The sequence below is a fragment of the Rhizobium sp. AN80A genome, assembly GCF_030053015.1.
GTDB lineage: Bacteria > Pseudomonadota > Alphaproteobacteria > Rhizobiales > Rhizobiaceae > Rhizobium > Rhizobium metallidurans.
In genome coordinates, this window is sequence record NZ_JASJPX010000003.1 from 2,987,106 (window position 1) to 3,043,747 (window position 56,642).

49 protein-coding genes and 2 riboswitches (2 of these 51 cut by a window edge) are annotated in these 56,642 nt (G+C 64.2%); of the genes, 25 read left to right on the forward strand and 24 right to left on the reverse strand.

Annotation, left to right across the window (positions count from 1 at the left end; genetic code table 11):
• Positions 1-455 carry the final stretch of an acetyl-CoA C-acetyltransferase gene (locus tag P3R82_RS26375; RefSeq protein ID WP_283195913.1) on the forward strand. Its footprint begins 727 nt before the window's first position, so 455 of the gene's 1,182 nt are visible here — the last part of the coding sequence; the start codon falls outside the window, past its left edge; the stop codon is at positions 453-455.
• A gap of 69 nt (positions 456-524) precedes the next feature.
• Positions 525-1,250, forward strand: a complete 726-nt coding sequence (locus P3R82_RS26380) for a beta-ketoacyl-ACP reductase (protein ID WP_283195914.1) — start codon at positions 525-527, stop codon at positions 1,248-1,250.
• A 17-nt stretch (positions 1,251-1,267) separates the two neighbouring features.
• Here P3R82_RS26380 and P3R82_RS26385 read toward each other — a convergent pair whose 3' ends face one another.
• The 7 genes from P3R82_RS26385 to metA all read right to left on the reverse strand — a co-directional run bounded on the left by P3R82_RS26385 (position 1,268) and on the right by metA (position 6,897).
• Positions 1,268-1,411 carry a hypothetical protein gene (locus P3R82_RS26385; RefSeq protein ID WP_183900136.1) on the reverse strand — a complete coding sequence of 48 codons (144 nt, stop codon included), beginning with the start codon at positions 1,409-1,411 and terminating at the stop codon, positions 1,268-1,270.
• Positions 1,412-1,496: 85 nt separating this feature from the next.
• On the reverse strand, positions 1,497-1,643 hold the full coding sequence (locus P3R82_RS26390; RefSeq protein ID WP_283195915.1) for a hypothetical protein: 147 nt from the start codon (positions 1,641-1,643) through the stop codon (positions 1,497-1,499).
• A 137-nt stretch (positions 1,644-1,780) separates the two neighbouring features.
• Positions 1,781-2,932, reverse strand: a complete 1,152-nt coding sequence (gene nagA / locus P3R82_RS26395; RefSeq protein ID WP_283195916.1) for an N-acetylglucosamine-6-phosphate deacetylase — start codon at positions 2,930-2,932, stop codon at positions 1,781-1,783.
• Positions 2,932-3,963: an SIS domain-containing protein gene (locus P3R82_RS26400; protein WP_283195917.1), complete on the reverse strand. Its 1,032-nt coding sequence runs from the start codon at positions 3,961-3,963 to the stop codon at positions 2,932-2,934. Before P3R82_RS26400 ends, nagA begins: the two co-directional genes overlap by 1 nt.
• Positions 3,960-4,733, reverse strand: a complete 774-nt coding sequence (locus P3R82_RS26405) for a GntR family transcriptional regulator (RefSeq protein WP_283195918.1) — start codon at positions 4,731-4,733, stop codon at positions 3,960-3,962. Before P3R82_RS26405 ends, P3R82_RS26400 begins: the two co-directional genes overlap by 4 nt.
• A gap of 113 nt (positions 4,734-4,846) precedes the next feature.
• Positions 4,847-5,869 carry an aldose epimerase family protein gene (locus P3R82_RS26410; RefSeq protein ID WP_283195919.1) on the reverse strand — a complete coding sequence of 341 codons (1,023 nt, stop codon included), beginning with the start codon at positions 5,867-5,869 and terminating at the stop codon, positions 4,847-4,849.
• 104 nt (positions 5,870-5,973) lie between these two features.
• Complete coding sequence (gene metA, locus P3R82_RS26415; protein ID WP_283195920.1) at positions 5,974-6,897, reverse strand: homoserine O-succinyltransferase; 924 nt, start codon at positions 6,895-6,897, stop codon at positions 5,974-5,976.
• A 35-nt stretch (positions 6,898-6,932) separates the two neighbouring features.
• A riboswitch (SAM riboswitch) is annotated at positions 6,933-7,010 on the reverse strand.
• A 151-nt stretch (positions 7,011-7,161) separates the two neighbouring features.
• On the opposite strand from metA, the gene P3R82_RS26420 reads away from it, so the two are divergent.
• The gene (locus P3R82_RS26420; RefSeq protein WP_283195921.1) at positions 7,162-8,991 is read left to right on the forward strand and encodes an ABC transporter ATP-binding protein/permease; all 1,830 of its coding nucleotides are present in this window, start codon (positions 7,162-7,164) and stop codon (positions 8,989-8,991) included.
• Positions 8,992-9,006: 15 nt separating this feature from the next.
• Here P3R82_RS26420 and P3R82_RS26425 read toward each other — a convergent pair whose 3' ends face one another.
• From P3R82_RS26425 to P3R82_RS26440, 4 genes are all read right to left on the reverse strand, one after another.
• Positions 9,007-9,630 (reverse strand): DUF5666 domain-containing protein, encoded by a 624-nt coding sequence (locus P3R82_RS26425; RefSeq protein WP_283195922.1) that lies wholly within the window; start codon positions 9,628-9,630, stop codon positions 9,007-9,009.
• A 117-nt stretch (positions 9,631-9,747) separates the two neighbouring features.
• Positions 9,748-11,571: an ABC-F family ATP-binding cassette domain-containing protein gene (locus P3R82_RS26430; RefSeq protein WP_283195923.1), complete on the reverse strand. Its 1,824-nt coding sequence runs from the start codon at positions 11,569-11,571 to the stop codon at positions 9,748-9,750.
• Positions 11,572-11,574: 3 nt separating this feature from the next.
• Positions 11,575-12,225 (reverse strand): thiamine diphosphokinase, encoded by a 651-nt coding sequence (locus P3R82_RS26435; RefSeq protein ID WP_283195924.1) that lies wholly within the window; start codon positions 12,223-12,225, stop codon positions 11,575-11,577.
• A gap of 83 nt (positions 12,226-12,308) precedes the next feature.
• Positions 12,309-12,845, reverse strand: a complete 537-nt coding sequence (locus P3R82_RS26440; protein ID WP_183899958.1) for a MarR family transcriptional regulator — start codon at positions 12,843-12,845, stop codon at positions 12,309-12,311.
• A 116-nt stretch (positions 12,846-12,961) separates the two neighbouring features.
• Here P3R82_RS26440 and P3R82_RS26445 point away from each other — a divergent pair, with 116 nt between their 5' ends.
• The 5 genes from P3R82_RS26445 to P3R82_RS26465 all read left to right on the forward strand — a co-directional run bounded on the left by P3R82_RS26445 (position 12,962) and on the right by P3R82_RS26465 (position 19,888).
• Complete coding sequence (locus P3R82_RS26445; RefSeq protein WP_283195925.1) at positions 12,962-14,494, forward strand: MDR family MFS transporter; 1,533 nt, start codon at positions 12,962-12,964, stop codon at positions 14,492-14,494.
• Between the two features lie 59 nt (positions 14,495-14,553).
• Positions 14,554-14,669: riboswitch (TPP riboswitch) on the forward strand.
• A 44-nt stretch (positions 14,670-14,713) separates the two neighbouring features.
• The gene (gene thiB, locus P3R82_RS26450; protein WP_283195926.1) at positions 14,714-15,730 is read left to right on the forward strand and encodes a thiamine ABC transporter substrate binding subunit; all 1,017 of its coding nucleotides are present in this window, start codon (positions 14,714-14,716) and stop codon (positions 15,728-15,730) included.
• Between the two features lie 13 nt (positions 15,731-15,743).
• Complete coding sequence (gene thiP, locus P3R82_RS26455; RefSeq protein ID WP_283195927.1) at positions 15,744-17,393, forward strand: thiamine/thiamine pyrophosphate ABC transporter permease ThiP; 1,650 nt, start codon at positions 15,744-15,746, stop codon at positions 17,391-17,393.
• Entirely contained in the window at positions 17,386-18,102 is a 717-nt protein-coding gene (locus tag P3R82_RS26460; protein ID WP_283195928.1) for an ATP-binding cassette domain-containing protein, read from the forward strand. The genes thiP and P3R82_RS26460 overlap by 8 nt, the downstream gene beginning before the upstream one ends.
• Before the next feature lie 241 nt (positions 18,103-18,343).
• Entirely contained in the window at positions 18,344-19,888 is a 1,545-nt protein-coding gene (locus tag P3R82_RS26465) for a M48 family metalloprotease (RefSeq protein WP_283195929.1), read from the forward strand.
• Positions 19,889-19,953: 65 nt separating this feature from the next.
• On the opposite strand, the gene P3R82_RS26470 is transcribed toward P3R82_RS26465, so the two are convergent.
• From P3R82_RS26470 to P3R82_RS26490, 5 genes are all read right to left on the reverse strand, one after another.
• The gene (locus P3R82_RS26470; RefSeq protein ID WP_183899952.1) at positions 19,954-20,814 is read right to left on the reverse strand and encodes an RNA polymerase factor sigma-32; all 861 of its coding nucleotides are present in this window, start codon (positions 20,812-20,814) and stop codon (positions 19,954-19,956) included.
• A gap of 379 nt (positions 20,815-21,193) precedes the next feature.
• Entirely contained in the window at positions 21,194-21,769 is a 576-nt protein-coding gene (locus P3R82_RS26475; RefSeq protein WP_018901867.1) for a CarD family transcriptional regulator, read from the reverse strand.
• A 395-nt stretch (positions 21,770-22,164) separates the two neighbouring features.
• Positions 22,165-22,503, reverse strand: a complete 339-nt coding sequence (gene fdxA / locus P3R82_RS26480) for a ferredoxin FdxA (RefSeq protein WP_283195930.1) — start codon at positions 22,501-22,503, stop codon at positions 22,165-22,167.
• A 194-nt stretch (positions 22,504-22,697) separates the two neighbouring features.
• Positions 22,698-23,102, reverse strand: coding sequence for an RNA-binding S4 domain-containing protein (locus P3R82_RS26485; RefSeq protein WP_283195931.1), 405 nt, complete (start codon positions 23,100-23,102; stop codon positions 22,698-22,700).
• A 3-nt stretch (positions 23,103-23,105) separates the two neighbouring features.
• Entirely contained in the window at positions 23,106-26,231 is a 3,126-nt protein-coding gene (locus tag P3R82_RS26490; protein WP_283195932.1) for a helicase-related protein, read from the reverse strand.
• 680 nt (positions 26,232-26,911) lie between these two features.
• Here P3R82_RS26490 and P3R82_RS26495 point away from each other — a divergent pair.
• On the forward strand, positions 26,912-27,067 hold the full coding sequence (locus P3R82_RS26495; RefSeq protein WP_081619995.1) for a DUF3309 family protein: 156 nt from the start codon (positions 26,912-26,914) through the stop codon (positions 27,065-27,067).
• Positions 27,068-27,094: 27 nt separating this feature from the next.
• Positions 27,095-27,355 carry a YMGG-like glycine zipper-containing protein gene (locus P3R82_RS26500; protein WP_283195933.1) on the forward strand — a complete coding sequence of 87 codons (261 nt, stop codon included), beginning with the start codon at positions 27,095-27,097 and terminating at the stop codon, positions 27,353-27,355.
• Positions 27,356-27,450: 95 nt separating this feature from the next.
• Here P3R82_RS26500 and P3R82_RS26505 read toward each other — a convergent pair whose 3' ends face one another.
• Both P3R82_RS26505 and efp read right to left on the reverse strand, forming a co-directional pair.
• On the reverse strand, positions 27,451-27,654 hold the full coding sequence (locus P3R82_RS26505; RefSeq protein WP_283195934.1) for a hypothetical protein: 204 nt from the start codon (positions 27,652-27,654) through the stop codon (positions 27,451-27,453).
• Between the two features lie 114 nt (positions 27,655-27,768).
• Positions 27,769-28,338, reverse strand: a complete 570-nt coding sequence (gene efp, locus P3R82_RS26510) for an elongation factor P (RefSeq protein WP_112982824.1) — start codon at positions 28,336-28,338, stop codon at positions 27,769-27,771.
• 151 nt (positions 28,339-28,489) lie between these two features.
• On the opposite strand from efp, the gene epmA reads away from it, so the two are divergent.
• From epmA to P3R82_RS26550, 8 genes are all read left to right on the forward strand, one after another.
• Entirely contained in the window at positions 28,490-29,554 is a 1,065-nt protein-coding gene (epmA, locus tag P3R82_RS26515; RefSeq protein ID WP_283195935.1) for an EF-P lysine aminoacylase EpmA, read from the forward strand.
• Entirely contained in the window at positions 29,551-30,606 is a 1,056-nt protein-coding gene (locus P3R82_RS26520) for a lysine-2,3-aminomutase-like protein (RefSeq protein WP_283195936.1), read from the forward strand. Before epmA ends, P3R82_RS26520 begins: the two co-directional genes overlap by 4 nt.
• 258 nt (positions 30,607-30,864) lie before the next feature.
• Positions 30,865-31,116, forward strand: a complete 252-nt coding sequence (locus tag P3R82_RS26525) for an acyl carrier protein (protein ID WP_183899944.1) — start codon at positions 30,865-30,867, stop codon at positions 31,114-31,116.
• Positions 31,116-32,297 carry an acyl-CoA dehydrogenase family protein gene (locus tag P3R82_RS26530; RefSeq protein ID WP_283195937.1) on the forward strand — a complete coding sequence of 394 codons (1,182 nt, stop codon included), beginning with the start codon at positions 31,116-31,118 and terminating at the stop codon, positions 32,295-32,297. The genes P3R82_RS26525 and P3R82_RS26530 overlap by 1 nt, the downstream gene beginning before the upstream one ends.
• Before the next feature lie 5 nt (positions 32,298-32,302).
• On the forward strand, positions 32,303-33,211 hold the full coding sequence (locus P3R82_RS26535) for an amino acid--[acyl-carrier-protein] ligase (protein ID WP_113197578.1): 909 nt from the start codon (positions 32,303-32,305) through the stop codon (positions 33,209-33,211).
• Positions 33,202-34,182 (forward strand): DUF1839 family protein, encoded by a 981-nt coding sequence (locus P3R82_RS26540; RefSeq protein WP_283196428.1) that lies wholly within the window; start codon positions 33,202-33,204, stop codon positions 34,180-34,182. The genes P3R82_RS26535 and P3R82_RS26540 overlap by 10 nt, the downstream gene beginning before the upstream one ends.
• A 16-nt stretch (positions 34,183-34,198) precedes the next feature.
• Positions 34,199-36,673 carry a glycoside hydrolase family 2 protein gene (locus P3R82_RS26545; RefSeq protein WP_283195938.1) on the forward strand — a complete coding sequence of 825 codons (2,475 nt, stop codon included), beginning with the start codon at positions 34,199-34,201 and terminating at the stop codon, positions 36,671-36,673.
• Between the two features lie 91 nt (positions 36,674-36,764).
• Complete coding sequence (locus P3R82_RS26550; protein ID WP_283195939.1) at positions 36,765-40,070, forward strand: alpha/beta fold hydrolase; 3,306 nt, start codon at positions 36,765-36,767, stop codon at positions 40,068-40,070.
• Positions 40,071-40,149: 79 nt separating this feature from the next.
• Here P3R82_RS26550 and P3R82_RS26555 read toward each other — a convergent pair whose 3' ends face one another.
• The 3 genes from P3R82_RS26555 to P3R82_RS26565 form a co-directional block, all read right to left on the reverse strand.
• The gene (locus P3R82_RS26555) at positions 40,150-41,313 is read right to left on the reverse strand and encodes a glycosyltransferase family 4 protein (protein WP_283195940.1); all 1,164 of its coding nucleotides are present in this window, start codon (positions 41,311-41,313) and stop codon (positions 40,150-40,152) included.
• 138 nt (positions 41,314-41,451) lie between these two features.
• Positions 41,452-41,688, reverse strand: coding sequence for an Lrp/AsnC ligand binding domain-containing protein (locus tag P3R82_RS26560; protein WP_112425684.1), 237 nt, complete (start codon positions 41,686-41,688; stop codon positions 41,452-41,454).
• A gap of 72 nt (positions 41,689-41,760) precedes the next feature.
• Positions 41,761-42,651: a LysR family transcriptional regulator gene (locus tag P3R82_RS26565; protein WP_283195941.1), complete on the reverse strand. Its 891-nt coding sequence runs from the start codon at positions 42,649-42,651 to the stop codon at positions 41,761-41,763.
• A gap of 112 nt (positions 42,652-42,763) precedes the next feature.
• On the opposite strand from P3R82_RS26565, the gene P3R82_RS26570 reads away from it, so the two are divergent.
• The 7 genes from P3R82_RS26570 (at position 42,764) to P3R82_RS26600 (ending at position 52,050) form a co-directional block, all read left to right on the forward strand.
• Positions 42,764-44,173, forward strand: coding sequence for a VOC family protein (locus P3R82_RS26570; RefSeq protein ID WP_283195942.1), 1,410 nt, complete (start codon positions 42,764-42,766; stop codon positions 44,171-44,173).
• Positions 44,174-44,195: 22 nt separating this feature from the next.
• A complete protein-coding gene (locus P3R82_RS26575; RefSeq protein WP_283195943.1) occupies positions 44,196-45,479 on the forward strand; it encodes an FAD-binding oxidoreductase in 1,284 nt (427 codons plus the stop codon).
• A gap of 25 nt (positions 45,480-45,504) precedes the next feature.
• Complete coding sequence (locus P3R82_RS26580) at positions 45,505-47,043, forward strand: aldehyde dehydrogenase family protein (protein ID WP_283195944.1); 1,539 nt, start codon at positions 45,505-45,507, stop codon at positions 47,041-47,043.
• A gap of 79 nt (positions 47,044-47,122) precedes the next feature.
• A complete protein-coding gene (locus P3R82_RS26585; RefSeq protein ID WP_283195945.1) occupies positions 47,123-48,112 on the forward strand; it encodes an Ldh family oxidoreductase in 990 nt (329 codons plus the stop codon).
• A 135-nt stretch (positions 48,113-48,247) separates the two neighbouring features.
• Positions 48,248-49,279 carry an iron ABC transporter substrate-binding protein gene (locus P3R82_RS26590; protein ID WP_283195946.1) on the forward strand — a complete coding sequence of 344 codons (1,032 nt, stop codon included), beginning with the start codon at positions 48,248-48,250 and terminating at the stop codon, positions 49,277-49,279.
• A gap of 225 nt (positions 49,280-49,504) precedes the next feature.
• A complete protein-coding gene (locus tag P3R82_RS26595; RefSeq protein ID WP_283196429.1) occupies positions 49,505-51,016 on the forward strand; it encodes an iron ABC transporter permease in 1,512 nt (503 codons plus the stop codon).
• Positions 51,013-52,050 (forward strand): ABC transporter ATP-binding protein, encoded by a 1,038-nt coding sequence (locus tag P3R82_RS26600; protein WP_183899931.1) that lies wholly within the window; start codon positions 51,013-51,015, stop codon positions 52,048-52,050. Before P3R82_RS26595 ends, P3R82_RS26600 begins: the two co-directional genes overlap by 4 nt.
• 66 nt (positions 52,051-52,116) lie before the next feature.
• Here P3R82_RS26600 and P3R82_RS26605 read toward each other — a convergent pair whose 3' ends face one another.
• The 3 genes from P3R82_RS26605 to P3R82_RS26615 all read right to left on the reverse strand — a co-directional run.
• Positions 52,117-53,445 carry a glucoamylase family protein gene (locus P3R82_RS26605; protein ID WP_283195947.1) on the reverse strand — a complete coding sequence of 443 codons (1,329 nt, stop codon included), beginning with the start codon at positions 53,443-53,445 and terminating at the stop codon, positions 52,117-52,119.
• A gap of 125 nt (positions 53,446-53,570) precedes the next feature.
• Entirely contained in the window at positions 53,571-54,242 is a 672-nt protein-coding gene (locus P3R82_RS26610; RefSeq protein WP_283195948.1) for an outer membrane lipoprotein carrier protein LolA, read from the reverse strand.
• 168 nt (positions 54,243-54,410) lie between these two features.
• On the reverse strand, positions 54,411-56,642 hold the 3' portion of the coding sequence (locus P3R82_RS26615) for a DNA translocase FtsK (protein WP_283195949.1). 450 nt of this gene lie beyond the right edge of the window; only the last 2,232 of its 2,682 coding nucleotides appear in the window; its start codon lies off the right edge, out of view — the gene reads right to left on this strand; it ends in the stop codon at positions 54,411-54,413.

The window sequence follows — 56,642 nt, forward strand, 5'->3', positions numbered from 1 at the left end:
CGGCCGCCAACGCCTCGGGTCTCAACGATGGCGCGGCCGCAGCCGTGCTGATGACCGAACAGGAAGCATCGCGTCGCGGCATCCAGCCGCTGGCCCGTATCGTGTCCTGGGCAACCGCCGGCGTCGATCCGCAGATCATGGGCACCGGGCCGATCCCGGCTTCGCGCAAGGCGCTGGAGAAGGCCGGCTGGTCGATCAACGATCTCGATCTGGTCGAGGCCAACGAGGCCTTCGCCGCGCAGGCCTGTGCGGTCAACAAGGATCTCGGCTGGAACCCGGAGATCGTCAACGTCAATGGCGGCGCGATCGCCATCGGCCATCCGATCGGCGCGTCCGGCGCGCGCGTGCTGAACACGCTGCTGTTCGAAATGAAGCGCCGCGGCGCCAAGAAGGGACTTGCGACATTGTGCATCGGCGGCGGAATGGGCGTCGCCATGTGCTTCGAAGCATTCTAATAGCCTGCTTTACATTGTGTGGTGGTTGAGCTCCGGTCATAGCGGAGCCTTACATTTGGGGAGCGGAACATGAGCAAAGTCGCTGTTGTCACCGGCGGAACGCGCGGCATTGGCGCGGCCATTTCACTGGCGCTGAAGAGCGCGGGCTATCGGGTCGCCGCCAACTACGCCGGCAACGACGAAGCCGCCCGGGCGTTTCACGCGGAGACCGGCATTCCGGTCTTCAAATGGGACGTTTCAAGCTACGAGGCCTGCTCCGAAGGTCTGGCGCGCATTGAGGCCGAGATCGGCCCGGTCGAGGTGCTGATCAACAATGCCGGCATCACGCGCGACGCGATGTTTCACAAGATGACGCCGCAGCAATGGCACGAGGTGATCAACACCAATCTCACCGGCCTGTTCAACATGACGCACCAGGTCTGGGCCGGCATGCGCGAGCGCGGCTTCGGGCGCATCGTCAACATTTCGTCGATCAACGGCCAGAAGGGCCAGATGGGGCAAGCGAACTATTCGGCGGCGAAGGCCGGCGATCTCGGCTTCACCAAGGCGCTGGCGCAGGAAGGGGCGGCGAAGAACATCACCGTCAACGCCATCTGCCCGGGCTATATCGGCACCGAGATGGTGCTCGCCGTTCCGGAGAAGGTGCTCAACGAGCGTATCATTCCGCAGATCCCGGTGGGGCGCCTCGGTACGCCGGAGGAGATCGCGCGCTGCGTGGTATTTCTGGCTTCCGATGATGCCGGCTTCATCACCGGCTCGACGCTCAGCGCCAATGGCGGGCAGCTGTTTGTCTAGAACCTGGCGGGGCCAGACTAGCGGATGGAGGCCGTGTCGCGGTCGTCGGTCTGCTGCGGCTGATTGGCCTGAACCCTGCCGGCGTCATAGGGGTTGAGCGAGGCCGCATACGTGGCGAGCGCAATCGTCAGGATCGCCGCCGCGCCGATGATCTTCGTCATTGTCTGTCACTCCCAAAGCCGGTGGAGCATTCCTGATCTCCGCCGGTGTCGATATTGGGGCGAATTCGAGGAATTATTCGGTCGTTCAACCGTTGGGATGGTGCCGGTTCCTGACCTTTGCGGGGACGCGGATGCGCGCCTGGCTTTCAGTGCGCAGCGCCATTGCTGCCGTTGCCAGAAATGCCGCCGCGATCAGGATGGCGGCTGCCGAATTCAGGGCGATCTGGGCCATGGTCTGTCCTCTCAAATCGTGGCGCCTGCGATGGGCCGCCGTTTCGTGAGGGGAATATGAGCCTGCCGGCCATTACCGGATAGACCAGGCTTTGGCGACCGATTGTCAACATCGGGTTGACAATCGTCGTTCCTTGGTCACGCAGGATCGCCGCTGATCCAGGTCTGGTTCACCTTGATCCCGTCGGTCATGTGCACGAGATCGGCGCGCAGGCCGGTCGCCAGGCGGCCGCGATCCCCGAGCTTGAGGAAGCGGGCGGGGTAGAGCGTGGCCATGCGCAGCGCTTCGGCGAGCGAGAGGTCGAGATAGGTCAGACCATAGCGGATCGCCGAGGCCATATCGACGTCCGAGCCGGCGAGCGTGCCGTCGGAGAGCACCAGTCGCGAGCAGAAGGCGCCGGTCTCGCGCCGCACCGTGCGGCCGTTGAGCGTGAAGCTGTTTTCAGCGGAGCCGACCAGCGACATGGCGTCGGTGACGAAGAACAGCTTGCCCTCGCCGCGCTTGGCTCGAAGCGCCGTGCGCAGTGCCTTGGGATCGACATGGTGGCCATCGGCGATGATGCCGCACCAGACGGCCGGATGATCGATCGCCGCGCCCACAAGCCCCGGCGTACGGTGGCCGAGTTGGCTCATGGCGTTGAACAGATGCGTGACGCCACGGGCGCCGGCGTCGAAGCGCGCCTCGGCTGCCTCGCTCGTGCAATCGGAGTGGCCGATGCTGACGACGACGCCGGCTTCGCTCAGTTCGCGCACCTGTCGCACCGTGACCTGCTCGGCCGCCATCGTGACCAGCAGCGTGCCGATCACCTGCGCGGCGGCGGAAAGCGCCTTTACGTCGCCGTCGTTGACCGGGCGCATCAGTTCGGCCAGATGCGCGCCCTTGCGGGCGGGCGCAAGATGCGGACCTTCGAGATGCAGGCCGGCGACGCCCCGGTCGGTTTTGACCGCGTCTTTCGCGGCGTCGATGGCTGCGGCCGTCGCCTCGCCGGTATCGGTGATCAGTGTTGGCAGCAGCGATGTCGTGCCATAGGGACGATGCCCTCCGGCGATCCGGTACATGGAGGCGGGCGATGGTTCGTCGTTGAGCATCCGGCCGGCGCCGCCATTCACCTGGGCATCAATGAAGCCGGGCGCGAGAATGCCACCGCCGAGCGTGATTGTCTCGCCATCAGGCAGGTCGTTCATGGCGGCGATCGCCTCGATGCGGCCGTCGGCGACGACAAGCGCCCTGTCGTCGTGAAAGCGTTCGCCGTCGAAAATACGGGCGCCGGAGAAGATCTTGCGCGGCATCAGACGGTCTCCGTAACCTTCAGGAGGTTGGCCGGCTTGTCGGGGTCGAAGCCCTTGCGGCGGGTGACCGCCTCGATCATCCGGTAGTAGACCAGCAGCGAGACCAGCGGGTCCAGCAGGCCGTTGCCTGTGGTGGGGATGCGCAGGTTGATGCCGGGAAGCTCCCTGGTCGAGAAGGGAACGGTGGTGGCGCCGAGCTTGCTCAGGCGCTCCAGCGCCTTGACGTTGTTGGCGTAAGCGGCGTCATCGGGCGTGAAGGCAAGGATCGGGAAGCCCGGCTGCACGAGGCGCATCGGGCCGTGCATGAGTTCGGCGAGCGAGAATGCCTCGGCGTGCAGGCCGGAGGTTTCCTTGGCCTTCAGCGCCGCCTCGAGCGCGATGGCGAAGGCGGGGCCGCGGCCGCCGGTGTAGAGCGAGGTGGCGTTGAAGAGCACGTCTTCGGCGGCAGCTGTATCGATGCCCGATGTGGCGCCCAGTGCTTCGGGAAGCTTTTCAAGCGCGGCCCGCAGGTCGCCGTTGGCGCCGATTGCCGCGGTGACGCCCGACAGGGCCGCGACCGAGGCGATGAAGGACTTGGTGGCGGCGACGCTCTTTTCGGCCCCGGCGTTGAGGTCGAGCACGAGATCGGCCTGTTTGGCGAGCGGGCTGTCGGTGACGTTGACGACGGCAATGGTCGTCGCGCCGCCTTGCTTGGCCGCTTCCTGAAGCGCCACGATATCGGGGCTGGCGCCCGACTGCGACACGGTGAAATGAATGCCGCCCTTGAGGCGCAGCGGCGCGCCATAGACCGACGCGATCGACGGGCCGACCGAGGCCACCGGAATGCCGCAGGTGATCTCGAAGAGATATTTGAAGAAGGTGGCGGCATGGTCGGAGGAGCCGCGCGCGGCCGTGGTGACGACGCTTGGCGCATTCCTGGAGAAGAGCTTGGCGATCTCGTCGAAAACAGGCTTTTCCTTGCGCAGCAGCGTGGCGACCACTTCGGGAGACTGGCCGGCTTCCTGCAACATCAGCGATTGGGGTTCACTCATAGCTCATCTCCAATTCTCAATTCTGCGACAAAATCATAGGCATCGCCACGATAGTGCGAGCGGGTGTATTCAACGACGCGCTGGTCTTCCAGGCGGGATACGCGTTCGATCAGAAGGGCCGGGGCGCCGGTCGCGACGTCGAGCGCCGCCGCCGACGTCGCGTCGAGCGTGACGGCGGAGAGTTTTTGCAACGCGCGCACGGGCCGGTGGCCGCTCGCCGTCAGCGCGTCGTAGAGCGAGCCTTCGCCGCCGGCGGTGTCATCGAGGAATTTTATGGGGACCACGGAGCGATCGATCGCCAGCGGCAGCCCGTCGGCAAGACGCAGGCGATCGAGGCGCAAGACGCGCTCGTCGACGCCGAGGCCCAGCAGGAAGGCTTCCTCCGGCGAGGGTTTGTTGATGGCGCGCGAGAGGATCCTCGCCGCCGGCACGCGCCCGCGCGAGCGCATGTCTTCCGAGAAGGACGAGAGCCGCCAGAGCGACTGTTCCATGCGCTCGACCTTGGCGGAGACGAAGGTGCCGCTGCCGTGGCGCGATTCCAGCGTGCCCGTGTTGAGGAGATCGCGATAGGCGGTGCGCACCGTGACGCGGCCGATCTTCAGGGCTTCGGCCAGATCGCGTTCGCTCGGCAATGCGGCACCAGGCTTCAGCAGGCCCTCGTTGATCAGGCCGGTCAGTGCCTGCGCAAGACGACGATAGAGAGGCCCGCTGCGCGCTGTGTCGCGCAGTCCGCGCGTGTCGATCTCCGCTATCAGACTGGTTCTATCCATGAGATTAAAATAGAACCTCTTTGGAACCAATTGCAAGTGCCAACGCGCACAAAAAAACCCTCGCAAAGTTCCGCGAGGGTTTGATGACATCAGGAGTGGTCGGCTTTTCGCCGTCAGTTCTTCGAGAATATGTAGTCGGTTTCCTGGCGCAGCACTTCGCCGGGGCGCAGAACCGCGTTGGGGAAGCCCTCATGGTTGATGGCGTCCGGCCAGATTTGCGTTTCCAGGCAGAAGCCGGCGAAGGGGCCGTATTTGCGGCCACCGATGCCGGGTACCGGCACATCGAGCTTGAAGGCGGCGTAGAACTGGACGCCGGGCTCGGTCGTGCGCACTTCCATCGAGACGCCGGAATAGAGGCTGCGCGCGAGCACCACGGAACGCTTGGCGACACGTTCGGACGAGAGGCAGAAATTATGGTCGTAGAGCGCCTGAGTGTCGCCCTCGAAGCGCTTCAGCGAGGCCATTTCGCGGAAATCGAATACCGTTCCTTGCACCGGGCGGATCTCGCCGGTCGGGATCTGGCGCTCGTCGGTCGGAAGATAGCTGTCGGCGGCGATCATGATGTCGTGGCCCAGCGTGTCGTCGCGGCCGTCGAGATTGAAATAGGCGTGCTGGCAGACATTGGCGATGGTCGGCTGGTCGCTCGTCGTCTCGTAAACCACCGAGAGCTCGCCATCGCCATGCACGCGGTAGGTGACGAGGATGGTGCAATTGCCGGGATAGCCGCCGCGACCATCGGCATCGACGATCTTCAGGACGACGCGGTCGCTGTCGTGCTCGACGATCGTCCAGTTGCGCAGCGCGATGTTTTCGAAGCCGCCATGCAGGTGGCTGACGCCGTTTTCGTTGAGGTCGAGCTGATAGCTATTGCCATCGAGCGTGAACTTGCCGCCGCCGATGCGGTTGGCGTTGCGGCCGGGCGTCGCGCCGAAATAGGCGGAGTGCGCGGGATAGCTGTCGAAATCGTCGAACCCAAGGGTCAACGGCGCATCATGACCCTCGAGCCTGAGGTCCTGGATGACTGCGCCCCAGGTGATCACCTTGGCGGTCAGGCCGCCGCCCGAGATTTCGACGCGATGGACGGTCTCGCCCGTCTTCGTCGTCCCAAAAACGTCCCGCTTCAATCCATCCGCCATCCTGTTTCCTCCCCGGTTCGCGTCCACAATTTCGGGCCAGAACCTGCTCTCAATTGAATGAAATCGCAACCGCCGCGCTATAAAAACAAGCGAGACGAAAAGCCTCAGCCGTCCTCGCCAATATCTTCCAGATTGTAGGGTGTCGTCTGGTAGATTTCGTTGATCCAGTTGCCGAAAAGCAGATGCGCGTGGCTGCGCCAGCGGTTCTGCGGCGGGATCGACGGGTCGTTGTGCGGGAAGTAGTTGTGCGGCATCTTGATCGGAACGCCGGCATTCACATCGCGGAAATACTCGTCGGCGAGCGACGTCGAATCATATTCGACGTGGTTGAAGATATAGAGCCGGTTGCCCTTCTTCTCGTGAACGAGGCAGACGCCCATCTCGCTCGATTCCATCAGGATTTCGAGCGTGTCGGATTTTTCGATGTCGGCGCGCCGCACTTCCGTCCAGCGCGAGACCGGGACCTCGAAATTGTCGGAGAAACCGTTCAGATAGACCGACGATGGCTTGAGGTTCTTGTGGCGATAGACGCCGAAGGCCTTTTCCGTCAGCGCGTGCTTCGGAATATCGTGAAAATGGTAGATCGCGGCCATCGCGCCCCAGCAGACATTCATCGCGGAGTGCACGTTGGTGCGCGTCCAGTCGAAAATCTGCTGCATTTCATGCCAATAAGTGACGTCTTCGTATGGAAGCGTTTCGATCGGCGCGCCGGTGATGATGAAGCCGTCGAACTTCCGGTGTTGGATCTCCTCCCAGGTCTGGTAGAAGGAGAAGAGATGGTCTTCCGAGGTGTTCTTCGCCTTGTGGTTCCCGACGCGAACAAGCGACAGCTCGACCTGCAGCGGCGAGGCGCCGATGAGGCGCGCCATCTGGATCTCGGTCTTGATCTTGTTCGGCATGAGGTTCAGAAGCCCGATCTGCAGGGGGCGAATGTCCTGACGGATCGCGGCCGTCTCGGTCATCACGCGCACACCTTCCTGAACCAGGGTTTCAAAGGCGGGCAGGGTATCGGGGATCTTGATCGGCATAGCGGTCACTCGATGAAAAATACGAATATATCGCTATCGGTCCGCACGCGGCCCTTTAGCAACTTCTTTAACGTGGCTGCAAGCCGGCCGGCCAAATCACCACGGAGCGCTCTAAATAGCGCCAGTCGGGCCGCGAATCAATCGTCGAAAGAAACCGCCTCGTCGGCGCCATGGTCACTCCCCCGTTACCTGATGCTAGAAACTGTTGCTGGACAGGCTGACTCACGGTGCTATTCAGGTGCTACAGACGCGTAAGGAAGCATGATGGCAGAGGACGTCAAAAGCAGACCGAGCATCCAGGGGCAGGACCGGGTCGGGTATGATCTCAGCCTGATCTTCCGTCTCAAGGTGATGTTTTCGGCATTCTGGCATTCCAAGGTGCGCGTGCCAGTGCTCATTCTCTCGACGGCGTTGATCGGCATCATTCTGGCGACGGCCTATGCCACGGTCATTCTCAACCAATGGAACGCGCCATTCTACGACGCCATCTCGCGTCGCGATCTGCCGGGGTTTTTCTACCAGCTGAAGATCTTCGCGTTGATCGCCGGCATGCTGCTCCTGCTCAACGTGATCCAGGCCTGGCTCAACCAGATGACGGCGCTCTATATGCGCGAGGGGCTGACACGCGATCTCGTCGACCAGTGGCTGCAGCGCAAGCGGGCGCTCAGGCTCGCTTCCAGCGGGCTGATCGGCGTCAATCCGGACCAGCGTCTGCATGAGGATGCGCGCAATCTGGCGGAAAGCACCACGGGGCTCGTCATCGGCCTGGTACAATCGACGATCCTCCTGGTGAGTTTCATCGGCGTTCTCTGGGAGTTGTCGAGCGGCTTCGTCTTCCGCTTCGGTGAATACGCCTTTTCCATTCCAGGCTATATGGTCTGGGCGGCGATCTTCTACGCCGCGTCCGCCTCGGTGCTGAGCCAGCTCGTCGGCCGCAAGCTCGTCAAGCTCAACGCGGACCGCTTCTCCAGGGAGGCGGAGCTGCGTTTCGCGCTGATGCACGCCAACGAGAACATTCCGGCGATCACGGCTGCGCGCGGGGAAGAGAACGAGCGGGGGCGGATCAACACCGACATCAGCGCCGTTCTCGCCGTCATCAAGAAGCTGGCGATGGCCAACGTCAACCTGACCTGGGTGTCAGCCGGCTACGGCTGGCTCGTCGTCGTCATTCCGATCATCGTGGCGGCGCCCGCCTATTTCTCCGGCGGCCTCACCTTCGGTCAGCTGATGATGTCGGTCGGCGCCTTCAACCAGGTGAACACGGCGCTGCGCTGGTACGTGTCGAACTTCGGCCCGATCGCCGAATGGCGCGCGACCTTGATGCGCGTCACCGATTTCCGCCAGGCTCTGACCACCATGGGCGACGATGTCGATCTCAAGGAGACGATCGCCTATGAACGCAGCGCGCCGGGCACGCTGACGCTCGAGGATGTGACCATCGCCACCAAGATGGACGAGGAGATCGACCAGTGCGGCGGCTTCCGGCTGCAGGAAGGCAGCGTCACCATCAAGGCCGGCGAGAAGGTGATGATCAACGGCGATCACAACGTCAATCGCAAGCTGTTGTTCCTGGCCATGTCGGAGCTGTGGCCCTGCGGAAGCGGCAAGATCGGCCTGCCACCCACCGACGACATGCTGTTCGTGCCGCAATCGGCCTATATTCCGGGTGGCACGCTGCGCGAAGCGCTGGCGTTTCCCGCAGCCGCCGACACCTACAAGAACGACGATGTGATCGCTGCGCTCGAAAAGGCGGGGCTGCACAATCTCGTTGCCCGTCTGGACACGCGCGCGCGCTGGGACAAGCTGCTCGATGCCGATGAACAGCGCGCCATCGGCTTCGCGCGGCTCTTGCTCGTCAGGCCGCAATGGATGGTCTTCGACGAAGTGCTCGAGGGCATGGAGCCGGAGTGGCAGTCGACGATGATGAAGGTGCTCGAGGCGATGCCGGAGGCGACGATGATATATATCGGCCGCTCCGACGCCTATATCGAGGCCTTCCATCCGCGCGTGCTGCATCTCGAAGCGCTTGCCGCCAAGCCCGATCAAGGCAAGGTCGCGGACAGGGCGCCGAACACGCCGGCGCCCGCGCTATGATCGTCGTGATCGCGATCACATCGGCGGAACGATGCCGTTGGTGCCGACGGTGACCCGTGCCGCGGAGACCGTTCCGTCACTGGCCTTTTCGCCCATGACGATGATATGCGCGCCCGGCGTCAGGTCGGACTTCTGCGCGGCGGTGAAGGTCACGATCGGCGTATCGTCCGCGATCGAGATGGTCTTTTCCTTGCCCTGGTAGGTCAGCGTCACGGTGTGGCCGTCGACGGATTTGACGGCCTTGGCCACGGTTGCGTTGGTCATGCTGCTGTTGGGCTTCAGATCCCAGGACCGGCTTCCCTCACCGGTGCCTTTCATGGCCGCCGGAAAGATCAGCACTTCCAGCGCGCCGTCGCCGCCGTCCTGCCGGGGCAGCGAGGCGATGCCGACGAAATCGCCGGGCTTGATGTCGTCGACGGATGCCTTCCTGATGCCGCCGACCTTCCAGTCAGGCTTCAGCGTGACCGTCTGGTCGGCGCCCTCTCGGGTTTTGACGACGAGCGTGTCGCCGGTCAGGCTGGCTACATCGCCGCGCACGCGCACGTTCTGTGGGTCGGCGGCGGAAGTCACATGCGACGTGCCCAGAAGGATGCCGACGGCAAGCGCCGCGACATGGCTGGTATTCAGATAGCGAGACATGGGTTTTCTCCTCATGGCCCCGGGGGCTGGAGCCTCCCGGAGCTTAGGCACGAGGTTTCAGTGCTGGCTAATCAATGAAATGTGAGGCAAACCGCGTTGGCGGCGAAGGCCCGCCCCTTAGCCTTCCAGCTCTTCCCGGAGCATTTCGAGCTCCAGCCATTCCTCTTCCATCTTCACCAGGCTGTCGCGGAATTTCTCCATTTCGGCGGCCAGGCGGTTGAAGGTGGTGGGGTCCTTGGAGAAGAGGTTGGGGTCGGCCATCTTTTCCTCGCGCCGGGCGATCTCGGCTTCGGCCTTGGCCATCTCCTTGGGGAGGTTTTCGAGCGCGAACTTCTGCTTGAAGGAGAGCTTTCCCTTGCCCTTCGGCGCGTCCGCGGCCGGAGCGGCTTGCTGCGCTTTCGCCTTCTCGGCCTTTTCCGCCTTCTTGCGCTCGTCGGCGGCACCCTTGCGCTGCGCCAGCATGTCGGAATAGCCGCCGGCGTATTCGATCCATCGGCCATCGGGCGCGTCGGGAACGGCGGGCGCGATGGTCGAGGTCACGGTGCGGTCGAGGAAGTCACGGTCGTGGCTGACGAGGATGACGGTACCCGGGAAGCCGGCGACGACTTCCTGCAGCAGGTCCAGCGTCTCGATGTCGAGGTCGTTGGTCGGTTCGTCGAGAATAAGCAGGTTGGACGGCCGCGCCAGCATGCGGGCGAGCATCAGGCGGGCGCGCTCGCCGCCGGAAAGGTTCTTGATCGGCGTGCGGGCCTGCTCCGGCTGGAACAGGAATTCCTTCATGTAGCCGGTGACGTGGCGCTGCTCGCCGTTGACAAGCAGGTTCTCGCCGCGTCCGTCGGTGAGATAGTGCGCCAGCGTGTCCTCTGGGTTCAGATCCTCGCGCTTCTGGTCGAGCGTGGCGATCTCCAGATTGGTGCCGAGCTTGATGATGCCGGTGTCGGGCGCGAGCTGGCCCGTCAGCATCTTCAGAAGCGTCGTCTTGCCGGCGCCGTTCGGGCCGACGAGGCCGATGCAATCGCCGCGATGAACGCGGATCGAAAACGGCGCGACGATCGGGCGCTCGCCATAGGTCTTGGTGATCTTGTCGGCTTCGATGACGAGCTTGCCGGATTCCTGCGCGTCGGAAACGGTCGCCTGCACGGTGCCCTGCGGTCCCTTGTGGCCGCGATAGCTGGCGCGCATCGTCTGCAATTCGCCGAGGCGGCGCATGTTGCGCTTGCGGCGCGCGGTGACGCCGTAGCGCAGCCAATGCTCCTCGCGCTCGATCGCCTTGCCGAGCTTGTGCTGTTCCATTTCCTCGGCCTCGAGCACCTGGTCGCGCCAGGCCTCGAAATGGGCGAAGCCGCGGTCGAGCCTACGCGAGGTGCCGCGGTCGAGCCAGACGGTGGCGGTCGAGACCTTCTCCAGGAAGCGCCTGTCGTGCGAGATCAGGACAAGCGCGCTGCGGGTCTTCTGCAGCTCGCCTTCCAGCCATTCGATGGTGGGCAGGTCGAGATGGTTGGTCGGTTCGTCCAGGAGCAGGATATCGGGCTCGGGCGCCAGAACGCGGGCAAGGGCCGCGCGGCGCGCTTCGCCGCCCGAGAGGTTCTTCGGGTCTTCCTCGCCGGTGAGGCCGAGATGCGAGAGAAGATAGGTGACGCGGTAGGGATCGTCGCCCGGTCCAAGGCCTGCTTCCGCATAGGCCTGCACGGTGTTGTAGCCGGCGAAATCGGGCGCCTGTTCGAGATAGCGCACGGTCGATGACGGATGGCGGAACACCTCGCCGGATTGTGCCTCGACCATGCCGGCGGCGATCTTCAGAAGCGTCGACTTGCCGGAACCGTTGCGGCCGACAAGGCAGATCTTGTCGCCGGGCTCCACCTGCAGGGCAGCACCCGCCAGAAGCGGCGCTCCGCCGAAGCTCAGGAAGATATCGTCGAGTTTAAGGATAGGGGGCGCCAAAAATCAGACTCCGGAAAGATCGTAAGGGCGGGCGAGCACGATGGCGCGGCCGCTTTCAAGCGAGAAGCGCACGGGGCCTTCCGCGACATTGGAAATGGTGCGCGACGAGCCGAAGGGCAAATGGAAATCGCTGAGCGGATAGCGGGCGTTCTCGATGAAGAGACCGTTGAGCTCGCTGAAGGCGGGAACGGAAAACAGGCTGTTCCTCGGCAGATCGAGCGTGATGCTCCCCGCGATCAGCGGCACGGCTTCTTCCGTTCCCGAGGTCAGGAGCACGTCGAGGCCGGTCTCGGCGAGACTGACGGCGTAGATGAGGTGCTGCAGCGCGTGATCGGAGCGGTCGCCTGCAAGGGCGCCCGCGAGGATCAGTCGTGTCGCGCCGCGCGCGATGGCTTCCGACACGGCGATCTCGCCGTCGGTCGCGGCCTTGGCGGCGGGGTAGGGTTTTCGCGGGATGTCCGAGAATGCGGCCGTCAGATCATCCGGCGTGGAATCGAAATCGCCGACCCAGAGCTCCGGCCGGACATCGAGCGCCAGCGCGTGCCGCATGCCGCCATCGGCCGCGATGAAACTGCTGCCGGATACGGCGGCGCGAAGGCGCTCCGTCATGTGCAGCTCGCCGCCGAGCAGGATGGTGAAGGTGGATTGGCTCATGCGCATTGCCCATAGCGCAAAGCGGAGGAAAAGGGAAAGGGCGCCGGCATGTCTTTATCGGCGAGCCCGGGTAACCTTTGGCTTTATTTTGACAGGCTGGGCGCCGGCGGCAGGTTCTTGTCCTTGACGGCGAAGACGCGCTCGAAACCACCCATGAACTTGTCGAACAGGCCGGCGAAGGCTTCCGCCTCCTCAGCCGACCAGTCGGCGATCACGTCCTTGATGATGGCGAGCTTCTGGGCCTTCAGCTCTTCCAGCAGGCGCTGGCCGAAGGGGGTGACCTCCACGAGGATGCGCCGCGCGTCCTGCTGCGAGGCGGCGCGCCGCAGGACGTCCCGGCCCACCATATCGGCGACGATCCGGCTGGCGCGCGAGGGATCGATGCGCATGGCTTCGGCTATGGTGCCGACGGTGACCTCCCCCTGCTCGGAGGCGCGCATGACGGCATCGAGCACGTCGAGATGCGAAAGTTCGATATCGGGCGCCACCTTGGCGATGGCGAGACGGGCGATCAGGCGCCGCCCCGTTATCACCCGCATACGGGTCATGCTCTGCCCGATATGGACGATGTCCTCGATCGCGGCGTCCGGCTCGCGGGTTTTTTCTGCGGTCTCATTCATGTGTCGGACGATAGCAGGAAGCGTGGCGCAAGAAAATATGCAGATGTCATTTATGTGACATTGACATTTATGTGCTGATGTCACATAAATTCGCCATAACCTGAAAGATCGCCCCCATGAATGTACAGATCGCCGCGCAGCCGCTGGTGACCGATCCGCGTCGCCGGCTCATCCTGTTTCTCTTCCTGATGACCGCCATGTTCATGGCCATGCTCGACAACCAGATCGTCGCCACGGCGCTTCCGACGATCGTCGGCGAGTTCGGGCAACTCGATCGGTTCAGCTGGGTCGGCTCGGCCTATCTGCTGGCTGTCAGCGCCGTGATGCCGCTTTACGGCAAGCTCGGCGATCTCTTTGGCCGCAAATATGTGATGATGGCCGCGATCCTGATCTTCACCGTCGGTTCGGCGGTTTGCGGGATGGCGGTGTCGATGAACACGCTGATCGCCGCGCGCCTGCTGCAGGGCCTCGGCGGCGGCGGCGTGATGGTGTCGATCTTCGCGGTGACGGCCGATCTTTTCGAGCCGCGCGAGCGCGCCAAGTACCAGAGCTATGTCAGCCTCGTGCTGATGGCATCGGGCGCCATCGGGCCGGTGCTCGGCGGCACGATGAGCGATCTCTTCGGCTGGCGTTCGATCTTCCTCGTCAATATCCCGATCGGCGTCGTGGTGCTCGGCGGCCTGGCCGTCATGCTTCCCTATCGCAAGCCGAACCGCCGTCCGACGATCGATTATGCCGGCGCCATTCTCCTGGCGCTGACGACGACAAGCATCGTGCTCGCCGCCGATGGCGCGCAGGTGTTCGGCTCGCTGATCGCACCGCTCAATCTCGCGATCATCGCCGCCGGCGTGGTCCTCCTGGTGTCGTGGGTGTTCGTCGAGCGCCGCGCCGCCGAACCGATCATTCCGCTGTCGCTGTTTCGCAATTCGACCTTCAGCCTGCTGCTGATCATGTCGATCATGAGCGGCGGCATCGCCATCGGCATGGTGAACTATTTCGCGCTCTTCCTGCAGACCACGACGGGTCTTTCTCCGTCCGCGGCCGGGCTGTTCTTCATCCTGCTCACAGGCGGCCTGATGTGCGGGTCGATCTCGGCGGGGCGGATCATTTCGGTGACGGGGCGCTACAAGCCGTTCGCCGTCGCCAGCCTCAGCTGCAATGCGCTGGCTTTCGCGCTGCTGTCGCAGTTTCACGCCGGCACGCCGATCGTCTTCATCGGCGCGGTGATGACGCTGCAGGGCGTCGGCATCGGCCTGGCGCAGCAGGTTCCGATCATCGGCGTGCAGAACGCGGCGCCGGTGCGCGATATCGGCGCGGCGACCGGCTCGGTGACCCTGTCGCGCATGGGCGGCGCGTCGATCGCGATCTCGATCTACGGCGCGATCATCGGCTCGCAGCTCGCGCGCGTCGGCTCCTCCATTCCCGGCGTGACAGACATCGAACAGCTGACGCCGAAGATGCTGGCCGCCCTGCCGGAGGCCGCGCGCCAGGCGGTGGCGGAAGCCTATGCCAATGCCTTCGTGCCGCTGTTCATGACCTCCTGCGGCATCGCGCTGATCGGGCTGGTCGCGGCGCTGATGCTGAAGCCGGTGCAATTGCCGCGCGCCGGGGCCGCACCCGCGAAAGCGACCGCCGAGGCCGCCGAATAGCCGGCGGACCTTGCCGACGTCCGCTCTTGCCAGACGCCGGCTACGGATATACACCTTGCGACGCTCTAACGGGGTGCCTCGTATCCTTGCGATATTTGGCTGAGAGGCTTGCGAAAGCCAACCCGCGGAACCTGATCCGGCTAACACCGGCGGAGGGATTAGACGCGTGACACCAGGCACCGCCCTTTTCCCCTTCATTGAACCTAGAGGAGAGGTGTCATGACCCATTTCAAGACCTATGCGCTCGGCGCCGCCGTGCTGTTGGCGAGCTTTTCGGCAACGGCGGCCCAGGCCGCCGACAAGACGCTCACCATCTACACCTATGAGAGCTTCACCTCCGAATGGGGTCCCGGCCCCAAGGTGAAGGCGGCGTTCGAGAAGACCTGCGGCTGCAGCGTCAATTTCGTCAGCGTCGCCGATGGCGTGGCGCTGCTGTCGCGCCTGAAACTCGAGGGATCTGGCACCAAGGCCGATCTCGTGCTCGGCCTCGACACGAACCTGATCACCGAAGCCAAGGCCACCGGCCTGTTCGATGCGAGCGGCGTCGATACCGGCGCGCTGACGGTGCCTGGCGGCTTCAAGGATGACGTCTTCGTGCCGTATGACTACGGCCACTTCGCCGTGATCTACGACACGCAGACGATCAAGACGCCGCCGACGAGCCTGAAGGAGCTGGTAGACGGCGATCCCGCGCAGAAGATCGTCATCGAGGACCCCCGTACCTCGACGCCGGGCCTCGGTCTGCTCTTGTGGGTGAAGTCGGTCTATGGCGACAAGGCGCCGGACGCCTGGGCGAAGCTCAAGAAGCGCGTGCTGACGGTGACGCCCGGCTGGTCGGAGGCCTATGGCCTGTTCACCAAGGGCGAGGCGCCGATGGTGCTCTCCTACACGACATCGCCGGCCTACCACATGGTTTCGGAAAACACCGATCGCTACCAGGCAGCCGCCTTCTCCGAAGGGCACTACATCCAGATCGAGGTCGCCGGTCTCCTGAAGAACGCGCCGGACAAGGCGCTGGCGCGGGACTTCCTGAAGTTCATGATCACGCCCGGTTTTCAGGACACGATCCCGACCAACAACAGGATGATGCCGGTGTCCAAGACCTCTGAGCCGCTGCCGGATGCCTTCGGCAAGCTCGTCAACCCGTCGAAGACCTTCCTGATGAGCTCGGATGAGGTTGCCAGGAACCGCAAGGCCTGGATCGACGAGTGGCTCGCCGCCATGAGCATGAACTGATGAGCATGAACTGATGCTTCTTGCGCCGTCCGAAAGACGATATGCGCTGGTCGGCGGGGCGCTCAGCCTCGCCGGCATCCTCGTCTTCGTGACGGTCGCGACGCTGTCGCTGCTGATCTCCACCGATGGCATGCCTCTGGGGTCGATCCTTTCCGATCCATACATCCTGCGTGTCCTGCGCTTCACGCTTCTGCAGGCGGCGCTCTCGACGCTGCTGTCTGTCGTGCTGGCCATTCCGGTTGCGCGGGCGCTGGCGCGGCAACCGCGATTTATCGGCCGCATCTGGATCATCCGGCTGATGGCGGTGCCGATGGGGCTGCCGGTGCTGATCGGCGCGCTCGGCCTGATCGGCATCTGGGGTCGGCAGGGCGTCGTCAACACGATGCTGTCATGGGCGGGCGTCGATCAGCCCGTCAGCATTTATGGTCTGTCGGGCATTCTGCTTGCGCATGTCTTCTTCAATCTGCCGCTTGCCTGCCGGCTGATGCTGGCGGCGCTGGAGCGGGTGCCGGGCGAATACTGGCTGGTGGCGAGCGGGCTCGGCATGCGGCCGGTGTCCGTCTTCCGCTTCATTGAATGGCCGGTGCTGCGCTCGGTCGTCCCTGGCGTGGCCGGACTGATCTTCATGCTCTGCGCCACCAGTTTCACGCTGGTGCTGATGCTTGGCGGAGGACCGGCGGCGACCACGATCGAGGTGGCGATCTACCAGTCGCTGCGCTTCGATTTCGAACCCGGTCGCGCGGTGGCCCTGTCGCTGCTGCAGATCGCGCTGACGGCGGTGGTGCTCGGCATCCTGTCGCTTTTGCCGGCATCAGGAGATGCGGGGCTGACCGCGGGTCGCACGATCCGGCGGCCCGATGGCGCCCTGTTCGGCGCGCGGATCGCGGATCGCGCGCTTCTCATGCTGGCGGTGCTGTTTCTCGGGCTGCCGCTGCTCTTCATCGTCGTCGCCGGCCTGCGCGCCGATCTGGCGAAGCTCGTCGGCGAAGCGATCTTCTGGCGGGCGCTTGCCACCAGCGGCGTCATGGCGCTCGCATCGGCGCTGCTGTCGCTCATTTTGTCGATGCCGCTCGTGCGCGCGCGCCATACGCTCTCGCTTGAACGTCGCGCGCGTCGCGGCGCACGATCCTTCTTCGCCGCCATGGGGGCCGCGTCGTCGCTCGTGCTGCTCTTTCCGCCCATCGTTCTCGCCACGGGATGGTTCCTGGCGGCGCGCGATGTCGGCGATGTCAATGTCGTGGCGCCAGTGCTCGTCGTCGCCATCAATGCGCTGATGGCGATGCCCTTCGTCGTCAGGGTGCTGGAGCCGGCCTATGCAATCCACCAGCGCCGCACGCAGCGGCTGAGCGCCAGCCTCGGCATCTCCGGCCTCGCCAAGCTGCGGCTGATCTCATGGCCCGACCTGCGCAAGCCGGTGCTGACGGCGCTGTCCTTTGCCATGGCACTGTCGCTGGGCGATCTTGGCGCCGTGGCGCTGTTCGGTTCGGATAGTTTCGTGACGCTGCCGTGGCTGGTCTATTCCAGTCTCGGGAGCTATCGCACCAACGACGCGGACGGGCTGGCGCTGATCCTCGGCGTGATCTGCCTGTTGCTGACGATTTCGGGCACGATGGGCTCGGGGGTGGCGGATGAACCGAAGCGGGAGGCGCTATCGCATGACTGATGCCATCGAGATGCGCGGCGTGACGCTGCGGCTTGGCCAGAATGGTTTCCTGTTCGATTGCGCGCTGCCGGACGGCGCCGTTATCGGCGTCACGGGCGCATCGGGTGCCGGAAAATCGACCTTCCTCAATCTGCTGGCCGGTTTCGACACGGCGGATGGCGGGCGGATCCTGTTCCGCGGGAAAGATATCGGTCGCCAGCATCCGGCCGAGCGTCCCGTGTCGCTGGTGTTTCAGGACAACAACCTCTTCGCGCATCTCGACGTCTTCACCAATATCGGGCTCGGCATCCATCCGGCACTGAAGCTCGGCGATACCGATCGGCACGCCATCGCGTCGGCGCTGGCGAAGGTCGGTCTGGCAGGCTTCGAGAAGCGGATGCCGGCGACGCTGTCGGGCGGCGAGCGGCAGAGGGTGGCGTTCGCGCGGGCGCTGGTGCGCGAGCGGCCCATCCTGTTGCTCGACGAGCCCTTCGCCGCGCTCGATCCGAGCCTGCGCCGCGACATGGCGGGGCTGCTTCTGGCCATGCACCGCGACACTGGCAATACGGTCGTGATCGTATCGCACGACGCCGACGAGATCAGGCGGATCGCCGACTATGCGATTTTCATCGATCATGGGAGGGTCGCCGTGGCCGCGCCGATCGAGCGTTTTTCGACCGGCGAGGACAATGCGGCGCTGCGGCAATTTCTACGGATCGACGAATCTTAACAACACAACGGCACTTTCGCCATAATTTGCGGCGACCCAGAGAACTCCTTAACCACGTTAGGCTTGCTAAAGTATAAAGCCGCCATAATTAGGCAGAGTCTCGCTATGCAACCGATGCGGAAATCAGCTAAAGCAAAGGCTTGGGCCCTCGATTGTGCATTGCGGAAACGGGGGCGTACGCCTGTTGAACCTTGATGAAGACGACCGGGGCGCGATGACGGCGAGCCGGCCGAGAAGCACGATGACTCGGAGAGCCAGACTGGACCGCATGACGACGTGGAAACTGCCCGCGCCTTCCAGTGATGTGTTCTTCGCAGCGTGCCGCTGGGCGCGGCTGGCGTCGATCCTGTCCGTCTCCACCGTGGCGCTCTACGGCTGCCAGTCGGCGCTCGAACAATCCTATCAACCCAGTGTCGGCCCTTCGTCCAATCCGCAGATCGTCGACGAGGTGCAGAAGAACGATCCGCGCGCGGCGATGGGCGCGCGCGAACATCCGCGTATCGTCGCGAGCTATGGCGGCGAATACAAGGATGCGAAGACCGAGCGGCTGGTGGCGCGCATTGCCGGCGCGCTGACGGCGGTGTCGGAAAATCCGAGCCAGTCCTACCGCATCACCATCCTGAATTCGCCGGCGATCAACGCGTTCGCGCTTCCGGGCGGCTATCTCTACGTCACCCGCGGGCTTCTGGCGCTCGCCAACGACGCCTCGGAAGTGGCGGCGGTGCTTTCGCACGAAATGGGCCACGTCACGGCCAATCACGGCATCGAGCGGCAAAAACGCGAAGAGGCGGAAGTGATCGCCAGCCGCGTCGTCGCCGAAGTGCTGTCGAGCGATATCGCCGGCAAGCAGGCGCTGGCGCGCGGCAAGCTGCGTCTTGCCGCCTTCTCGCGGCAACAGGAGTTGCAGGCGGACGTCATCGGCGTGCGCATGCTCGGCGAAGCGGGCTACGATCCCTATGCGGCCAGCCGCTTCCTCGATTCCATGGCCGGTTACAGCCGTTTCATGTCCGTCGATCCCGATGCCGACCAGAGCCTGGACTTCCTGTCGAGCCATCCGAACTCGGGGCAGCGCATCGAGCTCGCGCGCGGCCACGCCCGCGCCTTCGGCCAGGAGGGCAAGGTCGGCGATACCGGGCGCGGATACTATCTCGACGGCATCGATGGCCTGCTCTACGGCGACAGCCCGGAAGAGGGCTATGTTCGCGGCCAGACCTTCCTGCATGGCGGTCTCGGCATCCGCTTCGACGTGCCGCCCGACTTCAAGATCGACAACAAGGTCGAGGCCGTGATGGCGACCGGTCCCGGCGACATCGCCATCCGTTTCGACGGGGTGGCCGACAACCAGACCCAGTCGCTGACCAACTACATCTCGAGCGGCTGGGTGACCGGGCTCGATCCGTCGACCATCCGGCAGATCACCGTCAACGGGATGGAGGCCGCCACCGCGCGGGCGAGCGCCGATCGCTGGGATTTCGACGTCACGGTCGTGCGCAACAATGCGCAGATCTTCCGCTTCCTCACTGCCGTGCCGAAGGGGAGCGCCGCGCTGCAATCGACCGCCGACGTGCTGCGCTCCAGCTTCCGGCGCATGACGCCGGCCGAGGCCGCGTCGCTGAAGCCGCTCAGGGTCCGGGTGCTGACGGTGCAGCCGGGCGACAACATCACCACGCTGGCGGCGCGGATGATGGGAACGGACCGCAAGCTCGATCTGTTCAAGCTGATCAACGCCCTGCCAACCGGCGCCTCCGTCGCACCCGGCGACCGCGTCAAAATCATCTCGGAATAAAAAAAGGCCCGGCTTGCGCCGGGCCAGTTACATCACTGGGGGAGTAATCTCGGAGTAATCGGGGGTTAGTTCGCGGCCATGTACGGGTCGGCGCTGACCAGCGCTGTCCTGAGTTTTTCCATGGCGCGACTTTCGATCTGGCGGACGCGCTCCTTGGAGATGCCAAGGTCGGCGCCGAGTTCTTCCAGCGTCGCGCCATCCTCGGCAAGCCGGCGGGCGCTGATGATCTTCATCTCGCGTTCGTTGAGATGGGTAAGCGCGGAGGCAAGCCACACCCGGCGGCGTTCACCGTCGATCATGTTGGTGACCTGTTCGTCGGGCAACGGCTCGTTGCTGACGAGGAAATCCATCTTCTCGGCGCTATCGGCATCGCCCGAGACGGACGGCGCCTGCAAAGAGGCGTCGTTGCCGGAAAGGCGGGCATCCATGGTCTGCACGTCGGAGAGGCTGACGCCGAGTGCCGCCGCGATTTCCTGATGGATCGACTGCAGCGTCAACTGCGTATCGCCCTTGGCCAGCTTGGCGCGCAGGCGGCGCAGATTGAAGAACAGCGCCTTCTGGGCCGAACTGGTGCCGCCACGCACGATCGACCAGTTGCGCAGGATGTAATCCTGGATGGATGCGCGGATCCACCAGCTTGCATAGGTGGAGAAGCGCACGTCGCGCTCCGGCTCGAAACGGGCGGCGGCCTCCAGGAGGCCGACATAGCCTTCCTGGACGAGGTCGCTCATGGGAAGCCCGAAGTTGCGGAATTTCGCGGCCATCGAAATGACGAGGCGCATATGGGCCATTGCGATCTGGTTGCGCGCCCCGCGGTCGTCATTGTGCTTCCAGCGCACGGCGAGGTCATGTTCTTCCTCGCGGGCAAGATAGGGAGCCGCCATGGCGATCTTGATCATGCGCCGGTCTGCAGACATGTTCTTCATATCGGTCTCCTGAGCTCAGGCTTTTAGCCCCGAAAAAGGGCAAACAAGGCTTGCTTCCGGACATTGCTGACCGGATCAAATTCATGGCTTGAAGATATGAAAGCCTCGAACTCTGGACGTCTCAGAGAGAGGCCCTAGTTACTGCTATGTGCTGGTTATGCCGCGGGGCCAGATCGTTTTCTTCACGTTGCCAAATCGGCAATTTGTGGAAGGCATGATCCGCTCCTCGTCGCATCCTGACATGAAAACCGGACCTCCAGCGAAATTGCTTTCTCCCGGAAGTCCGTGGTGACAGTGTGTAAACGCGCGACCGTGGAAAAGGTTCCAATAAAAAACCCGGCACGATGGCCGGGTTTTTTGGTGGGAAGAAAGCCCGAGATCAGGCTGCTTCTTCCTCTTCTGCTTCGTCTTCCTCGACAGCCTTGCCGCGCTTCGGACCCTTGTTCAGGTTCGTTTCGACGAGACGGACGGCTTCGGTTTCCGAGAGCTTGTTGACGGCGGCGATTTCGCGCGCCATGCGGTCAAGCGCCGCTTCGTAAAGCTGGCGTTCGGAATAGGACTGTTCCGGCTGGTTTTCGGCACGATAGAGATCGCGAACGACTTCAGCGATCGAGATCAGGTCGCCGGAGTTGATCTTGGCATCGTATTCCTGCGCGCGACGGGACCACATGGTGCGCTTGACGCGCGCCTTGCCCTGCACGACCTTCAAAGCACGCTCGACGAAATCCGTCTCGGAAAGCTTGCGCATGCCAATGCTCATGGCCTTTGCGACCGGCACTTTCAGGCGCATCTTGTCCTTCTCGAAATCGATAACGAAAAGTTCGAGCTTCATCCCGGCAACTTCTTGCTCTTCGATGGCGCTGATGGTACCGACGCCATGAGCGGGGTACACGATCGATTCACCGGTCTTGAAACCATGGCGGGCTGCTGAAGGCTTTTTCTGCTGGATCGTCATTCTTGTCAAAAACTCCCTGTTACGCTTCCGGCCAAGGCCGGAGCCGGGTCAGTCAGGCCCGGATGAGACGGTCGGATCCGTCGGGTGACTTTACTTCTGGTCCCACCGGGAAGAAGCAAGCATATTCAGACACGCAATCTTGGGGCGTGACAGCTCAAGATCATGATATGTCACGGAAATCGCGCTTGGATTTGTTTGCTTTCGTGGTGGTTTGGGGCATCCTTGATGCCGCAAAAGGAACAGTGTGTGAAAGTTACCACAAAAATATGAGGAAATCAATAATTTACTGCGCGTGAGTCATGCGGGCAACACATGTCGCCCCCATAAGTCATGCATATCCGCCATGAGATCGGCCGAGATCCGGCGTTGTCTCAGACTATAGTATCATCGGTCGATCAGTCGCCGGCGCCGGGCTTTTCGGAGAAGTATTTCTCGAATTTTCCGGTCTCGCCGTCCACGTCCTTGGCACCTTCCATCGCGTCCTTCTTGACGGTGATGTTGGGCCAGATGCTGGCGAACTCGGCATTGATCTTCAGCCACTTGTCGAGGCCCGGTTCGGTGTCCGGCTTGATCGCCTCGGCGGGACATTCCGGCTCGCACACGCCGCAATCGATGCACTCGTCGGGATTGATCGCGAGGAAATTCTCGCCTTCATAGAAGCAATCAACAGGGCATACTTCGACGCAATCGGTGTATTTGCAGCGAATGCAGTTGTCGGTCACGACATAGGTCATGAGGAACTCCAGGATTTTCACGCAGACGGGGCCGGGCAACCTGGAACGTCGCGCCTTTCCCCTGGCCGGAGAAGGACGTGAGCAGTCTCGGGAACCGCCATGCCATCCGGCAAGTTGCTTGTGAAGTATCGGCTTTACCGCCGGATTTCAAGGATAAAGAAAGCGCGAAAGCGCCGAGTTTGGAGACGGATTTTCTAATCGTCGTCGGACATCAGGCGGTCGATTGCGCGGCGCTCTTTCTTGGTCGGTCGTCCCGAGCCGGTGTCGCGGGTCGCCTGCTCGTAGGGCGTCAGCCGCTTGCGGTCTTCCGGCGAGGGCGAAATGTCGTCGTAGAGGAGGCGCGCCTCCTCGAAAGGGCCGCGCCGCGCGCCACCGGACTTGACGATGAGAACGAGCTCGCGCCGGTCGAGCGAGAGCTCGATCCTGTCGCCGGTCTTGATCTGGTGGCTTGGCTGGGAAACGCGCTCGCCGTTGATGCGCACATGCCCCGATTGGACATGGGCCTGCGCCAGCGAGCGCGACTTGATCATGCGCGTGAAGAACAGCCACTTGTCGATGCGCTGGCGCGAACCGCTCGATGGCTGTGTCTTCTCGCTCATGGATTACTTCTTCATCTGCTCCTTCAAGGCAGCGAGCTTGGCGAAGGGCAGATCCGGATCGACCGGCTTTTCCTTGCGCGGGGGCTTCGCCTCGAAGCGCAGCGGCTGGGAGCCGCCACGGTTGTTGTTGCGGTCGTCACGACCCTTCCGATCGCCGCCGCGGTCCTGGCGGTCGCCGCGCTGGTCGTTGCGGCCCTGGTGCGGCTTGCCGCCGTCCTTGCCACGGTTCTGACGGTTGCCGTCGCGGTTCTCGCCTTCGCCGCCCTGGCGACGATTGCCGTGGCCGCGATCCTGACGATCGCCCTGGCGTTCACCACGCTCCTGACGGTCACCCTGGCGTTCGCCGCCACGGCGCTCGCCATGGCCGCGTGCCTGGCGCTGGTTGTTGTCGGTGCGGCCGCCAAGGCGCCACAGCAGGACCGGCTTCGGCTCTTCGGCTTCGGCGGCCGGCGCTTCAGCTGCAGGCGCAGCCTCGGCGGAGGCTTCCGTCGCGGTCGCTTCAGCAACTGGTGCCTCAGCGGCTGGCGCTTCGGGGGGTTCAGCAGCAGGTGCTTCGGCAGCCGTTTCGTCAGCGGAGGCGCTGTCGGCGTCGTCGTGCTCGGCCGTTTCAGCGGCGGCGTCAGCGGTTGCTTCCGTCGTAGCTGCCGCGGCAGGCGTCGCGGCGGCGTCCTGCGTCGCCAGGTAGGTCGCGGCTTCCTCGGCCTTCACGGCGTCGGCGCGGTAGCCGAGGCCCTTCAGGATTTCTTCCATGTCCTCCAGCGTGGCGCCGAGAATGGAGAGCATCGCGGTCGTCGTGGTGAAGCGGCGGCCGTCATAGGCCCCCTCGGGACGGTTCGGCTGACCCGGTTTCCACTGCAGCAGCGGACGGATGATGTCGGCGAGGCGCTCGAGGATATCGACGCGAACGGCGCGCTTTCCAAGGAAGCGGAAGCCCGCCAGCTTGTAGAAATTGCGCTCGTAGCTCGGATCGGTGACGACAGAGGTACGGCCGGCGGCAAGAACCGGAATGAGGTCGCCGTAGCCCGGCTTGTCGAGACCGTCGTTCTTCAGCCCCCAGAGCAGCGTGATGAGCTCGGCCGGAGCCGGCTTCAGCAGGGCAGGAACGAAGATATGATAGGCGCCGAAGCGAACGCCGTAGCGGCGCATCGAGGCGCGGGCGTCCTGATCGAGCGACTTGACCTCTTCGGTCACGTCGCGACGGAAAAGCACGCCGAGATTTTCCACCAGCTGGAAGGCGAGGCCCTTGGCGAGGCCCTGCAGGTCTTCGGCGCGCGACAGATCGTCGAGCGGCTTCAGCACGGTCGAGATGTGGTGATTGACGAAGCGCTCCAGGCGGGCGGCGACGTGGTCGCGCGCATTGCCGGTCAGCTGCTCGTCGGCAAGCAGGATCACGCGCGGACGCATGATATGCTCGGTGCCCGCCAGACGCGCCACGGGATCGCCGAGCCAACGGATCGAACCGTCGGAGCCGATCGCGAGATCGCCGTTGCCGGACGCGTGAATACGCGCCGCGCGGGCTTCGAATTCCAAAGCAAGCGCCTTTTGCGAAGCAGCCTGGACAGCCTTCGCGTCCGGACCATCCGCTCCCGATACAGGCGTGAACCGGAAACCGGACAACTGCCCCACATGATGTCCTTCTACGAAGACATCGCCATTTACACTGATTTCAGCTTCCAGCATCGCATTCTCTCTCAGGCGCTTCATGAGCACAGATGTCCTGCGATCAACAAAGCGTTTCGTCAACCTTTCATGTAACGCATCGGACAATCGATCTTCGATTTCCCGCGTCTTTTCCTGCCAGTGTGTCGGATCGGCAAGCCAGCTGGGCCGATTCGATACATAGGTCCACGTTCTTATCTGCGCGATTCGCGCCGAAAGCGTGTCAATTTCACCGTCAGTTCGATCCGCGCGGTGCACTTGCTCGGCAAGGAAATTCTCATTTACCGTGCCATAGCGCACGAGATCGGAAAAGAGGGTGGCGATCAGATCGGCGTGCTGGGCCGGCGTAATGCGCCGATAGTCCGGCAGCGCGCAGGCCTCCCACAGCTTTTCGACCCTTGCCGGGGTGTCGGCCAGATCGCGGATCTCGGGATAGCGTGACAGCTGCTCGAGCGCCTGCTGGTCCACCGCCGGCAGGGCGCGCGTCAGGCCGAGCACGCGCGGCCCGGTTTCAAGGCTGGCGCGTAGCGTCTGGATCGACTTGAAATCGAGGTCCGTGGTGCGCCACTGCAGCACCTTGACGTTGTCGAAGTGGTGGCCCTCGATGCGGCCGACCAGCTCCTCGTCGAACGGATCGACATGGCCCGTCACGCCAAAAGTGCCGTCGCGCAGGTGGCGTCCGGCGCGACCGGCGATCTGGGCGAGCTCGGCGGGATTGAGGTTGCGGAACTGGTAGCCGTCGAACTTGCGGTCCTGGGCGAAGGCGACATGGTCGACATCGAGATTGAGCCCCATGCCGATCGCGTCCGTCGCCACCAGATATTCGACGTCGCCGGCCTGGTAGAGCGCCACCTGAGCGTTGCGGGTGCGCGGGCTCAATGCTCCGAGAACGACGGCCGCCCCACCGCGCTGGCGGCGGATGAGCTCGGCGATCGCATAGACCTCGTCGGCGGAAAAGGCGACGATGGCGGAGCGCTGCGGCAGGCGGGTGATCTTCTTCTGGCCGGCGTAGAGCAGGTGCGACAGGCGCGGGCGCTCGACGACGGTAATACCGGGAAGCAGATGCTGGAGGATCGGCCGCATGGTGCCGGCGCCGAGCAGCAGCGTCTCGTCGCGGCCGCGCAGATGCAGGATACGGTCGGTGAAGATGTGCCCGCGTTCGAGATCGCCGGCCAGCTGCACTTCGTCGATGGCAACGAAGGCGGCCTTGGTCTCGCGCGGCATGGCTTCGACGGTGCAGACGGAGTAGCGCGCATTCGGCGGCGAGATCTTCTCCTCGCCGGTCACCAGCGCCACGTTATGGACGCCGACCTTTTCGCAGACACGCGTATAGACCTCGCGCGCGAGCAGACGCAGCGGCAGGCCGATGATGCCAGTGCCGTGGGCAACCATCCGCTCGATGGCATAATGGGTCTTGCCTGTATTGGTTGGACCGAGCACCGCGGTCACGCCGCGCCCACTCAGTATCATCGGCTGCGATGTCAGTGTCTTTGTCCTGCAGACGGGGCGGGGGTGCCCCGGGGTAAAACCAAGCTCCTGATCCGAAGCAGACAAACAAATGGACAGCCGCTCGTGCAAACGCAAGGGCTGATTTGAATTTCACCGGCGGATTTTAGGCTTCGCGAATAGCTTGTGGAATGCTCGCATAGCGATTCGGAACAGCAGTAGAACGAATCGGAGACGAATCGCTGACTCCAGATGATTCAGTGTTTGTTCACGGCTAAGTATTGATTTTGAATCACTTTTTCCCACCAGATGCTGAATCTCATGATTCCCGTATGGCGTGTGTCCGCGTTTTGGTCCGGTTGGATAGGAGCGATGGCACTCGCCGGCTCGTCGTGCGACATCGGTTCCGTCCGAAACGTAAAAGATCCGTTTCGAAGCCGGCTCGACCAAATCCGGAACAAACGGCAGACGAATCAGCGACGTCATCGACTTCCCGGTTTGTTCACGACAACCTGTTGTATTTTATGGAAATTTTAACCATAGGCGAAAATGTGCCGCCGGCCCGGCGTCCGCGCGGGCATGCCAGGCGGCTTCGGATTGCCCGCGAAAAAAATATTGCCCTGTCGGACCATATGGGCGGAACCAAAAGCCGGCTTAGGTGTTTCTGGCTCATTCAAACCTAAAGTGCGTTGAGGTCACGGGACATGCTTGGAACAATACTACTCATTATCCTCATTCTGCTTTTGCTCGGAGCCCTACCAAATTGGGGTTATAGTCGTAGCTGGGGCTATGGACCTTCCGGCGGTTTGGGGCTAGTTCTCGTCATTATTATCATTCTTGTACTCATGGGCCGTATCTAAGCGCCCGAAAAACCTGGGAGAAATGTCATGATGAAGAAGATTGTACTCATCGCTGCTCTGGTTGGCGCGCTGGCATCCTGCACGGCCACCGAACAGGGCACGGCAATCGGCGCCGGCACCGGCGCGGTCATCGGCGGCGCGGTCAGCCACAGCTGGGGCGGCGCGGCCGTCGGCGCTGTTGCCGGTGGTCTTGCCGGCGCGCTCATCGGCCAGTCGGTCGAACGCCGCGGCTACTGCGTCTACCGCGACCGCTACGGCCGCCGCTACGAAGCGCGTTGCCCGCGCTAACGGCTTCGGCCTGAGCGATCAGGTCCACGGATCGAGAAAGGCGTCGGGTTTCCGGCGCCTTTTTTGTTGTCACTATGAAGCCCATCGGGGGCGACCTATCTGGTCGTAGTCGCCTTTGCTGGCACGGCGGGATAGTGCTCTGCTTCGTAATTTTCGATCAGTATGAATAGCATGCGAAAACGCGTTGCTTCGTCGGACCCTTCGTCAGGTTCGCCTTCGAAGTACGGCCTGATCTCGGCCAATGCGGCCCTGTATTCATTTTCGTTTTGAAGTTCTTGAGAAGTATCCGAGGCGAACATACAGATCTCCTTTCGACGTGGCGGAAGCCTACACGGCTTGACGCCCCACGCCAAAGAAAAAGGCCGCATCGCGGAGCGATACGGCCTTTGAAGCTTGGGTCGGTCGGCGCCGGGTCAGTTCTTGGCGCGCTCGACGTAGGAGTTGTCTTCGGTCGCGATGACGACGCGGGTGCCGGCGTCGATGTGCGGCGGCACCGAGGTGCGGACGCCGTTGGACAGCATGGCCGGCTTGTAGGAGGACGATGCCGTCTGGCCCTTGACGACCGGCTCGGTCTCGGTGATCTCGAGCGTCACGTGGCGCGGCAGTTGCAGGGCAAGCGCCACACCTTCGTGCATCGACAGGATGCAGACCATGCCTTCCTGCAGGTAGGCCTTCTGGTCGCCCATGGTCTCATTGTCGACGACGACCTGGTCGTAGGATTCCGGGTTCATGAAGTGGAAGCCTTCGCCGTCCTCGTAGAGGAACTGGTGGTTGACGTCTTCCACGAAGGCGCGCTCGACCTGCTCGGTCGTGCGCCAGCGCTCGGAGACCTTCACGCCATCGACGATGCGGCGCATGTCGACCTGGGTGACCGGCGTGCCCTTGCCCGGGTGGAAGTTGTTGGCCGTCAGAACGACGTAGAGCTTGCCGTCCACATCGAGGACGTTGCCCTTGCGGACGGAAGAGGCGATGACCTTGACCATAAGAGTTCCTTGTAACTCGGCTTTTGGCGTCGTAGAGGACTGTCGAAATGGCCCCGGAGACGCAATCAGGTGTTCTTTGGGGGCGCAACTAACCTAAAATCCGGCAAATAGCCAGCCCTTGCGTGGGTTGATCCGGTCAGGACGGCATTGAATGAAACCCTCGATCGCCAAAGCGTCTCCCTGGTGGACGCCCAGTGTGCATGCCGACCGCCGACCGTTCCTGATCGGACGCAACCGGATACAGGCGGCTCTGCGTGGCTATTTCGCCCGCGAGGACTTCATCGAGGTGGATACGGCGACGCTCCAGGTGTCGCCGGGCAACGAGGCACATCTGCATGCGTTTGCCACCGAGGCGCTGACCACGGACGGGCAGGCGGCGCCGTTTTATCTGCACACCTCGCCCGAATTCGCCTGCAAGAAGCTGCTGGCCGCCGGCGAGGAGCGCATTGCTTGCTTCGCGCATGTCTACCGCAACCGTGAGCGCGGGCCACTGCATCATCCCGAGTTCACCATGCTCGAATGGTATCGCACCGGCGAAAGCTACGAGAGCCTGATGATGGACTGCGTGCGCATCGTAGCGCTTGCGGCCGAAACCATGCAGACGACAATGCTCGGCTATCGCGAGGCGGCCTGCGATCCCTTCGCCGGGCCGGAGCGGTTGAGCGTCGCCGAGGCGTTTCGCCGTCACGCCGATATCGATCTTCTGGCCTCGGTCAGCGCCGATGGCTCGACTGACCGTGACCACCTGGCTGACGAGATGAGGCGCAACGGCATGCGTGTCGCCGAGGATGACCAGTGGGCCGATCTTTTCAGCCGGGTGCTGGTCGAGAAGGTCGAGCCGCATCTTGGCATGGGGCGGGTGACGATCCTCGACGAATATCCGGTCTGCGAAGCCGCGCTCGCGCGGCCATCGGCCGCCGATCCCCGTGTGGCCGAGCGCTTCGAGGTCTATGCCTGCGGCGTCGAACTGGCGAACGGGTTCGGTGAGTTGACCGATCCCGTCGAGCAGCGCCGCCGCTTCGAGATCGAGATGGCGGAGAAAAAGCGGATCTACGGCGAGACCTATCCGATCGACGAGGATCTGCTCGACGCGCTCGCTATCATGCCTGATGCCAGCGGCATCGCGCTTGGCTTCGACCGGCTGGTGATGCTGGCGACGGGCGCGCGGCGGATCGATCAGGTGCTGTGGGCGCCGGTGGCGGAGTATGGGCAGTGACGATCACCCGGCCGATCAAGACGGTGGACGAACTCGCCGACGCCGGGCTCATCGCCGATCGCGACCGCGAGGCGCTGGACGCGGTCGCGGCACGCTATGCGATCGCGGTGACGCCTGACATGGCGCGACTGATCGACCGCGATGATGTCAATGATCCGATCGCGCGCCAGTTCGTGCCCGATGCCGCTGAACTCCTGATGACGCCGGAAGAGCGGGCCGATCCGATCGGCGATCGCGCGCACAGTCCCGTCGAGGGCATCGTTCACCGCTATCCCGATCGCGTGCTTCTGAAGGCGGTGCATGTCTGTCCCGTCTACTGCCGCTTCTGCTTTCGCCGCGAGATGGTGGGGCCGCAGGGGCTGGGAACGCTCGATCCGGCCGCGATGACGGCCGCCTTCGACTATATCCGGAACCATGACGCGATCTGGGAGGTCATCCTCACCGGCGGCGATCCGCTGGTGCTGTCGCCGCGCCGGCTGCGGGATATCCTCGAACAGCTCGCCGATATCGATCACGTCAAGATCGTGCGCTTTCACAGCCGCGTGCCGGTCGTTGACCCTGACAGGATCGATGCGGCGTTGATTGAGGCGCTGAAGGCGAGCGGCAAGACCGTCTATGTCGCGCTGCATGCGAACCATCCGCGCGAGCTCACGACCGAGGCGCGCGCCGCCTGCGCCCGGCTCGTCGATGCCGGCATCGTCATGGTCAGCCAGTCGGTGCTGCTCAAGGGCGTCAATGACGATCCCGCGGTTCTGGCGGAGCTGATGAAGGCCTTCGTCGAAACCCGTGTGAAGCCCTACTACCTGCATCACCCCGATCTCGCGCCCGGCACCAGCCATTTCCGGCTCTCGATTGAAGAAGGGCAGGCGATCGTCGCGTCATTGCGCGGCCGGATCTCCGGATTGTGCCAGCCGACCTATATTCTGGACATACCCGGAGGATACGGCAAAGCCGAGATCGGCGAGAGCTCGATCCGCAAAACCGGGGAGGGTTGCTATTCGGTTTCCGACTACAACGGACAAGAGCATATCTACCCGCCGCGCGGGGCTTGACTGTTCCGTTCTTCGTTTCATTTCAGCACTTGCGCTCATCGGCGTGTTTGCCAAGCGTTGTTTAAGCTTTTTGCGCAAAGCAATGATCCGATTTGCTTTATCTCTACTGATCGGACGAAGACGCTAAATTCTTAGCTTTTCTTCGGAGCCAGATTTAACCACGTGCCTTAGCGGAATATTGGGTTTTCCTCCTTAAAAGCACCTCCATGACAGGGCGATGAGCGCCCGCTCTGGTTATGACAGCTTGGAGATGTGAGGATGAATACAACGATCCGCGAACTGCTTGCGAAATTCGGCAAGCTGCCCGTGTCCATCGACACCGTGGCCGACGATGCCGATCTCTACGCGGCAGGGCTCACCTCCTTCGCATCGGTGCAGCTGATGCTCGGCATCGAGGACGCCTTCGATATCGAGTTCCCGGACAATCTCCTCAATCGCAAGTCCTTCGCCAGCATCTCGGCCATCGCGCGGACCGTCGATCTGATCAAGGATAGCCGGAAGGTCGCCTGATGAACTTCCCGGTCAAAATCACGGAAGACAGTTTCGCGGCAAGGGCTGCCCGCGTTGCCGCCGTCGCGGCGAAATTCGCGGACGCCGTCGATTTTGAAGGCCGGTTTCCGCGGGAAGCCGTGGATGCGATGAAGGCGGAACGCCTGCTCGGCATTCAGATCCCGCGCAGCCTCGGCGGCGAAAGCGCCACCACGACCGAGATCGCCGAGCTCTGCTCGATGCTCGGCCAGGCCTGCGCCGCCAGCGCCATGGTTTTCGCCATGCACCACATCAAGCTTTCCAGCCTCGTCGAACATGGAGCGGAAAGCGCTTGGCATGCCGATTTCATGCGAGGGATCGCGGCCGAACAGCTGCTGATCGCATCGGCGACGACCGAAGGCGGCATCGGGGGCAATCTGCGCAACAGCATCTGCGCCGTCATCGTCGAGGACGGGGTTTGCCGTCTCGAAAAGGATGCGACCGTCATTTCCTACGGCGCGCACGCCGATGCGATCCTCATCACCTCGCGCGCTCATGCGGACGCCGCTCCATCGGACCAGGTTCTGACGGCGTTCCTGAAAGATCAGTACATGCTCGAAAAGACGCATGCCTGGAACACGCTCGGCATGCGCGGCACCTGCTCCGACGGCTTCCTGTTCAAGGGCGAAGCGCCGGCGAGCCAGATCCTGCCTAAGCCTTTCGCCGAAATCGCCGCGCAGTCGATGCTGGCATCCTCGCACCTGCTCTGGAGCGGTGTGTGGTACGGCATCGCCATCGATGCCTTCTCGCGCGCGCAGGCTTTCGTGCGCGCCGCCGCCCGCAAATCGCCGGGCGCTCCGCCTCCGGGCGCGCTGCGTCTCGCCGAAGTGTCGAACCTGTTGCAGATGGTGAAGTCCAACGTCGTCGCCGGCCTCAAGGCCTACGAGGATGCCAAGGCCGATCCCGACAAGCTGTCGTCCATGGCCTTCGCCGTTGCGATGAACAACGTCAAGATCGCATCGTCGGAAACGATCCTCGAGATCGTCAACCACGCCATGCTGATCTGCGGCATCATGGGCTACAAGAACGGCACGCCGTTCAGCCTCGGACGACATCTGCGCGACGCGCATTCCGCACAATTGATGATTTCCAACGACCGCATCCTTGGCAACACGTCGAGCATGCTCCTTGTCCACAAGCAGGACACTAGCCTACTGGGGTGAACGACATGGATATGCAGACCTCCTTTCTGGACCGGCTCTTCGAATCCGGCCTTCTGATCGACATGGGCGTCGACGGTCTTTATGGCCGCAGCGGCCAGTTCGAGGACGTTATCGCCGCCTTCGAGCGCCTGATCGATCGTTTCGGCGGCGCCGATGGCGCGGAAGCGATGCGCTTTCCGCCCGGCATGAACCGCGAGATCTTCGAGAAAAGCGGTTACATGAAGAGCTTCCCGCAGCTGGCCGGCACCGTACACAGCTTCTGCGGCAACGAGCTCGACCACATGAACCTGTTGCAGTGCATGGAAGTGGGCGACGACTGGACCAAGGGCCAGGAAGCCACCGAGATCGTGCTGACGCCGGCCGCCTGCTATCCGCTCTACCCGACGGTTGCCCGCCGCGGCAACCTGCCGAAGGACGGCGCGCTGTTCGACCTGCAGTCCTATTGCTTCCGCCATGAGCCGTCGCGCGATCCGGCCCGCCAGCAGCTGTTCCGCATGCGCGAATATGTCTGCATGGGCACCGAGCTGCATGTCACCGATTTCCGCCAGAAGTGGATGGATCGCGGTCTGGAGATGATGAAGCTCGTCGGCCTCGAGGTCACCATCGACGTCGCCAACGATCCGTTCTTCGGCCGCGCCGGCAAGATGATGGTCAACAACCAGCGTGACCAGAACCTGAAGTTCGAGCTCCTGATCCCGATCACCTCGACGGCCAATCCGACGGCCTGCATGAGCTTCAACTTCCATCAGGATTCCTTCGGCCAGAAGTGGGGCCTGAACCTCGAGGACGGCAGTGTCGCCTTTACGGCCTGCGTCGGCTTCGGCCTGGAACGCATCGCGCTGGCGCTGTTCCATCACCACGGCCTCGACGTCAAGCTGTGGCCGGCCTCCGTGCGCCAGGCGCTCTGGGGCTGAGGGCAACGATGGCATCCGTCTTCCCGGGGATCAGCCCGGACAGCTATTCCCCGCATGCGCTGCATTCCATGGAGCGCATGTGGCCGGAGACCAATTGCTATATCGACCTCTGGATCGAGGTGCTCAGCACGCTCGGGCTCGCGCCCGAGGCGATGCTTGGCTTCACGCTCGGCCAGGATTTCGAGGGCGACCAGTTCACCTTCTTCAAGGTGCCGCTCGAGGATCTGGAAGCGCTCTACGGCATCAGGGTCACCGAGCTTGCGATCTTCGACAAGGTCGAGCGGCACGTCGCCACGCAGATTGCGCGCGGCCGTCTCTGCCTGATCGAGATGGACAGCTTCTACATGCCCGACACGCAGGGCACCGCCTACCGGCAGGAGCACGGCAAGACGACGGTTGCGATCAACCGGCTGGATGTCGCGAACAAGCGTGTCGACTACTTCCATAACGGCGGCTTCTTTTCGCTTGAGGGCGAGGATTTCGACGGGCTGTTCCAGCTTGATCTTCGTGACGAGGATCCGCAGTTCCTGCCCTATACGGAGTTCGCCAAGTTCCCGGCGACACCGGTCGATCCGCAGACGACGCGCGGCGTTTCCCGCGCGCTGCTCTCCTCGCATTTCGCCCGCCGCCCACGCGAAAACCCGATCCACGCCTTCGCGTCGGTGTTTCCGGAGCAGGTCGAGGCGGTTGCCGAGCGTCCCTTCGGCTTCTTCCACAAGTATGCCTTCAACACGCTGCGCCAGTTCGGCGCCAATTTCGAGCTCTTGGCCGATCATCTGGTCTGGCATTCGCAAGCCGAGTTCGGCGAGGCCGCCGAGCATGCGCGAAAGCTGTCGGAGGCCGCGAAATCCGTGCAGTTCCAGCTGGCACGCGCCGTCACGCGCAGGAAGTTCGAGCCGCTAGCGACCGCGCTTGATCCGGCGGCCGATGCGTGGGATTCGATGATGGCTTCGCTCACGAAACGTCTTTGAAGCCGGAGGTCTGATCATGCGTGGGAGACTGGCGAGCATCGCGGCGGAGGAGATCGCGCTCGGCGAGGGTTGGAACCTGGTTCTGACGGAACCCGGCGCCTGCGCCAATCCGCACGACCTGCCGCTTTCCGCCCAGTTCATCCCCGCCGATGTGCCCGGCACGGTCGCCGCCGCGCTCGAGAGAGCGGGTCTGTTCGATCGCGAAAACCCCGTGCCGCTCGACAGCAGGGACGCCTGGTATGTCTGCCGCCTGTTCGACGCCGCGCCGGGTGACGCCATCCTGCGCTTCGAGGGCTTGGCGACGCTATGCCATGTGTTCTTGAACGGCCAGGAAATCCTCTCGTCCGAGAGCATGTTCACCATGCACGAGGTGCCGGTGACGCTGTCAGGCGGCGACGAGCTGGCGCTGTGTTTTCGCGCGCTTGCACCCCGGATCGCCGACAACGGCCCGCGCGCCCGCTGGCGGCCGCAGATGATCACGCCGCAGGGCCTGAAGAACGTTCGCACCACGCTGCTCGGCCGCATGCCCGGCTGGTGCCCTGAGATCCACGCCGCCGGCCCCTGGCGGCCGATCACGCTGGTTCGCCGCGACGTCGTTTCGCTCGATGACGTCAGCGTGCGGGCGGTGCTGGAGCCGGATGGTTCGGGCAAGCTCAGCGTGTCGCTTCGCACCGACGCCGAGACACCCGATCTGTCGCTGCGCTGCGGCGGCATCGAGCAGGCGTTCGAAAGGGTCGGCGAGCGGCATTACTCGGCCATTCTGAGGCTGAAGGACGTGGAGCCCTGGTGGCCTCACACGCACGGAACGCCGCGCTTGTACGACTACGCCGTCGTCGTCGATGGCGTCGAGCATCCGCTTGGCAAGACCGGTTTCCGGAGTGTGGTGGCCGATCGCGGCGCCGATGGCAGCGACTTCGCGCTTCTCATCAATGGCGAGCGGGTGTTTTGCCGCGGCGCGGTGTGGACGACAGCCGATATCGTGAAGCTTCCTGGCGCGCGGGCGGATTATGAGCCGTTCCTGCGGCTGGCCGCCGAGGCCGGCATGAACATGATCCGCATCGGCGGCACGATGGCCTACGAGACGCCCGATTTCTTCCAGCTTTGCGACGAGCTCGGGCTGATGGTCTGGCAGGACTTCATGTTCGCCAACTTCGACTATCCGAAGAACGACAAGGCGTTTACCGCCCATGTCCACGCCGAGGTCGAGGAGTTCCTGCATGGCGTGCAGGGTTCGCCATCGCTTACGGTGCTCTGCGGCGGTAGCGAGATCTATCAGCAGGCGGCGATGCTCGGCCTGCCGCCGGAATTCTGGTCCGGCCCGATCACCGACGAGATCATTCCGGCGATCGCGGCGCGGCTCTGCCCCGAAATCCCCTATGTCGCCAATTCGCCCTCGGGCGGTGCCATGCCGTTTTCGCCGAATGCCGGCGTGACGCATTACTACGGCGTCGGCGCCTATATGCGGCCGCTCGAAGACGCCCGCCGCGCCCATGTGCGCTTCGCGGCTGAGAGCCTCGCCTTCGCCAATGTGCCGCAGCAGAAGACGCTGCATCGGCATCTCGATGTACCCCCGGTGCACAGCCCACTATGGAAATCGCGCGTGCCAAGGGATCGCGGCGCTTCCTGGGATTTCGAGGATGTGCGCGATTTCTATCTCGGCGAACTCTACGACCTCGATCCGGCGCGCCTGCGCCGCGAGAACCGCGATCTCTATCTCGACCTGTCGCGCGCCGTCACCGGCGAAGTGGCGGAGGAGACCTTCGCGGAATGGCGGCGCAAGGGGTCGAGCTGCAATGGTGCGCTCGTCTGGACGCTTCAGGACCTGTTGCCCGGCGCCGGCTGGGGCGTGATCGATTCGACCGGCGCGCCGAAGCCGATCTGGTACGCGCTGCGCCGCGCATTTCGGCCGGTGCAGGTGCTGGTGACCGACGAGGGGACCAATGGCCTCGACGTGCATGTGATCAACGAGACCGAACACAATCTGCAGCTCGATCTCGAGGTCGTCTGCTTCAGAAACGGCCGGCAGCATGTGGCGAGCGGCGGGCGCATCCTGACGCTTGCGCCGCGCAGCACGGAAACGTTTGCCGCGACCGACCTGTTCGGTGCCTTCTTCGACACCACCTACGCATTCCGCTTCGGGCCGCCGGCGCATGACGTCACGGTGGCGCGGCTCAGGCTTCCCGAAGGTGGCGCGGTGGTGGCGGATGCCTTCCATTTCCCGCAGGGGCGCTCGAAAGCCGTGCACGATGCCGAGATCCAGGTCTCGCTGGTCGAGGATGGCGGCGCGTGGTTCGCGGATCTCGCCACCGACAGGCTGGCGCAGTCGGTGCATTTCAGCATCGACGGTTACCGGTCCGACGACGACTGGTTCCATCTGGCGCCGGGTGCGGCCAAACGCGTTCTCCTGCGCCCGCTCTCCGCACGAAACGCGGAGGAAAAGCCCGCCGGCGACGTGCTGACGCCTGGTGGCGCGCGTGCCTTTTCGTTCTAGGCGCGCGCGTCGCGAAAGATGAGGCGCAATCAATTTCGAAAGACTTTCTTACTAATATGGGCCGTCTGGAATGGCCTGAAGCGGATACGGTATGTCTAAGGGAATTATTGCGAATTCTGTGATGAACGGCGCGGCGGGCATGCTGCTCCTGATAACGGGATTCCTGTCTTCCATCATCACCGCCCGGCTGCTCGGGCCGGAGGCGAACGGCATCATCGCCTTCTCGCTCTGGCTCGTGGTCACCGGCGCGTCGATCGCCGAGCTCGGCTCCAGCATCACCTTGTCGAAGACGCTGCCGCAGTTGCAGGCGGAGGGTTTCGATGCGCGCCGGCGGCTAGGCTTCGCCTCGCTGCTCGTCACTGTCATGCTGTGCTCGACGCTGTTTTTGCTTGGCCTCTACGCGCTGTTCTTCCTGACCTCGGAGAAGATGCACTGGGCGAAGACGACGCCGTCGATCGCCTATGTGACGGCGGCACTGTTCTTCGTGCAGGCGATCGGGTCCTTCGTCAAATTCTATCTCATCGGTGAGCGGCGGCTGACCGATTTCTTCAAGCTCGCCATGGGCGTCTGCCTGCTGCAATTGATCGGTGTCGGCGCCGGTGCGGTGCTCTATGGGGTGGAGGGCGTGCTGGTCGGCTATCTGCTCGGGCAGATGGTGTTCTTCATCGCCACCATCCCGATCCTGATGACGCCGCGTGACCGCTGCGGCGTTCCGCTGAAGTATCTCGCCGCCTCCTCCATGCTGCTCTCGGCGCAGTTCCTGATCGATTCCATCTTCCTCAACAGGCTGGAGCTCCTGTTCCTGCAGCAGTTCTGGTCGGTCGAGATGGTCGGCTTCTATGCCGTGGGTCTGTCCATCGCCAATATCGCGCTGCAATTGCCGATCCAGATGACGGGGAGCCTGCTTCCCTATTATTCGGAGCGACGCCATTCGAGCGACGACCGCAGCCTGCCGGTCGAGGTGTTCGCGGCGGTCACCCGCAGCATGGCCTATATTATCCTGCCGATGAGCCTCGGGCTCGCCGCCATATCGAGCGAGCTGGTGCGCGAAGTGTTCGGCGAGGCGTTCGCGCGCAGCGGAACCGTCGTGGCGCTCCTGGCGCTCGCCGCTCCGGCCTACACCTTCATGCAGACGCTCAGCCTGTATCTGCTGTCCATGGACCGCGCCCGCGACCGGCTGAAAGTCAGCGTCGTCGCCGCCGTGGTGATGACGCTCGGCTGCCTCGCGGTCGTGCCCTTCTTCGCCGCCGAGGGCGCCGCGATGGTGCGCATCGGCGTGTTCACGATAATGTGTATCCTCATGGTGCGGCTGACCGGATTCGGCTCCCAGCTCTCGGGTCTATATGTCACGTTATTCAAGACGCTCGCGGCGGCCGCCTTGTGCGCAGTTATAGCCCTTGGAATTTTACATTATATCAACGGTTCTATTGGACTTGTTCTCGCAGTCGTTATTGGGGGCGCTGGATATATTGTCGCGCTCAAGCTTTTAAAGGCAATTCCGCAAGAGGATGCCGATGTTATGTTGTCCATTGTCAATAAATTGCCGGCCTCGATGAGAAAATCCGCCAGCAAGGCCATCGCCTTCGTTGCGCCATCGAGCAAGACGGCGCAGGAGGAGCCCATCGAAATCACGGTCGAAACCGGTCTTGCCGAAGGCGCCGGCAACGAGGCCGCCCTTCCATTTGCCTTCGATGGCACGATCGGCCTGTTCAAGCCGGAAAATGCGGGCGTCGCGAAGCGCTCCACCGCCGTGCTCTTCGTCAATCCCTGGGGGCTTGAAGAAATGTGCAGCCGGCGGTTCTTCCGTGTCACGGCCGAGCATTTCGCAGCCCTTGGCGTGCCCAGCCTGCGCTTCGACTATCCCGGCGCCGGCGATGCGCTCGATATCGACGACACGGTCGGCCTCGCGGTCTGGGAAGACGCGATCCGCAGCGCGGCCGCGCGGCTGAAGCATTTGAGCGGCTGCAGCCGCATCATCATCGTCGCGCAGGGGCTCGGTGCGGCGCTGGCGCAGCGAACCGCGCCGTCGATCGAAGGCGTCGATGCCATCGCCCTGCTCGGTCCCGTCGTCAATGGCCGTGCCTATCTGCGCGAGCTTCGCGCATGGGCGACATTCATCAATCATCACCTGGGATTGGGCGAGGATGCCATTCCCGAGGGCAAGCACATGATCGCCGGGCTGCAGATGCCCGATGGCATCGCCGCGGAACTGTCGAAGGTGCGCATCGCCGCGCCGGAAACCCTTGCCGCCCCCCGCTACCTCATTCTGGAACGCCCGGAGCGAGCCGACGACACGACGCTTGCCGACAATCTGACCGCGCTTGGTGCGACGGTCGAGCAGCAGACGTTCAAAGGCTATGACAGGCTGATCTCGGACCCGGTGTTCTCGCGGACGCCGATGGAGGTCGTCGAGACGCTGGCGCAGTGGGTGGGCGAACACACGTCGGCCGATCCGGCCGCTACGCCTTCGGCCACGGCGGTCGATGCCCAGTCGATCTCGGGCGACGGCTTCGAGGAAGTGCCGGTCCGTTTCGGCGCGTTCAATCATCTCGTCGGCATCGTCACGCGTCCGGTCGGGCGGCCGCGCGGCAATAGCGTGGTGTTCCTGTCGACGGCCTATGACCGCCAGTCCGGCTGGGGTCGCGCGATCACCGATATGGCCAGGGGGCTTGCCCGCGAGGGCGTCGCCTCGATCCGCTTCGATTCCGCCAATGTCGGCGACAGCCCGCCGCGCCCGGATGCGCCGGATCAGATCCTCTATTCCGCCACCCAGAATGCCGATGCGCAGGCGGCGCTCGATCTGCTCGAGGGCATGGTGCCGGGGCCGCTGATGGTCGCGGGCCGTTGCAGCGGCGGCTATGTCGCCATCCGCTCGGCCGTCGACGATGTCAGGGTCAAGGCCGCCGTGTCGATCAATCCCTTCGTCTATTACTGGGATCCGAACCAGCCGGTCGAGCGCAAGCATGTCGTCTCGGTGCCGCGCAGCTTCGAGGATTACGGCCAGCGGCTTTCCAGCTTCGCCACGGTCAAGCGCCTGCTCAAGGGCGATATCGACGTGATGGCGGCGACGCGCAATGTCATCATCGCCTTCTCACGCCGCATGTCGGTGCGCATCGCGCCGCTGCTCGAATATCTTCCAAGCCGCCGGCACACGGCGAGCGAGGTGAAGAAATCCTTCGTCACCGTCGGCAAGCGCAAGGTGCCGCTGACGCTGATCTACAGTGAAGGCGATGTCGGGCTTGAGCACATGTACTTCCACTTCGGCCCCGGAGGCCGCAAGTTCGATCGCCATCCGAACGTCCGCCTGGTGATGCTGCCAGAGGCCGATCACAATCTGACGCCGCCGGAATCGCGCAAGACGGTGTTCGCCGAGATCGCGCGACTGGCGAAAGCCTGAGCGCGGCCAGGCGGCCCGCGCTCGCTGGTTTCGGATCGGCCGATTGTTCGGCTTGTCGAGGGAAAAGGTGCCGGCTGTCCTAGCCGATGAGCTCTTCATAGACGCCGATGTAACGCTCCGCGACGACGTCCCAGGAATAGGCCGAAGCATCGGAGAGAAGGGCAGCCCGCACCGCCGGGCCCTGCGCTTCCAGGCGCTTGTAGGCCGTTTCCAGCGCGTCCGCCGCGGCCGCCGTATCGGCGAAGTCGGTGAGCAGGATGTCCTTGTGGCGCGCGCCGAGCGTCCTAAAGGCCTCATTCGTGTTGAGCACCGGCAGCAGGCCGGCGCTCATGGCTTCCAGCGCCACCAGCCCGAACCCCTCATAGGATGAGGCCGAAGCGAAGATCGAGGCGTCGGCGATGATGCGCCCGACCGCGTCGTTGTCGGCGCCGACATGGAGGGTGACGGCGTCGTTCAGCTGCAGCCGGTCGATCTGGGCCATCAGGTCCTGCCGTGTCAGATCGGATTCGACGCCGGCGATATCGAGATGCCAGTCCGGATCGCGCGCCTTCAGCACGGCCATCGCATCGATCAGCCTGTCGAGGCGCTTGTTGACCGAAAACCGGCCGATCGTGACGATCCGGCGCTTGGGCGCCCGCGACGCGCGGTCGGCGAACTTGCCGATGTCGGCGCCGTTTTCGATGACGATGGTGCGGCTCGGCGCGATCTTTTCGAACTGCGCGAGATCCGACATGCTGCAGCCGATGACCCGCTGATAGGCCATGGCCGAGAGGCGGGTGATGGTCTGGAACCAGATCTTCTTGATCGCCGCGTATTTCGTCGTGTGGAAGAAGCCGCCATGGGTGGTGACCACCATCGGCTTGCGATGCAGCAGCCGGCCCCAGGCGAGCGCATCGAAGAAGAAGTCGATGGCGTGCACATGGATCAGGTCGGCGTCGCTAAGATGACGAAAGACCTCTGGCGCGAGCGGATAGCGGGTGCTGCCCGACCAGGGGATGCGGATGATGTCGATGCCGTCGATGGTCTGGCGTGACGGCAGCTTTTTGTCGCGGGCGGTAAACAAGCTGTCGAGCGTAACGACGCGGACGCGGTAGCCGCGCTTCAGCGTCTGGCGCGAGAGGTTGGCGATCACGTCCTCGAGGCCGCCGCGATTGGGCAGGAATTGGCGGATGACGTGAACGATCAGCGGCGCGCTGGCGGCGACCGGTTCGGCGTCATGGGTATAGAGTTCGGCGGCGGACATATGTCATTCCTTCGGCCGCGATTGCTGGTCGCGGCTTTCATCGATGCCACATGACAACCGCCCGCGTTAAGGCGGCGTTAAATGTCCGCCTCCCCGGGGTTTTGCCTTTGCGGAGAGTTAACCGACCGTGACCCGGTCTCAGAATGCCCGGAAGGTGAGCGTGGTCAGCGAGCGGACGATGCCGGGAATGCTGGCGATCTGATCGTTAACGAATTTCCCGATGTCCTCGCCTTCCTGGATATAGACCTTGAGCAGCAGGTCGTAGTCGCCGCTGGTCGAATAAAGCTCCGAGACGCGTTCGGTCTTGTAGATGGCGTCGGCGACCTCATAGGTCTTGCCGGGGGCGCACTGGAGCTGGACGAAGATCGGCTTCATGGGAATTTCCTGCATCGAATTCTGTTGCGCCGCATAATGCTCGAAAGCACCCGCCCGGCGCAAGCCATAGTCTTAGAGAGTGGCCTCGCGCACGATCCAGTCGCGGAAGGCCGAAAGCGGGGCGTAATCGGCGCGCTCGGCCGGGAAGGCCAGGTAATAGCGCTCCTTGCTCTCCATTTCGCGATTGACTGATGCCACGAGATCGCCGCGCTTCAGCTCGTCCTCGATCAGGAACGTCGGCAGCAGCGCCACGCCGAGGCCGGCGATCGCTGCCTGGGCGGCCGTCGCGAACTGGTCGAACAGCATGCCGTGAACGGTCTGCGGCGGCACCCCGTTGTCGGCGAACCATTGTTCCCAGGCATCGGGGCGGGTGGTCAGATGCAGCAGCGGCACATCGACGAGGTCGGATGGCTGGCTGATGCCGTACCGGTCGCGGAAATCGGGGCTGCAGGCGGGCACGGTCTTTTCCGACATCAGGAAGCTCAGCTCGGCGCCCGGCCAGAGCGGATGACCGAAGTGAATGGCGGCGTCGATCGAATCCAGACGGAAGTCGAAGGAGGAGAGGCGGGTGACGAGGTTGATGGTGACGCCGGGGTTGGCGGCGAGGAAGCGGCCGAGGCGCGGTGCCAGCCAGCGTGTGCCGAAGGTCGGCAAGATCGCCAGGTTCAGCGTGCCGCCGTGCGGATTGGCGCGCAGGTTCAAGGAGGCGCTGGAGATGCGCCGCAGCGCCTCGCGGATCTCGCGGGCATAGCCGTCGCCGGCAAGCGTCAGGCGCACCGTCTGGCGTTCGCGGATGAAGAGCTCGACGCCGAGCTGCTCCTCCAGCGTCTTGATCTGGCGGCTGACGGCGCTCTGCGTCAGGTCGAGCTCCTTGGCGGCGGCCGTGACGCTGCCGGTGCGCGATACCGCCTCGAAGGCGGAGAGCAGCGCGGTAGAGGGTAGAAAACGCCTTGACGTCAGCATGGGTCATTCCATTTCAGAATGAGCTATTTCCGAAATGTCGATATTTATGGCTTTCGGGCGCTTGTAAATAGCTTCACTAATCAAAATCGGAATGAACGTGGGGATCTCTTTCATGGCAGGCTTCGTTTCCACAGACCGCATCCGCTCGCTGTTCACCGAAGCGATGTCGCGGATGTATCGCGCCGAGGTGCCGCAATATGGAACGCTGCTGGAACTGGTCGCCGACGTCAATGCCGAGGTGCTGGCCAGGGACACAGCGCTCCGCGAGCGCCTGACGCGGGCCGGGGAGCTGGAGCGCATCGATGTCGAGCGCCATGGCGCCATCCGTCTCGGCACGCCCGAAGAGCTCTTCACCATCCGCCGCCTCTTCGCCGTCATGGGCATGCAGTCGGTCGGCTATTACGATCTCTCGGTGGCCGGCGTGCCCGTGCATTCCACCTGCTTCCGCCCGGTCGACCAGGCGGCGCTCAGCGTCAACCCGTTCCGCGTCTTCACCTCGCTGCTCAGGCTCGAACTGATCGAGGACGAGGCTCTGCGCGCCGAGGCCGCCGATATTCTCGCGAAGCGCCGCATCTATACCGCGCGTGCCATCCAGCTGATCGAGCGTCATGAAGCGGCCGGCGGGCTGACGGAGGCGGAAGCGCAGGAATTCGTCGCCGAGGCGCTGGAGACCTTCCGCTGGCATGGCGAGGCGACCGTGACGGCCGAGACCTACAAGCGCCTGCACGACGCGCACCGGCTGATCGCCGACGTCGTCTCCTTCAAGGGGCCGCATATCAACCACCTCACCCCGCGCACGCTCGATATCGACGCCGTGCAGGCCCGCATGCCGGAGCGCGGCATCACGCCGAAGGCCGTCATCGAAGGGCCGCCGCGCCGCGATTGCGATATCCTGCTGCGCCAGACCAGCTTCAAGGCGCTGGAAGAGACGATCGCCTTTGCCGGCGAGACCGAGACCAACAAGGGCACGCATACGGCCCGCTTCGGCGAGATCGAGCAGCGCGGCGTGGCGCTGACGGCCAAGGGCCGGGCGCTCTACGACCGGCTCTTGGCATCGGTTCGCGGCGAAGTGCAGGTTGGCGCTGCCGGCGCCAAGGCTGGCGATTACGACAGCGAGCTTGCCGAACGGTTCCGCGAACTGCCGGACAGCTGGGCGGCGCTCCGGGCCGAGCAACTGGCCTTCTTCCATTATTCCGCGACGCCCAAGGGCGTTGCCGCGGCCGTCGATGGCGCGCTGCCCGATGATGCGGAAGCGCTGATCGAGATGGGTTATCTCACCTTCGATCCCATCGTCTACGAGGACTTCCTGCCTGTCAGCGCGGCCGGGATCTTCCAGTCCAACCTCGGCACGGACCAGCAGCAGAACTATGCCACCCGCTCCAACCGCTCGGCCTTCGAAGAGGCGCTCGGCGCCACCGTCACGGATGAGCTTGACCTTTACGCGGAACGTCAGGCACGCTCGCTGGAAGCGGCGATCGATCTGCTCGGGCTTTCCGGCCTGCGGCTGAGCGACGTCGCCTGAATATCCGCGAACGGAGCCCCCGATGCTGAATGATCCGCGCTCCCATGGCCTTTGGGAAAAGACCGCGCCGCAGCCGCCGGCAACGGTGCCGCTTGCGGGCGCTGTAACCGCTGATATCGTCGTGGTCGGCGGCGGCTATACCGGGCTGTCCTCCAGCCTGCACCTGGCGGAGGCGGGCAAGTCGGTCGTGCTGCTCGAGGCCAACGAAGTCGGCTTCGGCGGCGCGGGGCGCAATGTCGGGCTGATCAATGCCGGCATGTGGGTGATGCCGGACGATCTTCCCGGGGTGCTCGGCCCGGTCTATGGCGAGCGCCTGCTCGACCTGCTCGGCAATGCGCCGAAGCTGGTGATGGAGCTGATCGACAAGCACAAGATCGCCTGCGAGCTCGAGCGCAACGGCACGCTGCATGTCGCCGTCGGCGCCGATGGCCTCAAGGAAATCACCGATCGCGCCAGCCAGTGGGCGGCACGCGGCGCCGATGTCAGATTGCTCGACGCCGCCGAGACGGCACGACGCGTCGGCAGCAGCGCCTATACCGGATCGCTGCTCGACATGCGTGCCGGCACGCTGCAGCCGCTCGCCTATGCGCGCGGCCTCGCGCACGCCGCCGTCAAGGCCGGCGTTGCGCTGCATACGTCGAGCCCCGTCATCGCCACCGAGAAAAACGGCAGTCGCTGGACGGTGAGGACGGCGAAGGGTTCCGTCACCGCCGACTGGATCATCGTTTCGACGGATGCCTACAGCACCGGCCCGTGGGAACAGGTGCGCAACGAGCAGGTGCATCTGCCCTATTTCAACCTGGCGACCCGGCCGCTCGGCGATAATCTGCGCAAGTCGATCCTTGCTGGCCGCGAGGGCGTCTGGGATACCAAGGAAATTCTCTCCTCCTACCGCATGGACCAGGCCGGCCGGCTGGTGTTCGGCAGTGTCGGCGCGCTGCGCAACACAGGGCTTTCCGTCCACAAGGGCTGGGCGCGGCGCGCGCTGAAGAAGCTCTTCCCGCAGCTTGGCGAGGTCGAGTTCGAATGCGAGTGGTACGGCAAGATCGGCATGACCGACAATGCGCTGCCGCGCTTTCACAAGTTCGCCGACAATGTCGTCGGCTTTTCCGGCTATAATGGCCGGGGGATCGCGCCGGGAACGGTGTTCGGCCGCACGCTTGCCCGCCACATCCTGGGCGAGATGGCCGAGGCCGAGCTGCCGCTGCCACTGACTGATCCCGCCGAGCCGCGCTTCCGCGCCGCGAAGGAATTATGGTACGAAGCCGGCGCCCAGGTCGCCCACTTCGCCGATGCCCGCTTCTAAGAACAATAAGGTTGGAACCACGACAATGACCATCGAAACGCTCGATCTCGCCACCGAAACCAAGACCCTCATGTCCAAGCTCGGCGTTAGCGCCACCAGCTTTACCGGCGGCACGCTGCGGGTGACGTCGCCCGTGACAGGCAAGGAAATCGGCGCGCTGAAGGAAGTGTCCGTCGCCGACGCCAAGACCGCGATCGATAATGCCCACAAGGCGTTTCTCGAATGGCGCGCCGTTCCGGCGCCTAAGCGCGGCGAGCTTGTGCGCCTGCTCGGCGAGGAGCTGCGCGCGGCCAAGGCCGAGCTCGGCCGGCTGGTGTCGATCGAAGTCGGCAAGATCACGTCCGAAGGCCTCGGCGAAGTGCAGGAAATGATCGACATCTGCGATTTCGCCGTCGGCCTGTCGCGCCAGCTTTACGGCCTGACGATCGCCACCGAGCGCTCCGAGCACCGGATGATGGAAAGCTGGCATCCGCTCGGCGTCGTCGGCATCATCTCGGCCTTCAACTTCCCCGTCGCCGTCTGGTCGTGGAATGCGGCGCTGGCGCTGGTCTGCGGCAATTCCACCGTCTGGAAGCCGTCCGAAAAGACACCGCTGACCGCGCTCGCCACGCAGGCGCTGTTCGAAAAGGCGCTGAAGCGCTTCGTCGCCGAAGGCGGCACCGCGCCGGCCAATCTCTCGACGCTCCTGATCGGCGGCCGCGATGTCGGCGAGGCCTTGGTCGATCATCCGAAGGTGCCGCTCGTCTCGGCCACCGGCTCGACTGCCATGGGCCGCGCCGTCGGTCCGCGCCTGTCGCAGCGCTTTGCCCGCGCCATCCTCGAACTCGGCGGCAACAACGCCGCGATCATCTGCCCGACGGCTGATCTCGACCTGACGCTGCGCGGCGTCGCCTTCTCGGCCATGGGCACCGCCGGCCAGCGCTGCACCACGCTGCGCCGCCTGTTCGTGCATGAGAGCGTCTACGACGCGCTGGTTCCGCGCCTGCAGAAGGCCTACGGCTCGGTCAGCATCGGCAATCCGCTGGAGGCTGGCACGCTGGTCGGCCCGCTGATCGACAGCCGGGCTTACAGCAACATGCAGTCGGCGCTGGAGCAGGCGAAGGCTGCCGGCGGCAAGGTCACCGGCGGCGAGCGTGTGGAGAATGGTGCCTCCGACGCCTTCTACGTGCGTCCGGCGCTGGTCGAGATGCCCGCGCAGACAGGCCCGGTCGAGAACGAGACCTTCGCGCCGATCCTCTACGTCATGAAGTACAGCGATTTCGACGCGGTTTTGGAAGACCATAACGCCGTGCCGCAGGGCCTGTCGTCGTCGATCTTCACCAACGACATGCGCGAGGCCGAAACCTTCGTCTCGGCGCGCGGGTCCGATTGCGGCATCGCCAACGTCAACCTCGGCCCCTCGGGTGCGGAGATCGGCGGCGCGTTCGGCGGCGAGAAGGAAACCGGCGGCGGCCGCGAGTCCGGCTCCGACGCATGGCGCGCCTACATGCGCCGTGCCACCAACACGATCAACTACGGCAAGACGCTTCCCTTGGCGCAGGGCGTCAAGTTCGACGTCGAATAAGCCTCGCGGTCGATTGCTGCATCGCAGGAAGGGCGATAACGTAACCGCGTTATCGCCTATTTCATGACGTGGGTTCCTCATGCATCTGACACTTGCCGCCGCTGAAGCCCTGGTTTTCGAGGTGTTGACCAGAAACCGGGTGAGCGAGGCCAATGCCCGTTCGGTGGCCCGCGCGCTGGTGGCGGCGGAAGCAGCCGGGCAGGGCGGGCACGGGCTCAGGCGCGTCGAGGCCTATTCCAGCCAGGCGAGGGTCGGCAAGGTCGATGGTTTCGCGACGCCGTCGCTTCTGCGGCCATTTCCCGCCGTGGTGCAGATCGATGCCAATCACGGCTACGCTTATCCGGCTATCGATCTCGCCTTGTCCGTCGTTCCCGATATCGCGCGCGAGCAGGGCATCGCGGCCGCCGCCTTCCGCCGCTCGCACCATGCCGGCGTGCTGGCGCTGACGGTCGAGCGCTTCGCCGAAATGGGGCTGGTGGCGCTGATGGTCGCCAATGCGCCGGCCTCGATGGCGGCATGGGGCGGCCGCAAACCCGTGTTCGGCACCAATCCGATCGCCTTCGCCGCCCCCGTGCCGGACGCCGATCCCGTTGTCATCGACATGGCGCTGTCGCGCGTCGCGCGTGGGAAGATCATGGCGGCCAGGCAGAAGGGCGTGCCGATCCCCGACAGCTGGGCCTTCGACCGCAACGGCCAGCCGACCACGGACGCCGTCGAAGCCCTGGCCGGCACCATGATCCCATCGGGTGAAGCCAAGGGCGCAGCGCTCGCGATGATGGTCGAGATCATGGCCGGCGCGCTCACCGGCGCCAACTTCTCCTTCGAGGCGTCGTCGCTGTTCGACGATCAGGGGGCCGCTCCGGCGCTCGGGCATATGCTCATCGTCATCAATCCAGATGCCGCCGGCGGGGCGGTCGCCGCCGCGCGCATGGGCCGGCTCGCCGAAGAGATCACGTCCGATCCGGATGTGCGGCTGCCCGGCCGGCGCGGGCAGAACGCCCGGCGCATGGCGATCGAGAACGGCATCGAGGTCGAGGACGAGCTGGTCTCGCTCATCCGAGCGCTCTAGAATCGTTCTAAAATATACCAATTATTTCAAGCCTTTGTGATGGCTCCCGGGGTACGCAAACTTGAAATTGAGTGGCAAGGAAAATATACCGCTGCCATCATCCGGATATCGCAGGTGAATGCCATGGAGGGCATCATGACCGTCTCCCTTAGTCGCCTCTCGCATGCCGCCGCTCTCGGCGCGGTGCTTTTCGCCGCGATATCGCTTACTTCGGGCGCCGTGGCGCAGGAGGACGATTCGGAGGGGATCGTCGTCTACAACGCCCAGCACCAGGCTCTCGGCCAGGAGTGGGTGGACGCCTTCACCAAGGAGACCGGCATCAAGGTGACGATGCGCCAGGGCGGCGACATGCAGTTCGCCAACCAGATCATCCAGGAAGACGAGGCTTCGCCCGCCGACGTGTTCCTCACGGAGAATTCGCCGGCGATGACGCTGGTCGATGCCGCCGGCCTGTTCGCGCCGATCGACAAGGAAACGCTCGACCAGGTGCCCGAGCAGTTCCGCTCGAAGAACGGCATGTGGACCGGTATCGGCGCGCGCTCCACGGTGTTTGCCTATGACAAGACGAAACTCAGCGAAGACAAGCTGCCGAAGTCGATGCTCGATCTCGCCGATCCGGCCTGGAAGGGCCGCTGGGGCGCGGCACCCGTCGGCGCCGATTTCCAGGCGATCGTCAGCGCCTTGCTGCAGCTGAAGGGCGAAGAGGCGACGTCCGCCTGGCTGAAGGCGTTGAAGGAAAACGGAGTCTCCTACAAGAGTAACACCGTCGCCATGAAGGCCGTCAACGCGGGCGAGGTCGAAGGCGCGATCATCTATCACTACTACTGGTTCGGCGATCAGGCGGGGACGGCCGAAAACAGCAAGAACGTGGGGCTGTACTACTTCAAGAACCAGGATCCGGGCGCCTTCGTCAGCCTGTCGGGCGGCGGCATCCTGAAATCGAGCCAGCACCAGAAGGAAGCGCAGGCGTTTTTGAAGTTCATCACCGGCAAGGCCGGCCAGACGATCCTGAAGAACGGCACCTCCTATGAGTATGTCGTCGGCAAGGGTGTCGCCTCCAACGACAAGCTGGTGCCGATGGACGAGCTGCAGGCGCCGAAGGTCGATGCCTCGCAACTCGACAGCAAGAAGGTGGTGGAGATGATCACCGCCGCCGGCCTCATCTGACCGGCTGTCCTTCCGTCCCTGGCGTTTCGGGCGAAAACTATTGCTTTTGGCTCAAGAAAACCTTAGGGCAAGACGATAAAGGGCAACCGCTTTAAACGGCGGTTGCCTTCCTTTTTCAGCGTGTCAGAGGCGGCGGTCTTGCTGCAGGACAACAGATTTCTCAACGCCGGCCCGAACGCGCCGGCAGCCCGGCCGGCGCTGAAGCTGGCGCCGCCGCGTCGGCGCATGCCGTACACGCCTGTCGTCGCCTTCGCGACCATCGTTGCCCTGTTCAGTCTCATTCCCCTCGGCTTCATCGCCTGGATCACCGTCGATGTCGGCTGGGAAACCGTGAAGCAACTGGTCTTCCGTCCGCGCGTCGGCGAGCTGCTCGTCAATACCGTGGCTCTCGAAGTCATCACCGTGCCGCTGGCGATCGTGCTGGCGGTGACGCTCGCCTGGATCACCGAACGCACCGACGTGCCCCTGGCGCGGCTCTGGGCGTGGCTTGCGGTGGCGCCGCTGGCCGTACCCGCCTTCGTGCATTCCTATGCCTGGGTCAGCCTGGTGCCGGGGATGCGCGGGCTGCAGAGCGGCGTCTTCGTTTCGGTGCTCGCCTACTATCCGTTCCTCTATCTGCCCGTGGCGGCGGCGCTGCGCCGGCTCGATCCGGCGATCGAGGATGCCGCCGCCTCGCTCGGGCTCGGACCCTGGGCGGTGTTCTTCCGCACCATCCTGCCGCAGCTGAGACTTGCCATCTGCGGCGGCTCGCTCCTGATCGCCTTGCATCTGCTGTCGGAATACGGGCTCTTCGTGATGATCCGCTTCGACACGTTTGCGACCGCGATCGTCGATCAGTTCCAGTCGGCCTATAACAGCCCGGCCGCCAATATGCTCGGCGGCGTGCTGGTCGCCTTCTGCCTGCTTCTGCTCGCCATCGAGGTGCTGGTGCGCGGCAACGAGCGCTATGCCCGCGTCGGCTCCGGTTCGGCGCGGCCGGCCGATCGCCGCCGCCTCGGCTGGTACACGGTGCCGGCCATGCTTCTGCCTCTCGTCGTCGCGGCGCTGACGCTCGGCGTTCCCTTCGTGACGCTGGTGCGCTGGCTCTATCTCGGTGGCGCCGGCATCTGGCGCGTCGAGGTCGGCAATGCCTTCGTCCAGTCGATCGTGCTGGCGCTCGCCGGCGGTATCCTGGCGACGATCGCGGCGGCCCCGATGGCCTGGCTGTCGGTGCGCGCGCCGGGCCGCGTGCAGCGCGTTCTCGAGGCCTGCCACTACTATGTCGGCTCGCTGCCGGGTGTTGTCGTGGCGCTGGCGCTGGTGACGATCACCGTGCGGCTGGTGCTGCCGCTCTACCAGACCTTCGCGACGCTGCTGCTCGCCTATATCCTGCTCTTCCTGCCGCGCGCCATGGTCGGCCTCCGGGCCAGCATCGCGCAGGCGCCGGTGGAGCTGGAGCGGGCGGCGATGGCGCTCGGACGCACGCCGGGCCAGGCGGTGCGGCAGGTGACCATGCGGCTTGCCGCGCCGGGTGCCGCTGCCAGCATCGCGCTGGTGGCGCTCGGGATCACCAACGAGCTGACGGCGACGCTGATGCTGTCGCCCAACGGCGTGCAGACGCTGGCCACGAAATTCTGGTCGCTCACCAGCGAGATCGATTACGTCGCCGCCGCGCCTTATGCCTTCATGATGGTCGTGCTGTCGCTGCCGCTGACCCTTCTCCTTCATGCTCAATCGAAACGGACCGCCGGACAATGACGCTGCTTACGATCGAAGGTGCCAGCAAGCGTTACGGTCAGGTGCAGGCGCTCGATACTATCTCGCTCGACGTGACGGCGGGCAGCCGCACCGCCGTGGTCGGTCCCTCCGGCTCGGGCAAGACGACGCTGCTTCGCATCATCGCGGGCTTCGAGCAGCCCGATAGCGGCCGCGTCATGCTTGACGGCGAGCTCCTGGCCGATGGGCCGGCCGCCGTTCCGGCGCACAGGCGCGGCATCGGCATCGTCTCACAGGAAGGCGCGCTGTTTCCGCATCTCGACGTGGCCGGCAATATCGGCTTCGGCATCGCGCGCGGCGCTGATAACCGCGACAAGCGGGTGCTCGAGCTGCTCGACATGGTCGAGCTCGATCGCGGCATGCTGACGCGTCGCCCGCACCAGCTCTCCGGCGGCCAGCAGCAGCGCGTGGCGCTGGCGCGCGCGCTCGGCCGCGAACCGCGCCTGATGCTGCTCGACGAGCCATTCTCGGCGCTTGACACGGGCCTGCGCGAAAACATGCGCAAGGCGGTGGCCCGGGTGCTGCAGGCGGCCGGCATCACCAGCATCCTCGTCACCCACGACCAGGCCGAGGCGCTCTCCTATGCCGATCAGGTGGCGGTGCTTCGCGACGGCAGGCTGGTGCAGGCCGGATCGCCGCAATCGCTCTATCTGGCGCCGCGCGACCGCGAGACGGCGCTGTTTCTCGGGGATGCGGTGATGCTGCCGGCGATCATCCGCAACGGCCATGCCGATTGCGCGCTCGGCCATGTCGCGGTCGACAGCGAGCATCAGGGCAAGGTCGAGATCATGCTGCGGCCTGAGCAGATCCGCGTCGTCACCGACAGCAGCGAGCAGCCTTATGGCGGGCGCGTGGTCGAGGTGGATTTCGGGGGCGCGACCTGCACGGTCGCCGTATCGCTCGACGGCGTGGCGCTGCCGCCGATCCTGATCAAGACCTCCAGCGTGGCGCTGCCTTCGCGCGGCGATCGGGTGCGGCTGGAGATCGCCGGCAAGGCGCATGTCTTCGCGCGCTGAGCCGTCTTTGCATCATGGCGGGCGTTTTTCGCGCCCGCCCGAAACCGCCGATCAGGCGATCGTCATTCAGGCGAACTTGCGCTCGTCGTTTTCCGCCTCGTCTTCGAGCCAGCCGCCGGTAAAGCCGGCGCGCGTGAGGCCGGTGCGGATGACGTCGGACTTGCGCATCAGGCTCCAGACGAAATCGGAGCGGTCGTTTTCGATCGACATGACGAGCAGTCCCTGGTCGATGCCGACGCAGCGATCGTCCACCCAGCCCTCGGGTCCCGCCGTCTTCACCGACGGGTTGAAACCGCCGGGAAAGCGCCCTTCACCGCAGAGGTTGTGATAGGTCTGCAGCAGCGCGCGCGTGCCCGAGATCGCCGCCTCGCGGTCGTAGGGCAGCGACGCCAGCGCGCACCAGGGCGCCAGCGTGCCGTCGTCGGGGCCAAGCGGCGCGCCGCGGGCGGCGTAGCCGAGCACGTTCGGGCGCCGGTCGCCATGACGTCTGCGTGATGGCGGCGGGCCGTCGGAGGCGGAAAGACCCCAGATATCCCTGGAATAGCCGACGAAATTGCCGGGGTTGCGCTCGGCGTAATCGCGCTGCACCTCGATGCAGATCTGCGTGTTGCGGAAATAATCGCTGTCGCGCGCCGCCATCGGCTTGTCGCGGATGCCGCGAAAATCGATCCAGGCATGCGAGAAGAGGTGGATGAAGAAGGGACCGGCGTAGAGATAGCACTTGTCGCCGAACAGCATCCAGGAATAGCTCGAGGTGAAGGCGTCGTAGCTTGATTGCGGGATCGGATGCGTCGGCGAAGCGAGCGCCAGCGTGTAGAGCAGCACCGCCTCGTCATAGCCCTGCCAGCGCCAGCGCAGGAAGCCGCTACCGGGCTTCCAGCCCATGCAGACGGTCTCGCCCTTGTTCAGCGCCCAGCGCCAGTCGATGCGCTCGTAGATCAGCGTCGCGAGACGGCGGATCTCGGTCTCGGCCTCGCTGTCGCCATCGAAATAGGCGGCGGCCGTCAGCACGCCGGCCACGAGCAGCGTCGTGTCGATGGTCGACAGCTCGCTGTTCCAGGCGCGGTTGCCGGTGTCCATGTGCAGGAAGTGGTAGAAGAAGCCCTTATAGCCGATCGCGTGGCGCTCGCGGCCCTGGTGGCCGTTGGCGAAGAAGCAGAGCGTCGTCGTGGTGCGCGATATCGCATCGGCCCGCGTCATCCAGCCGCGCTCGACGGCGACCGGATAGGACGACAGCGCGAAGCCGACGGCGGCGATGCTGCAGGGCACGCCCGCGACCGAGGTGTCGGCGATGAGCCCGTTATCGGGATTGGCATGTTTCAGGAAGTAGTTGAACGCCGCCTGCTGCAGCCTGTCGATCAGCGCGGCATCTGTTTCCTCGGTCCGTTGCAGCATGTGCTCCCGCCCAATCGGTTGTCCCTGGTTCAGCATGGCCCCTGGTTCAACATGGGCAACAGCGATGCGCAAATCAATGTTTCTTGAGGGTCCGGCGCGGCGGAGCGGTCACCCCGCCGCCAAGCTCAATCCCGATAGGCCGCCGTTCCCGGAATGACCTCGTAGGGTACCTTGAACACCTTGTCGTCGAACTGCACGCCGGTCTGAACGTTGAACACCATGACGGAGGTGTCCTTCCCCTGGTTGTCGGTGATCGTCCACTGGCGCAGGTCGAAGGTCTTCGGATCGAACATCATGGTGATGGTCGAGTTGCCGAACACCGTGCTATTGCCGAGCGCGATGGTCGTCAGGTCGGATTCTTCCTTGACGCTCTTCACCGAGCCGGCCGACAGATCGATCTTCTGTGCCAGAAGCAGGCTGAGCGGCGTCTTCGACAGCGGGTAGAGGTCCCAGGTCTTCAGCTTCATGTTGCCGATCGCCACGTTCCTGCCGTCGGCGATGACGCGGATCGGCGACGGGTCGTCATAATTGAAGCGCAGCTTGCCGGGGCGCTGGATGAAGAACTTGCCGCCGGTCTGCTCGCCCTTGGGGCCGAACTGCACGAACTCGCCCTGCATCGTGGCGACGGAGGAGAAATGATCGGCGATCGCCTGCGCGGTGTTGGCGCTGGGCGCGGCCGCGGCCTGGGCGAAGACGTTGAGCGGCAGCGCCGTGGACGCCGCCGCGACAGCAAGCGCGCCCAGCATGTGGCGCCGTGTCAGCGTGAGGCGGTCCAGGAAAGTGTCGGAGTGGTTCATGAAAGTCTCCTTTATGCAGTCTGCATGCTGCCGAAACGCGGCGTCTTCATGGCGTGTTCGCAGGACCGGCCAAAGGTAACGTTTTCGCACCGATCAGGTTTCCGTGAAGTCCCGGCCCATACGAGATAAATCGGAACGCCGGCGCGGGAATCAAGGGCGCTTTCGCCCCTAGCGGTCGAGAATATCGCCTTCCGTCGGCACCAGGATTTCGCGCTTGCCGGCGTGGTTGGCCGGGCCGATCACGCCCTCCTGCTCCATGCGCTCTATCAGCGATGCGGCGCGGTTGTAGCCGATGCCGAGACGGCGCTGGATGTAGGAGGTCGAGGCCTTTCCGTCGCGCAGGACGATGGCGACGGCCTGGTCGTAGGGATCGTCGCTGTCGGCGAGGTTGCCGGTGCCGGCGGGGCCGCCGCCGTAGTCGCCGTCCTCGTCGTCATCGGCGGTGATGGCGTCGAGATATTGCGGCGCGCCCTGCGTCTTCAGATAGGCGACGATGTCCTCGACTTCCATGTCGGCCACGAACGGGCCGTGGACGCGCTGGATGCGGCCGCCGCCGGCCATGTAGAGCATGTCGCCCATGCCGAGCAGCTGTTCGGCGCCCTGTTCGCCCAAGATGGTGCGGCTGTCGATCTTGGACGTCACCTGGAAGGAGATGCGGGTCGGGAAGTTGGCCTTGATCGTGCCGGTGATGACGTCGACGGACGGACGCTGCGTCGCCATGATGACATGGATGCCGGCGGCGCGCGCCATCTGCGCCAGGCGCTGCACGGCGCCTTCGATGTCCTTGCCGGCGACCATCATCAGGTCGGCCATTTCGTCGATGATGACGACGATATAGGGCAGCGGCTTCAGGTCGAACTCTTCCGTCTCGTACATCGCCTCGCCGGTCTCCCGGTCGAAACCCGTCTGCACGGTGCGCGAGATCGCCTCGCCCTTGGCGAGCGCCTGCTCGACGCGGGAATTGAAGCCGTCGATGTTGCGCACGCCGATCTTCGACATCTTCTTGTAGCGCTCTTCCATCTCGCGCACGGTCCACTTCAGCGCCACGACGGCCTTCTTCGGATCGGTGACGACGGGCGAGAGCAGATGCGGGATGCCGTCATAGACGGAGAGTTCGAGCATCTTCGGATCGATCATGATCAGGCGGCACTGCTCCGGCGTCATGCGGTAGAGCAGCGACAGGATCATGGTGTTGATGGCGACCGACTTACCCGAGCCGGTGGTGCCGGCGACGAGCAGATGCGGCATCTTGGCGAGATCGGCGATGACGGCTTCGCCGCCGATGGTCTTGCCCAGCGCCATGGCGAGCTTGGCCTTGGAGGTCTCGAAGTCTCTGGAAGCGATCATCTCGCGCAGATAGACGGTCTCGCGGATGTTGTTCGGCAGTTCGATGCCGATGGCGTTGCGGCCGGGCACGACGGCGACGCGGGCGGCGATGGCGCTCATCGAGCGGGCGATATCGTCGGCAAGGCCGATGACGCGCGACGACTTGATGCCCGGCGCGGGCTCCAGTTCGTAGAGCGTGACCACGGGGCCGGGGCGCACATGGATGATCTCGCCCTTGACGCCGAAATCCTCGAGCACGCCTTCGAGCATGCGGGCATTCTGTTCCAGCGCGTCGGCGGACAGCGTCGAATCGCGCACGACGGCCTTGGGCTCCGCGAGCAGATGCACCGACGGCAGCTGGAAACCTTCGGGACGGATGAAGGAGCCCTGCTGCTCGCGCTCCATGCGGGCGCCGGGCTTGGGCCGGGCGGCGGCCTGCTGCACGCGCGGCTCGGGGCGACCGCCGGCCTGCTTGGCGGGCGCGCGCATCATCCAGCCATTGTCGTCCTCGTCGTCGGGCAGGATATCGGCCGGGCGCGGCGGCATGTCGCCGTAGCCCATGTCGTCGTCTTCATCGTCGTTGAGCGAGATCGACGGCGCCGAGACCACGCGGCGCGGCGAGCCGGCCCGGGGAGCGATCGACGGGTCCATCGACGGATCCATGCGCTCGCCGCGTTGGGGCGCCTTGGCGCGCACCGGCTCGTTGAGCTTGCCGAACTCGTCATCGTTGAAATCGTAGGGCGCGTCGTAATCATCAAGCTTGCGCTTGCGCGGGCCCATACCGAGCATGCGCCGCATGCGGGCCTGGCTCATGTACCAGGCATGCGTCAGCGCGCCGAAGGCGAGCCAGCCGCCCTCGTCGTCATCCTCGTCCTCATCGCCCACCGAGCGCAGCTTGGAGCGGCTGGCGGCGTAGTTCTCTTCCTCTTCCTCGGCTTCCTCCTCCTCGGTGCGGCCGATGATGCCGGCGGCAAACAGCATCATCCAGACGCAGGGCACCGCGAAGATGCAGCCGACGACGATGGCGAAGGTGCCGGTCGGGTAAGCGCCGACGAACAGCGCCGGGAAGCGCAG

What these genes read in the sequence shown, in the direction of transcription:
- P3R82_RS26380 (WP_283195914.1), top strand. Translation starts at nt 525, where the DNA reads ATGAGCAAAGTCGCTGTTGTCACCGGCGGAACGCGCGGCATTGGCGCG.
- P3R82_RS26385 (WP_183900136.1), bottom strand. Translation starts at nt 1,411, where the DNA reads ATGACGAAGATCATCGGCGCGGCGGCGATCCTGACGATTGCGCTCGCC.
- P3R82_RS26390 (WP_283195915.1), bottom strand. Translation starts at nt 1,643, where the DNA reads ATGGCCCAGATCGCCCTGAATTCGGCAGCCGCCATCCTGATCGCGGCG.
- nagA (WP_283195916.1), bottom strand. Translation starts at nt 2,932, where the DNA reads ATGCCGCGCAAGATCTTCTCCGGCGCCCGTATTTTCGACGGCGAACGC.
- P3R82_RS26400 (WP_283195917.1), bottom strand. Translation starts at nt 3,963, where the DNA reads ATGAGTGAACCCCAATCGCTGATGTTGCAGGAAGCCGGCCAGTCTCCC.
- P3R82_RS26405 (WP_283195918.1), bottom strand. Translation starts at nt 4,733, where the DNA reads ATGGATAGAACCAGTCTGATAGCGGAGATCGACACGCGCGGACTGCGC.
- P3R82_RS26410 (WP_283195919.1), bottom strand. Translation starts at nt 5,869, where the DNA reads ATGGCGGATGGATTGAAGCGGGACGTTTTTGGGACGACGAAGACGGGC.
- metA (WP_283195920.1), bottom strand. Translation starts at nt 6,897, where the DNA reads ATGCCGATCAAGATCCCCGATACCCTGCCCGCCTTTGAAACCCTGGTT.
- P3R82_RS26420 (WP_283195921.1), top strand. Translation starts at nt 7,162, where the DNA reads ATGGCAGAGGACGTCAAAAGCAGACCGAGCATCCAGGGGCAGGACCGG.
- P3R82_RS26425 (WP_283195922.1), bottom strand. Translation starts at nt 9,630, where the DNA reads ATGTCTCGCTATCTGAATACCAGCCATGTCGCGGCGCTTGCCGTCGGC.
- P3R82_RS26435 (WP_283195924.1), bottom strand. Translation starts at nt 12,225, where the DNA reads ATGAGCCAATCCACCTTCACCATCCTGCTCGGCGGCGAGCTGCACATG.
- P3R82_RS26440 (WP_183899958.1), bottom strand. Translation starts at nt 12,845, where the DNA reads ATGAATGAGACCGCAGAAAAAACCCGCGAGCCGGACGCCGCGATCGAG.
- P3R82_RS26445 (WP_283195925.1), top strand. Translation starts at nt 12,962, where the DNA reads ATGAATGTACAGATCGCCGCGCAGCCGCTGGTGACCGATCCGCGTCGC.
- thiB (WP_283195926.1), top strand. Translation starts at nt 14,714, where the DNA reads ATGACCCATTTCAAGACCTATGCGCTCGGCGCCGCCGTGCTGTTGGCG.
- thiP (WP_283195927.1), top strand. Translation starts at nt 15,744, where the DNA reads ATGCTTCTTGCGCCGTCCGAAAGACGATATGCGCTGGTCGGCGGGGCG.
- P3R82_RS26460 (WP_283195928.1), top strand. Translation starts at nt 17,386, where the DNA reads ATGACTGATGCCATCGAGATGCGCGGCGTGACGCTGCGGCTTGGCCAG.
- P3R82_RS26465 (WP_283195929.1), top strand. Translation starts at nt 18,344, where the DNA reads ATGACTCGGAGAGCCAGACTGGACCGCATGACGACGTGGAAACTGCCC.
- P3R82_RS26470 (WP_183899952.1), bottom strand. Translation starts at nt 20,814, where the DNA reads ATGAAGAACATGTCTGCAGACCGGCGCATGATCAAGATCGCCATGGCG.
- P3R82_RS26475 (WP_018901867.1), bottom strand. Translation starts at nt 21,769, where the DNA reads ATGACGATCCAGCAGAAAAAGCCTTCAGCAGCCCGCCATGGTTTCAAG.
- fdxA (WP_283195930.1), bottom strand. Translation starts at nt 22,503, where the DNA reads ATGACCTATGTCGTGACCGACAACTGCATTCGCTGCAAATACACCGAT.
- P3R82_RS26485 (WP_283195931.1), bottom strand. Translation starts at nt 23,102, where the DNA reads ATGAGCGAGAAGACACAGCCATCGAGCGGTTCGCGCCAGCGCATCGAC.
- P3R82_RS26490 (WP_283195932.1), bottom strand. Translation starts at nt 26,231, where the DNA reads ATGATACTGAGTGGGCGCGGCGTGACCGCGGTGCTCGGTCCAACCAAT.
- P3R82_RS26495 (WP_081619995.1), top strand. Translation starts at nt 26,912, where the DNA reads ATGCTTGGAACAATACTACTCATTATCCTCATTCTGCTTTTGCTCGGA.
- P3R82_RS26500 (WP_283195933.1), top strand. Translation starts at nt 27,095, where the DNA reads ATGATGAAGAAGATTGTACTCATCGCTGCTCTGGTTGGCGCGCTGGCA.
- P3R82_RS26505 (WP_283195934.1), bottom strand. Translation starts at nt 27,654, where the DNA reads ATGTTCGCCTCGGATACTTCTCAAGAACTTCAAAACGAAAATGAATAC.
- efp (WP_112982824.1), bottom strand. Translation starts at nt 28,338, where the DNA reads ATGGTCAAGGTCATCGCCTCTTCCGTCCGCAAGGGCAACGTCCTCGAT.
- epmA (WP_283195935.1), top strand. Translation starts at nt 28,490, where the DNA reads ATGAAACCCTCGATCGCCAAAGCGTCTCCCTGGTGGACGCCCAGTGTG.
- P3R82_RS26525 (WP_183899944.1), top strand. Translation starts at nt 30,865, where the DNA reads ATGAATACAACGATCCGCGAACTGCTTGCGAAATTCGGCAAGCTGCCC.
- P3R82_RS26530 (WP_283195937.1), top strand. Translation starts at nt 31,116, where the DNA reads ATGAACTTCCCGGTCAAAATCACGGAAGACAGTTTCGCGGCAAGGGCT.
- P3R82_RS26535 (WP_113197578.1), top strand. Translation starts at nt 32,303, where the DNA reads ATGGATATGCAGACCTCCTTTCTGGACCGGCTCTTCGAATCCGGCCTT.
- P3R82_RS26545 (WP_283195938.1), top strand. Translation starts at nt 34,199, where the DNA reads ATGCGTGGGAGACTGGCGAGCATCGCGGCGGAGGAGATCGCGCTCGGC.
- P3R82_RS26550 (WP_283195939.1), top strand. Translation starts at nt 36,765, where the DNA reads ATGTCTAAGGGAATTATTGCGAATTCTGTGATGAACGGCGCGGCGGGC.
- P3R82_RS26555 (WP_283195940.1), bottom strand. Translation starts at nt 41,313, where the DNA reads ATGTCCGCCGCCGAACTCTATACCCATGACGCCGAACCGGTCGCCGCC.
- P3R82_RS26560 (WP_112425684.1), bottom strand. Translation starts at nt 41,688, where the DNA reads ATGAAGCCGATCTTCGTCCAGCTCCAGTGCGCCCCCGGCAAGACCTAT.
- P3R82_RS26565 (WP_283195941.1), bottom strand. Translation starts at nt 42,651, where the DNA reads ATGCTGACGTCAAGGCGTTTTCTACCCTCTACCGCGCTGCTCTCCGCC.
- P3R82_RS26570 (WP_283195942.1), top strand. Translation starts at nt 42,764, where the DNA reads ATGGCAGGCTTCGTTTCCACAGACCGCATCCGCTCGCTGTTCACCGAA.
- P3R82_RS26575 (WP_283195943.1), top strand. Translation starts at nt 44,196, where the DNA reads ATGCTGAATGATCCGCGCTCCCATGGCCTTTGGGAAAAGACCGCGCCG.
- P3R82_RS26580 (WP_283195944.1), top strand. Translation starts at nt 45,505, where the DNA reads ATGACCATCGAAACGCTCGATCTCGCCACCGAAACCAAGACCCTCATG.
- P3R82_RS26585 (WP_283195945.1), top strand. Translation starts at nt 47,123, where the DNA reads ATGCATCTGACACTTGCCGCCGCTGAAGCCCTGGTTTTCGAGGTGTTG.
- P3R82_RS26590 (WP_283195946.1), top strand. Translation starts at nt 48,248, where the DNA reads ATGACCGTCTCCCTTAGTCGCCTCTCGCATGCCGCCGCTCTCGGCGCG.
- P3R82_RS26595 (WP_283196429.1), top strand. Translation starts at nt 49,505, where the DNA reads ATGCCGTACACGCCTGTCGTCGCCTTCGCGACCATCGTTGCCCTGTTC.
- P3R82_RS26600 (WP_183899931.1), top strand. Translation starts at nt 51,013, where the DNA reads ATGACGCTGCTTACGATCGAAGGTGCCAGCAAGCGTTACGGTCAGGTG.
- P3R82_RS26605 (WP_283195947.1), bottom strand. Translation starts at nt 53,445, where the DNA reads ATGCTGCAACGGACCGAGGAAACAGATGCCGCGCTGATCGACAGGCTG.
- P3R82_RS26610 (WP_283195948.1), bottom strand. Translation starts at nt 54,242, where the DNA reads ATGAACCACTCCGACACTTTCCTGGACCGCCTCACGCTGACACGGCGC.